Annotated in this window: 53 protein-coding genes (2 of these 53 cut by a window edge); 24 read left to right on the top strand and 29 right to left on the bottom strand. The window is 40.9% G+C overall.

What is annotated here, in order from left to right; translation table 11 throughout:
- The 3 genes from dnaJ to C237_RS0110930 form a co-directional block, all read left to right on the top strand.
- A protein-coding gene (gene dnaJ, locus C237_RS0110940; protein ID WP_018676509.1) for a molecular chaperone DnaJ crosses the window boundary here: on the top strand, positions 1 to 267 show its 3' portion. It extends 852 nt beyond the left edge of the window; 267 of the gene's 1,119 nt are visible here — the last part of the coding sequence; its start codon lies off the left edge, out of view; it ends in the stop codon at positions 265 to 267.
- A gap of 72 nt (positions 268 to 339) precedes the next feature.
- Positions 340 to 1,245: an ABC transporter ATP-binding protein gene (locus C237_RS0110935; protein ID WP_018676508.1), complete on the top strand. Its 906-nt coding sequence runs from the start codon at positions 340 to 342 to the stop codon at positions 1,243 to 1,245.
- A gap of 9 nt (positions 1,246 to 1,254) precedes the next feature.
- The gene (locus C237_RS0110930; protein WP_018676507.1) at positions 1,255 to 2,559 is read left to right on the top strand and encodes an ABC transporter permease; all 1,305 of its coding nucleotides are present in this window, start codon (positions 1,255 to 1,257) and stop codon (positions 2,557 to 2,559) included.
- Positions 2,560 to 2,630: 71 nt separating this feature from the next.
- On the opposite strand, the gene C237_RS0110925 is transcribed toward C237_RS0110930, so the two are convergent.
- Both C237_RS0110925 and C237_RS0110920 read right to left on the bottom strand, forming a co-directional pair.
- Complete coding sequence (locus C237_RS0110925; RefSeq protein WP_033399013.1) at positions 2,631 to 3,017, bottom strand: HU family DNA-binding protein; 387 nt, start codon at positions 3,015 to 3,017, stop codon at positions 2,631 to 2,633.
- Positions 3,018 to 3,286: 269 nt separating this feature from the next.
- Positions 3,287 to 6,490, bottom strand: a complete 3,204-nt coding sequence (locus C237_RS0110920) for a hypothetical protein (protein ID WP_033399018.1) — start codon at positions 6,488 to 6,490, stop codon at positions 3,287 to 3,289.
- 161 nt (positions 6,491 to 6,651) lie between these two features.
- Here C237_RS0110920 and C237_RS0110915 point away from each other — a divergent pair, with 161 nt between their 5' ends.
- The 3 genes from C237_RS0110915 (at position 6,652) to C237_RS0110905 (ending at position 8,752) form a co-directional block, all read left to right on the top strand.
- The gene (locus tag C237_RS0110915; protein WP_018676504.1) at positions 6,652 to 7,419 is read left to right on the top strand and encodes a T9SS type A sorting domain-containing protein; all 768 of its coding nucleotides are present in this window, start codon (positions 6,652 to 6,654) and stop codon (positions 7,417 to 7,419) included.
- 122 nt (positions 7,420 to 7,541) lie between these two features.
- Complete coding sequence (locus tag C237_RS0110910) at positions 7,542 to 8,435, top strand: 3-hydroxybutyryl-CoA dehydrogenase (protein WP_018676503.1); 894 nt, start codon at positions 7,542 to 7,544, stop codon at positions 8,433 to 8,435.
- A gap of 77 nt (positions 8,436 to 8,512) precedes the next feature.
- Positions 8,513 to 8,752 (top strand): hypothetical protein, encoded by a 240-nt coding sequence (locus C237_RS0110905; RefSeq protein ID WP_018676502.1) that lies wholly within the window; start codon positions 8,513 to 8,515, stop codon positions 8,750 to 8,752.
- 50 nt (positions 8,753 to 8,802) lie between these two features.
- Here the strand turns inward: C237_RS0110905 and C237_RS0110900 are convergent, their stop codons facing one another.
- The 10 genes from C237_RS0110900 to C237_RS0110855 form a co-directional block, all read right to left on the bottom strand.
- The gene (locus tag C237_RS0110900) at positions 8,803 to 9,207 is read right to left on the bottom strand and encodes an META domain-containing protein (RefSeq protein ID WP_018676501.1); all 405 of its coding nucleotides are present in this window, start codon (positions 9,205 to 9,207) and stop codon (positions 8,803 to 8,805) included.
- 24 nt (positions 9,208 to 9,231) lie between these two features.
- Positions 9,232 to 11,634: a phenylalanine--tRNA ligase subunit beta gene (gene pheT, locus C237_RS0110895; protein WP_018676500.1), complete on the bottom strand. Its 2,403-nt coding sequence runs from the start codon at positions 11,632 to 11,634 to the stop codon at positions 9,232 to 9,234.
- Positions 11,635 to 11,766: 132 nt separating this feature from the next.
- Complete coding sequence (gene dnaN / locus C237_RS0110890; protein ID WP_018676499.1) at positions 11,767 to 12,897, bottom strand: DNA polymerase III subunit beta; 1,131 nt, start codon at positions 12,895 to 12,897, stop codon at positions 11,767 to 11,769.
- Between the two features lie 115 nt (positions 12,898 to 13,012).
- Positions 13,013 to 14,836 carry a TonB-dependent receptor gene (locus C237_RS0110885; protein ID WP_018676498.1) on the bottom strand — a complete coding sequence of 608 codons (1,824 nt, stop codon included), beginning with the start codon at positions 14,834 to 14,836 and terminating at the stop codon, positions 13,013 to 13,015.
- 131 nt (positions 14,837 to 14,967) lie between these two features.
- Positions 14,968 to 15,588 (bottom strand): DUF4230 domain-containing protein, encoded by a 621-nt coding sequence (locus C237_RS0110880; protein ID WP_026315648.1) that lies wholly within the window; start codon positions 15,586 to 15,588, stop codon positions 14,968 to 14,970.
- Positions 15,589 to 15,597: 9 nt separating this feature from the next.
- Positions 15,598 to 16,203 (bottom strand): thioredoxin domain-containing protein, encoded by a 606-nt coding sequence (locus tag C237_RS13410; RefSeq protein WP_018676496.1) that lies wholly within the window; start codon positions 16,201 to 16,203, stop codon positions 15,598 to 15,600.
- Between the two features lie 10 nt (positions 16,204 to 16,213).
- The gene (locus C237_RS0110870) at positions 16,214 to 16,684 is read right to left on the bottom strand and encodes a pyrophosphohydrolase domain-containing protein (protein ID WP_018676495.1); all 471 of its coding nucleotides are present in this window, start codon (positions 16,682 to 16,684) and stop codon (positions 16,214 to 16,216) included.
- Between the two features lie 85 nt (positions 16,685 to 16,769).
- Positions 16,770 to 17,900 (bottom strand): acyl-CoA dehydrogenase family protein, encoded by a 1,131-nt coding sequence (locus C237_RS0110865; protein WP_018676494.1) that lies wholly within the window; start codon positions 17,898 to 17,900, stop codon positions 16,770 to 16,772.
- 274 nt (positions 17,901 to 18,174) lie between these two features.
- A complete protein-coding gene (locus tag C237_RS0110860) occupies positions 18,175 to 18,747 on the bottom strand; it encodes a hypothetical protein (RefSeq protein WP_018676493.1) in 573 nt (190 codons plus the stop codon).
- 84 nt (positions 18,748 to 18,831) lie between these two features.
- Entirely contained in the window at positions 18,832 to 19,527 is a 696-nt protein-coding gene (locus tag C237_RS0110855; RefSeq protein ID WP_018676492.1) for an SIMPL domain-containing protein, read from the bottom strand.
- Positions 19,528 to 19,640: 113 nt separating this feature from the next.
- Here C237_RS0110855 and C237_RS0110850 point away from each other — a divergent pair, with 113 nt between their 5' ends.
- Positions 19,641 to 20,018, top strand: coding sequence for a hypothetical protein (locus C237_RS0110850; RefSeq protein WP_018676491.1), 378 nt, complete (start codon positions 19,641 to 19,643; stop codon positions 20,016 to 20,018).
- A gap of 75 nt (positions 20,019 to 20,093) precedes the next feature.
- Here the strand turns inward: C237_RS0110850 and porV are convergent, their stop codons facing one another.
- The 8 genes from porV to C237_RS0110810 all read right to left on the bottom strand — a co-directional run bounded on the left by porV (position 20,094) and on the right by C237_RS0110810 (position 29,586).
- Positions 20,094 to 21,230 carry a type IX secretion system outer membrane channel protein PorV gene (gene porV, locus C237_RS0110845; RefSeq protein WP_018676490.1) on the bottom strand — a complete coding sequence of 379 codons (1,137 nt, stop codon included), beginning with the start codon at positions 21,228 to 21,230 and terminating at the stop codon, positions 20,094 to 20,096.
- A gap of 68 nt (positions 21,231 to 21,298) precedes the next feature.
- A complete protein-coding gene (porU, locus tag C237_RS0110840; RefSeq protein ID WP_018676489.1) occupies positions 21,299 to 25,162 on the bottom strand; it encodes a type IX secretion system sortase PorU in 3,864 nt (1,287 codons plus the stop codon).
- A 124-nt stretch (positions 25,163 to 25,286) separates the two neighbouring features.
- Positions 25,287 to 25,646 carry a preprotein translocase subunit SecG gene (secG, locus tag C237_RS0110835; protein WP_018676488.1) on the bottom strand — a complete coding sequence of 120 codons (360 nt, stop codon included), beginning with the start codon at positions 25,644 to 25,646 and terminating at the stop codon, positions 25,287 to 25,289.
- Positions 25,647 to 25,855: 209 nt separating this feature from the next.
- Positions 25,856 to 26,383 (bottom strand): DUF3575 domain-containing protein, encoded by a 528-nt coding sequence (locus C237_RS0110830; RefSeq protein WP_018676487.1) that lies wholly within the window; start codon positions 26,381 to 26,383, stop codon positions 25,856 to 25,858.
- Positions 26,384 to 26,465: 82 nt separating this feature from the next.
- Positions 26,466 to 27,212, bottom strand: a complete 747-nt coding sequence (locus tag C237_RS0110825; RefSeq protein WP_018676486.1) for a hypothetical protein — start codon at positions 27,210 to 27,212, stop codon at positions 26,466 to 26,468.
- 105 nt (positions 27,213 to 27,317) lie between these two features.
- Positions 27,318 to 28,280, bottom strand: coding sequence for a PhoH family protein (locus C237_RS0110820; protein WP_026315647.1), 963 nt, complete (start codon positions 28,278 to 28,280; stop codon positions 27,318 to 27,320).
- A gap of 16 nt (positions 28,281 to 28,296) precedes the next feature.
- Positions 28,297 to 29,148, bottom strand: a complete 852-nt coding sequence (locus C237_RS0110815) for a glycosyltransferase family 2 protein (protein ID WP_018676484.1) — start codon at positions 29,146 to 29,148, stop codon at positions 28,297 to 28,299.
- Between the two features lie 123 nt (positions 29,149 to 29,271).
- Positions 29,272 to 29,586 carry a single-stranded DNA-binding protein gene (locus C237_RS0110810; protein ID WP_018676483.1) on the bottom strand — a complete coding sequence of 105 codons (315 nt, stop codon included), beginning with the start codon at positions 29,584 to 29,586 and terminating at the stop codon, positions 29,272 to 29,274.
- A gap of 163 nt (positions 29,587 to 29,749) precedes the next feature.
- On the opposite strand from C237_RS0110810, the gene C237_RS0110805 reads away from it, so the two are divergent.
- Together C237_RS0110805 and C237_RS0110800 are read left to right on the top strand one after the other, a co-directional pair.
- Positions 29,750 to 30,106, top strand: coding sequence for a hypothetical protein (locus C237_RS0110805; protein ID WP_018676482.1), 357 nt, complete (start codon positions 29,750 to 29,752; stop codon positions 30,104 to 30,106).
- An 80-nt stretch (positions 30,107 to 30,186) separates the two neighbouring features.
- The gene (locus C237_RS0110800) at positions 30,187 to 30,384 is read left to right on the top strand and encodes a hypothetical protein (RefSeq protein WP_018676481.1); all 198 of its coding nucleotides are present in this window, start codon (positions 30,187 to 30,189) and stop codon (positions 30,382 to 30,384) included.
- A gap of 1 nt (position 30,385) precedes the next feature.
- On the opposite strand, the gene C237_RS0110795 is transcribed toward C237_RS0110800, so the two are convergent.
- Genes C237_RS0110795 through C237_RS0110775 form a run of 5 tightly spaced genes read right to left on the bottom strand, consistent with a single transcriptional unit; the run spans position 30,386 to position 33,872 of the window.
- Positions 30,386 to 30,997 carry a YigZ family protein gene (locus C237_RS0110795; protein WP_018676480.1) on the bottom strand — a complete coding sequence of 204 codons (612 nt, stop codon included), beginning with the start codon at positions 30,995 to 30,997 and terminating at the stop codon, positions 30,386 to 30,388.
- Positions 30,998 to 31,002: 5 nt separating this feature from the next.
- Positions 31,003 to 32,028 (bottom strand): bifunctional diaminohydroxyphosphoribosylaminopyrimidine deaminase/5-amino-6-(5-phosphoribosylamino)uracil reductase RibD, encoded by a 1,026-nt coding sequence (gene ribD, locus C237_RS0110790; protein WP_018676479.1) that lies wholly within the window; start codon positions 32,026 to 32,028, stop codon positions 31,003 to 31,005.
- Between the two features lie 28 nt (positions 32,029 to 32,056).
- Positions 32,057 to 32,851: a TPM domain-containing protein gene (locus C237_RS0110785; RefSeq protein ID WP_018676478.1), complete on the bottom strand. Its 795-nt coding sequence runs from the start codon at positions 32,849 to 32,851 to the stop codon at positions 32,057 to 32,059.
- Positions 32,832 to 33,263, bottom strand: coding sequence for a TPM domain-containing protein (locus C237_RS0110780; protein ID WP_018676477.1), 432 nt, complete (start codon positions 33,261 to 33,263; stop codon positions 32,832 to 32,834). Before C237_RS0110780 ends, C237_RS0110785 begins: the two co-directional genes overlap by 20 nt.
- Positions 33,264 to 33,872 carry a LemA family protein gene (locus C237_RS0110775; RefSeq protein ID WP_018676476.1) on the bottom strand — a complete coding sequence of 203 codons (609 nt, stop codon included), beginning with the start codon at positions 33,870 to 33,872 and terminating at the stop codon, positions 33,264 to 33,266.
- Between the two features lie 72 nt (positions 33,873 to 33,944).
- Between C237_RS0110775 and C237_RS0110770 the strand changes: the two genes are divergently transcribed.
- A complete protein-coding gene (locus C237_RS0110770; RefSeq protein ID WP_026315644.1) occupies positions 33,945 to 34,439 on the top strand; it encodes a dihydrofolate reductase in 495 nt (164 codons plus the stop codon).
- Between the two features lie 30 nt (positions 34,440 to 34,469).
- Here the strand turns inward: C237_RS0110770 and C237_RS0110765 are convergent, their stop codons facing one another.
- Positions 34,470 to 35,399: a geranylgeranylglycerol-phosphate geranylgeranyltransferase gene (locus C237_RS0110765; RefSeq protein WP_018676474.1), complete on the bottom strand. Its 930-nt coding sequence runs from the start codon at positions 35,397 to 35,399 to the stop codon at positions 34,470 to 34,472.
- 10 nt (positions 35,400 to 35,409) lie between these two features.
- Complete coding sequence (locus tag C237_RS0110760) at positions 35,410 to 36,336, bottom strand: mevalonate kinase family protein (RefSeq protein WP_018676473.1); 927 nt, start codon at positions 36,334 to 36,336, stop codon at positions 35,410 to 35,412.
- A gap of 350 nt (positions 36,337 to 36,686) precedes the next feature.
- Between C237_RS0110760 and C237_RS14395 the strand changes: the two genes are divergently transcribed.
- Positions 36,687 to 37,922 (top strand): site-specific integrase, encoded by a 1,236-nt coding sequence (locus C237_RS14395; protein WP_004291422.1) that lies wholly within the window; start codon positions 36,687 to 36,689, stop codon positions 37,920 to 37,922.
- An 11-nt stretch (positions 37,923 to 37,933) separates the two neighbouring features.
- On the top strand, positions 37,934 to 38,296 hold the full coding sequence (locus C237_RS0110745; RefSeq protein ID WP_004291423.1) for a hypothetical protein: 363 nt from the start codon (positions 37,934 to 37,936) through the stop codon (positions 38,294 to 38,296).
- A 77-nt stretch (positions 38,297 to 38,373) separates the two neighbouring features.
- Here the strand turns inward: C237_RS0110745 and C237_RS13405 are convergent, their stop codons facing one another.
- Together C237_RS13405 and C237_RS0110735 are read right to left on the bottom strand one after the other, a co-directional pair.
- Complete coding sequence (locus C237_RS13405; RefSeq protein ID WP_004291424.1) at positions 38,374 to 38,679, bottom strand: helix-turn-helix domain-containing protein; 306 nt, start codon at positions 38,677 to 38,679, stop codon at positions 38,374 to 38,376.
- A 31-nt stretch (positions 38,680 to 38,710) separates the two neighbouring features.
- Positions 38,711 to 39,004: a helix-turn-helix domain-containing protein gene (locus C237_RS0110735; protein ID WP_004304263.1), complete on the bottom strand. Its 294-nt coding sequence runs from the start codon at positions 39,002 to 39,004 to the stop codon at positions 38,711 to 38,713.
- A gap of 207 nt (positions 39,005 to 39,211) precedes the next feature.
- Between C237_RS0110735 and C237_RS14385 the strand changes: the two genes are divergently transcribed.
- The 12 genes from C237_RS14385 to C237_RS14370 all read left to right on the top strand — a co-directional run.
- Positions 39,212 to 39,574, top strand: coding sequence for a helix-turn-helix domain-containing protein (locus C237_RS14385; RefSeq protein ID WP_004304264.1), 363 nt, complete (start codon positions 39,212 to 39,214; stop codon positions 39,572 to 39,574).
- Between the two features lie 3 nt (positions 39,575 to 39,577).
- Positions 39,578 to 39,928 (top strand): helix-turn-helix domain-containing protein, encoded by a 351-nt coding sequence (locus C237_RS14380; protein WP_004291454.1) that lies wholly within the window; start codon positions 39,578 to 39,580, stop codon positions 39,926 to 39,928.
- Positions 39,929 to 39,948: 20 nt separating this feature from the next.
- A complete protein-coding gene (locus C237_RS0110720; protein ID WP_004291455.1) occupies positions 39,949 to 41,520 on the top strand; it encodes a DUF3945 domain-containing protein in 1,572 nt (523 codons plus the stop codon).
- Between the two features lie 60 nt (positions 41,521 to 41,580).
- Complete coding sequence (locus tag C237_RS0110715) at positions 41,581 to 43,668, top strand: type IA DNA topoisomerase (RefSeq protein WP_018676469.1); 2,088 nt, start codon at positions 41,581 to 41,583, stop codon at positions 43,666 to 43,668.
- Positions 43,669 to 43,830: 162 nt separating this feature from the next.
- Positions 43,831 to 44,283: a DUF1896 domain-containing protein gene (locus C237_RS0110710; RefSeq protein ID WP_004304266.1), complete on the top strand. Its 453-nt coding sequence runs from the start codon at positions 43,831 to 43,833 to the stop codon at positions 44,281 to 44,283.
- Positions 44,273 to 50,089: an N-6 DNA methylase gene (locus C237_RS0110705; protein WP_004291462.1), complete on the top strand. Its 5,817-nt coding sequence runs from the start codon at positions 44,273 to 44,275 to the stop codon at positions 50,087 to 50,089. Before C237_RS0110710 ends, C237_RS0110705 begins: the two co-directional genes overlap by 11 nt.
- Positions 50,090 to 50,755: 666 nt before the next feature.
- Positions 50,756 to 52,681 (top strand): tetracycline resistance ribosomal protection protein Tet(Q), encoded by a 1,926-nt coding sequence (gene tet(Q) / locus C237_RS0110700; RefSeq protein WP_018676468.1) that lies wholly within the window; start codon positions 50,756 to 50,758, stop codon positions 52,679 to 52,681.
- The gene (locus tag C237_RS15235) at positions 52,681 to 53,148 is read left to right on the top strand and encodes a hypothetical protein (protein WP_018676467.1); all 468 of its coding nucleotides are present in this window, start codon (positions 52,681 to 52,683) and stop codon (positions 53,146 to 53,148) included. The genes tet(Q) and C237_RS15235 overlap by 1 nt, the downstream gene beginning before the upstream one ends.
- A gap of 84 nt (positions 53,149 to 53,232) precedes the next feature.
- The gene (locus C237_RS13715; RefSeq protein WP_018676466.1) at positions 53,233 to 54,999 is read left to right on the top strand and encodes a hybrid sensor histidine kinase/response regulator; all 1,767 of its coding nucleotides are present in this window, start codon (positions 53,233 to 53,235) and stop codon (positions 54,997 to 54,999) included.
- Positions 54,992 to 56,314 (top strand): sigma-54-dependent transcriptional regulator, encoded by a 1,323-nt coding sequence (locus C237_RS0110690; protein ID WP_026315643.1) that lies wholly within the window; start codon positions 54,992 to 54,994, stop codon positions 56,312 to 56,314. The genes C237_RS13715 and C237_RS0110690 overlap by 8 nt, the downstream gene beginning before the upstream one ends.
- Positions 56,315 to 56,593: 279 nt before the next feature.
- Positions 56,594 to 57,016 (top strand): dihydrofolate reductase family protein, encoded by a 423-nt coding sequence (locus C237_RS0110685; RefSeq protein WP_004291474.1) that lies wholly within the window; start codon positions 56,594 to 56,596, stop codon positions 57,014 to 57,016.
- Between the two features lie 238 nt (positions 57,017 to 57,254).
- Positions 57,255 to 57,671: the 5' portion of an RteC domain-containing protein gene (locus C237_RS14370; RefSeq protein ID WP_004304269.1), read on the top strand. Its footprint extends 189 nt past the window's final position; 417 of the gene's 606 nt are visible here — the first part of the coding sequence; its start codon is at positions 57,255 to 57,257; the stop codon falls past the right edge of the window.

Raw genomic sequence — 57,671 nt, 5'->3', positions numbered from 1 at the left:
CCAGTAGTTGGCGGAAAGGTGAAAGTTAAGGTAGATGCTGGAACGCAATCGGGTAAAATTCTTCGATTGGCCAATAAAGGATTACCAAGTATAGATTCCTATGGAAAAGGGGATATGTTCGTACATGTGAATGTATGGACACCGCAAAACCTAACCAAGGAGCAAAAAGAATTTTTTGAAGCTCAGCTACAATCAGGGGAAATGAAAGCCGAACCTTCGGGGAAGGAAAAAACATTTTTCGATAAAGTAAGAGATTTATTTAACTAAATTAAAACTTTTAGGTTGAGGATTAAATTCTATCTTCAACCTATTTTTTTATTGTCATAAAACATTGATATAATGCTAAAAGCCAAAGGTGTAACCAAAACTTATGATGCAGGCAAAAAGGTAGCCTTATCCAATTTTAGTATAGAGGTGCCCAAAGCCTCTATTTATGGTTTATTAGGACCTAATGGAGCAGGGAAGACTTCATTTATTAGAATCATCAATCAAATTACCAAACCAGACAGCGGCGAAATTTTTATAGGCGACGAACCGCTAAGCCCTCATCACATCAAAGCGATAGGTTATATGCCAGAGGAGCGAGGATTATATAAAAATATGACGGTAGGCGACCAAATCCTCTACTTCGGCGAACTAAAGGGTATGTCTAAGGAAGACGCTCTAAGACAAGCCAAATATTGGTTTGATAAACTCCATATAGAACATTGGTGGAAAAAGAAATTGTCTGAACTATCCAAAGGTATGGCACAGAAAATCCAGTTTGTGGTAACGGTATTGCATCAACCCAAATTATTAATTTTAGATGAACCTTTTTCTGGTTTCGACCCTGTAAATGCCAACTTGATTAAAGACCAAATCTTAGAACTTAAGGAACAAGATACTACCATTATCCTTTCTACGCACCGAATGGAAAGCGTGGAGGAAATGTGCGATTATGTGGCATTGGTTAACAATTCCCATAAAGTAATTGATGGTAAAGTCTTTGAAGTCCGTGAGCAATACAAACAAAACATCTATGAAATTGTACTTTCTGATGTGAACGATACCCGAATTTCAGACTTTAAAACCCGCTTTAATCCTCAAAATTGGAAAGAAAAAGATGGATTGACTGGCTTTGAAGTGCAATATACTTCGGCTCAAAACGAATTGCTTAGCGAACTGATGCAGCTAGGCAACATCCGATGCTTTAATGAGAAAATACCAAGTATGAACGAAGTCTTTATCAACGCTGTTAAAAATTAATCTGCTGCTATGAAAAATATTATCATCATTACCAAAAGAGAATTTTTAACCCAAGTTAAAAAGAAATCTTTTATCATACTTACGCTGCTTGCCCCTATTTTAATGGTCGTTTTTGGGGTGGTTATAGCCTTAATGTTTAAAGCAAATGAAACCGAATACCAATTTTCTGTAGTGGATAAAAGCGGTGTGTTTCAAAAGGAAATGAAATCCAATGCCGATATTACTTTTGTGTATGTTCCAGAGAGCCAAGAGGCATCTCTAAGGCAAGGGCTAAAGGATATGGAAGGGGTAGATGGGCTACTGATTATCCCAAAACTCATCAATGAAAACTATCAGCAGTTAGAGCAAGGGAGTGAACTATTAGTCAATAAAAAAATCAGTTTTGATGTGCGTAAGCAAATCGCTTCGGAAATGCAAGAAGTCATCAAAAAAGAAAAGATAAAATCTCTGGGCTTAACGGAAAATCAAATTGCAGATCTTGACCATTCGTTTGAACTGAAAACCAAAAATGTGGTGGACGAAAAACAACAGGACGATAGCCTAGCGTTCGGGATAAAATCTGCCCTTAGTATGCTATTGCTTTATGCTACTTTTATGTTTATCCTCATCTATGGTGTCCGTGTGATGCGTAGTGTTCTAGAGGAAAAAAATAATAGGGTAGTGGAAATTATCATTTCTTCGGTAAAGCCTTTTGAACTGATGATGGGGAAGATTATCGGTGTTACTTTTGTAGCGCTAACTCAATTCATTATATGGATTGCAATGGCGGTAGCAGTGGCTCTGTTCTTTAATAAAAACTTTGGTTCTATGGGGAGTAAAATGACGACCGATGAGGTACAGCTGGACAATATAGAAGTTATGGTGACCAGTGTTTCTCATACTTTATTAGAGCTAAATTATGGTTTAATCATCATTGTGTTTTTATTATTCTTTTTATTGGGCTATGTATTTTATAGTTCTATCTATGCGGCTATTGGCTCGGCAGTGGATAGCGATACGGAAACCCAGCAATTTACTACGGTGATTATTTTACCATTGATGCTCGGGCTATACGGTAGTATTTCAATTATGAACAATCCAGAAGGACCTATGGCGTTTTGGCTGTCTATGATTCCGCTTACTTCCCCTGTGGCAATGGTGGCGAGGATTCCTTTTGGTGTTCCTTTATGGCAGATTGCATTGTCCTTGGTATTGCTATTAGGCTCTACTTTGGCAATGGTTTATCTTGCCGCAAAAATTTATAGAATAGGCATCTTAATGTACGGAAATAAACTAACGCTAAAAGAGCTATGGAAATGGATAAGAACTAGTTAGTTAAAATCGTTGAGCCATCTATCCTCGTCTTATCATAAGGCGAGGTTTTTTTATATTTTTCTAGAGGCGGTTTATTTTCTTTTTTGGTAAGATACTTTTAGGCGTTTCATCTTTTTTTTAGGTTTAAAGGTAATTTTAGGCGTTCGCATATCTCTGCGCACATTAAAATCTGTTTCGTTTGCCACACCGTTTGAAGAGAATGAGGGGCGGAAAATACCCAGTTCACCACAGTCTACGCTACGCCCCTGTTCCATTTGTGCTTTTACCACATCGGCTAGGCGGTAGAGTACGGCAATGGCTTCTCCTTTGCTTAGGGTATTGCCATCGGCAATGGTTTCGCAGAGTTCATCAAAACTCATTTGTCCATTAAGTTTAAACTGGGCATAGTAGAGGTCTTTACCTTGGTTTGCCCCTATACTCATTTTTTGTTTCTTTAAGCTGTATCGTACGGGTATCATATTCTATTTTAGAAATTATCTTGTTATATTTTAATTGTTTCCTCAGTATAGTTTAGACAAAACTACGGCTTTTTTTAATAAAAACCAATAAGGGTTCTTAATAAAACCAATAAGGGTTCTTAATAAAACCCATAAGGGTTTCTTCTAAAACCAACAAGGGTTATTTTATAAACCCATAAGGGTTTTTATCTATATAACCTTAGGTTTTATCTAATACAAAGGCTCTTAATAGTCAAAAGATACCTGAGATATTGGCTAAAAGAATTGTACTAGAAACTTGCCCGTACTTGGACGCTACCGATGTGGATGGTTCGGGCATCGGAGTTTCTGCCTTCGTAGTTGAGTTGTAAATGAATCAATCGGCTGATGGCTTGCTGAAGATACGCATTCCAAACTTGGTTTTTGCCAGCTTTCAATCCATTCAACATTTGATTGCCCACTACGCTAAAGCTATTGCCTTTAAAGTCATTATTGATGAATGAAAAACTACCTCTTAGCATAGTTTTATGGTGTTCCCATTGTAGGCTTCCCGTTAGGTTTAGAGTGTTGAGGCGTTCGGTACCGTCTAGGCGGGTTTTGCGTTCCCAGGCAGAGGAAATCTCGGCTTGTAGGGCATTACTTAACTGATAAGTCAATTTGGGGTGGGTTTTCCATTCGCTAAGGTCATAGTCTCGGGACTTGAATAATTCCGAACGATGATTGAGGCGCTGCCATTGATTGTCCCAATCGGCTCTGAAGTCTTTAGTAATTCTATAACCAATGGTTAAATAATGCGTATTTTGATGCTTTTCCTCTTCGCTAAAATTAGCATTGAGGATATTGTGGTGTTTCATCCATCGGTAGGAGGCTGTCCAGCCCGAGCGTTCGTTAGGTAGGAACTGAGCGGCAGTAATCCAATTTTGATTTTTAAGAATTTGTTGAGCATTGCGTTCAAAAGGGTTCCAAACCAAAACCTTATCTTGCTTATAAAATGAATTTTGGGATAGCAAAGAGAAGTTGAAATTCCATCGTTTTAGAAACGCATTTTCAGATTTAATGATAACGGCAGGGTTCAGGTAAAGTGCCAGTTGCCATTTGTTTTTATTAGACGGCGTATACTTTACCGTATTGGTATAAATTCTAATGTACTGTGCCAGGTCGCTGTATTCGGCAATTTCAAACTCGTCTAATTGTTGGATGCCATCGCCGTTGTAGTCTGTCCATTTATAAATACCTTGCCCGTCGGTAACTTTTAAATATTGAAATTCTCGCTGTGCCTCTTGTCCATTGCCCAGTTCGTAGAAGGTTTGTAGCCTTAGTCCATTATTAAATAATTGCTGATGGTATAGTAAATTTCCTAAAACAAAATCTTGATTGTGCTGATTGTTGGATGATTGATTATAGAAGAAATTTCGATAATGAATTAAAGAGGTGAGGGTGGTGTTTTCATTTTTAATCCATTCGCTTTCTGCCATCCAACCTATCAAATGGTTCACTTGGGTTAGTTGATTGTTTTGCACAGAATCATTGACTCTGGCGTAGACTTTGGTTTTTAGGAAGCTGCGTTTTTCTGTACCAATGGTCTTTTGGACAAATATTTCTTTCCATGCAAAGCTATTCGCTTCTAAAGTGTTTAGCGTTTTCAAATCTCTAGTGTTGCGTTCCATACCGCTACCAAAAGTCCAAAATCCTTTATTGCCTTTGTATTGTGTTTCCAGATTTACTTTTAAGAATTGGGTGTCTTCTATATCGGATTGGCTTTTCAGCATGGAGAGTTGTCCTTGCGTTAGCCACTTTTTGGTGTCCCAATTTAAATCTAAATCATTTTTAAAACCTTGATAGCCGCTGCCTTCTTTCAACCAATTGAGTTGATAGTTCAGATGAGACCCAGAATTCCAATCATTTTTAAAGCCGAAAATCAATCGGTGCTGGGTTTGATGATTAAACTCTTGGCTCAAATTAAAATCCCGTGCAAATTCTACCGAATTGATACGGTCTAAAATATGAAACTTAGTATTGATATGCTGGTATTCTAGGGAGGGGGTACCACGCCAATTTCCTTTTTTAAAAGTTTTTTCTGCCATCAGTCGTGTGGCGTAGCCTATATTATCTTGGTTGTCTTTGGAGGAAAAAAGGTTGCGGTCGTACTGGCTTAGCGAGGCATCCAATTCTATTTTACCATTATCTAAAGCATAAGCCGTATGGGCAGAAATCACTTGAGATTTCTGTGGGGTAGGTAGTTTCCTCACCGCCGAATAATCCCCTAGATTAGTACCAACATATTCGTAGATGCTACCGTTGTTACTGGTTTGCTTTAGTCGGTAGTCGCCTTTGCCCATACCAAAATAAGTGAAGGCGACTTGGTAAAGCGTTTCTTGTTGGTCGGTGGAAAATTCGTAATAAAATGCACCAGAAGGTAGATGGACTTTTCGGTAAAGAATTTTATTCACATCATAGGCAGCCATAGTTCCAGAAGGTGCAAGCATTAATTCTGATTGATTGCCCGCCTTTGCGAGAATTTTTTTGTCTTCTTCGCTAAGGTCTAATGCCAAAGGTGCATTTTTCTGGTCACTTTCTAAAAACCAGTTAAGCCCCAATTGCAATCGGTTGCGCTGATGTTCTACACCACCCGTTACGAGGAAACGCGTATAGTTTCTATTGGCATAGTTATAAGAAATGGTAATGAAATTCTGATTGTAAATGGGACGAAATGAGGTAAAGGTAATTTCCCCCGTATTGTAATTGATGGTATAGTCTTGGTTTTCGCCTCTTTTCATTAAAATCCCATCGATAAATACCTGCTCCGAGCCCGAGATAATGGTGATAAAAGGCTCTCCATTTTTGCCTAATAATCTATAAGGTCCTTGGTTTCCTTCTTTACCTTGAAATCTTAAGCGATGAAACTCACTGCGTGCCACTCCAACGGTAAATTGTAGTCGGGTAGGGTGTTCTTTTCCAAATTTGGTATCTATACCTAAGCCTAAACTACGCCTTTGGTAGCGCCCAAAAAAAGTTGTGTTATCGTCTAAATCGAGATGTCCTGCGGTAATGATGGTCTTTTTTTTAAGGTTCAGTTGAAGGTAGATTTTATCAAATTCATCTAAAGTTTGGGTGTAGCCATCGGCTTGGATGGGTAAATTATGATCGGAAATACTGGCTAAAATAGACACATCTTTACTCAATTGCCCTGCAATTTGTAAGTCCATAGAGCTCTGAACGGAAGATCCTTGGGCATTTCCAAAAGTAATCCCTCTTATAATGGAGCCTTGTGTATTGAGTTGTTCCAAAGCATTAAAAGGATTGGGCTTTACAATAACGGCTTCATCAATGATACTCTTAGTTTTGGAGGTAATGAAATTTAGAGTATCTTTTTGAAAGACTTCTTTTTCTATTTTGGCTTGGATAAGACTATCTTTTTTTAGACTGTCTTCTTTTAGGTTGGGATTTTGCCATGTAAAGACTTGTCCCCAAATGAATGAGGATATACACAACATAATAATTAATATTCTATAAGCCAACATATGAGGTTACAAATATACATAACGGAATATTAATAAAACTTAATATAAATCAGTTATAAAGTTTTTGGTAGTTCTATAATTCTTTTTAAATTTGGAACATAGAAAAATATTATTAACAAAAAAATAAAAGTATTATGAAAAAATTCTATTCTTTAGTAGCCGTTTTGACTATTACAGCAACGGCAACAGCACAAAATTTAGTACAAAACTTTTCTTTTGAAAATGATTTTTCAGATTGGAAGGCTGGATTTAAATCTACTTATACTGCTCCTGAGGTAATTACAGGAGGAGCCCAAGATGGTAATAAATATGTTAAATATACTCCAACCAGCACTACTGGCTTTTATCAAAATATTTCTATAGAAGCAGGGAAAGAGTACATATTAACATTTTATTACAAAGCAGCAAGAGGAAAAGATGCTAGAATTTGGTGTAATTTTAAAAATGCTAATAATGATGTTATATACCTTAATACAGATACAGCCAATGATCCTCTGAGAAATAATAATAAATATCTTGAAGCAACTAATGATTGGACTAAGCATGAAATACAATTTACAGCTCCTAATGATATTGTTTCATTTGACCTAGCCGTAAGAGCATATTCTGGAAGTAATGTAAGTTTCGATAATTTTTCATTAGTGAAAAAAGAGAATATGAGTGTTTATGATTTAGCGGGTAATAAAAAAGAAACTTTAGTAAAAAATACAGTAGTTGAAAATCGATTATTATTTGGTGCTAAAGGAAAAGTAACCATCTACAATACCAACGGACAAGTGGTAAAATCTCTTGAAGTAAAAGAGGGTGACGCGGTCAATATATCATCACTTCCAAAAGGTGTCTATGTAGTAGCTGGAGAAGTAAACGGTCAAAAAGTATCTCAAAAAGTAATTAAAAAATAATCTTTAATTATTATTAAAAATAAAAAAGGACTTTCTATTAGGAAGTCCTTTTTTATTTTACTGATTTGTGGTAGTCAAAAAAATGTATTATTTTTAAATTCTAAATATTTAATATATTAAACATGAAACATATTGTAGTAATAGGTGCAGGAACTATGGGAAATGGTATCGCCCATACTTTTGCTCAAAGTGGATTTAAAGTCAATTTAGTAGATATTTCGGATGAAGCATTGGATAGAGGTTTAAAAACCATAGAAAAAAACTTAGACCGAATGTTGGCTAAAGAGAAAATTTCTGAAAAGGATAAGCAAAATACCCTTGGTAATATTACCAAAAATACTTCCATAGCCTCTGCGGTTAAAGATGCAGATTTAGTGGTAGAAGCAGCCACTGAAAATCAGGAATTAAAATTGAAAATCTTTAGAGAATTAGACCAAGAAGCACCCAAACATTGTATTTTGGCATCTAACACTTCTTCTATTTCAATTACACAAATCGCCGCGGTTACTCAGAGACCAGAAAAAGTTATTGGGATGCACTTCATGAATCCTGTACCGATTATGAAATTGGTAGAAATCATCAAAGGATATTCTACTTCTAAAGATACATTTGATACGATATATAAACTGTCTAAAACCTTAGGAAAAGTACCTGTGGAAGTTAATGACTATCCAGGGTTTGTAGCGAATAGAATTTTAATGCCGATGATTAATGAAGCTATTGAAACGCTTTATAATCAAGTGGCAGGTGTAGAAGAAATAGATACCGTAATGAAACTAGGGATGGCGCACCCAATGGGACCATTACAATTAGCCGATTTTATTGGTTTGGATGTTTGTTTGGCGATTTTAAATGTGATGTATGATGGCTTTAAGAATCCTAAATATGCGCCTTGCCCATTATTGGTTAATATGGTGATGGCAGGTAAGTTGGGAGTAAAATCGGGAGAAGGCTTCTATGATTATTCCGAATCTAAAAAGGCAGAACGAGTTTCAAAAATGTTTGCTAAAAATTAATAAAATAGAGTAAATAATAGAAATATTTATTTACCTTTGTACAAACACGAATTATATTAACCTAAAAATAGAACACAATGAAATTACCAAAATTTTTATTAGCAGATAATACAGACTTTCCTGAAGATTTATTTGTAGTACACACAGAATATCCAAGATTTATCTTGAATGTGGAAGAAGAGGAAGTAGAATGGCTAGATGACCTAGAAGGCGATGATGAAGAATCTCTTGCTGACGAGGCAACCAAGGCTGTGGAAGCCGCTTTTAAGTGGTGCGATGCTGAATTAGAAAAATACGACGACGAAGATTTAGATTAGTCTATCATTTTTACTGCATAAAAAAATCGCCCCAATTTGAGGCGATTTTTTTATTTTCTAACAAACTTCATTAATAGTAAATTATCCTTATATAATTCTAAAGTGTTTCCATCACTTACATATTTATTGGCTTCGTTTAGCATTTTAAAGAAATTTTGTTCTATATCCATATTCGGACAAGCCATTTTGGTAGCACCGATACTTTTGGTTGAAAAGGAACCCGTAGATTCGTCTAGTTGAACCTCAGAAAAGTAGTTGTTACAACCAGCATTTCCAGAAAGTCTGTCGTTTTCTATTCTTAAAGTTGGGGTACGGCTATCACCTACTTTTTCGCCAGATAATATCCAATCTGTATTTTTAATCGGGGCTTGTGTTTTGCCTAGTTTAGAATTGGCAACACTACCACAAGAAACTAATACTAAGCCGAGGACTAAAATTGAAAGTACTTTTTTCATCTTGTTATAAATTTTATGATTATTCTAAGAGCGTAATTCAGCTCCAAATTCTTTTTCTAATGTTTTAATAATATTCTGCATGATTTCAGAAATTTCTTTTTCTTCTAAAGTCTTTTCCGTGTTGAGCAAATCAAAACTTAAGGCATAAGACTTTTTACCATCTGGCAAGTTTTTACCTTTATACACATCAAATAAATTAATATTTGTAAGATAAGGTAATTGTAGACTATTCACAGCGGCGTAAAGCTTAGCGTAAGTAATATCTTTGTTCACTAATAATGCTAAATCTCTTCTCGTTTTGTTAAATTTAGGAATGTCCTTAAATTTAAAATCGCTTTTGCTTCTAAATTCTTGGCAGAGTTCTATTTCTATTTCGGCATAGAATACTTCTTGTGCTACATCTGCCTCTTTTATTAATGCCTCCGCTACTTTTCCGAGTCTTGCAATCGTCTTTCCCTTTACCACAATTTCTATACCATCAGAAAAGCGATTATCATTAAGTGGTTTTTCCTTAAAATTAAGATTTAGTTTGGAAAGTAACACATGTACCATGGCTTTTAAATGGTAAAAGTCTGATGCTGATTTTGGTACCAGCCAGTTTTCCGCTTGGGCTCTACCAGAGATTAATAATGCTAATTGTTTCCTTTCCTCATATTGTTCATAGTGATGGTAGATTTTACCTAATTCGAAGAATTTAATATCGGCATTTTTTCTATTGATATTATACGCCGCATTTTGTAAAAGCCCTTCCAGTAAAGAGGTTCTCATTGAGCTTAGTTCTCCACTTAAAGGATTAAGTAAAGTGACGGCATGGTCATTATCTTTAACTTGAGTCAATGAGTTGTTCATTACCTCGTAAAATCCATTAGATTGTAGCGTTCTAGCCCAAGCATTCTCTAAAGTATCTTGGTTTTCTAAATCTAATTTTACTGGGGTAAAGGCAATTTTTTGTGGACTTTCAATCTTATTATAACCGTAGATACGAAGGATTTCTTCAATCACATCTATTTCTCGTGTTACATCGGCTCTGTAATTAGGAACAGAAAGTTCTAGTCCATCAGCAATTTCATTAAGAATTTCGATATCTAAAGATTTTAAAATCTTCTTAACTGTTTCTCTATGGATTTTAGTTCCTAAAATTTGGTCGAGTTTAGAATATCTAAATACGACATAATGAGGCTCTATTTTTTCAGGATAAACCTCTATTAAATCTCCTATTAAATCTGCATTGGCCAATTCCTTCATCAGATGGATGGCTTTGGTAATGGCAGTACGCACTAGGTTGATATCCACGCCTCTTTCAAATCGGAAAGACGCATCGGTATTAAGCCCATGAAGTTTTGCTGCTTTCCTTACCGCCACAGGATTGAAATAAGCACTTTCTAAAAATACTTTAGTAGTATTTTCGGAAACACCAGAGTCATTGCCACCAAATACACCAGCGATACACATAGGGTTTTGGGCGCCATCTTTTATCATGGTTTCGGTACCATTGAGTTCACGCTCTACACCATCCAAAGTCGTAAATTTTGTAGCAGGCGTAGCAATACCAATCACCACTTTTTGTCCAGAAATTTTATCTGCATCAAAGGCATGTAGCGGCTGTCCCAAACTATGCAAAATATAATTGGTAATATCCACCACATTATTAATAGGACTGAGCCCAATGGCTTTTAGTTTATGTTGTAACCATTTGGGTGAAGGCTTTACTTCTACATTTTCTAAAACGGCACCAATATATCTTGGGCAAAGTTCTTGATCTTCTACCTCAACGGTAAAATGGTGTTCTCCTTCTGGTTGAAAAATTTCCGAAGATACTTTATTAAATTCAGTAGGGGTAATATTCGCTACCGTTAAAAATGCGTTGAGGTCTCTAGCTACGCCGTAGTGCGACATAGCATCGGTTCTATTAGGGGTAAGCCCAATTTCATAAACTTCGTCTTTGGTCAGATTAAAGTAATTAGAAAAAGGCGTTCCTACTTTATAAGATTCATCCAGTACCATGATGCCCTCATGCCCTTCGCCAAGACCGAGTTCGTCTTCGGCACAAATCATCCCTTCAGAAACTTCGCCTCTGATTTTTGCTTTTTTTATTTCAAAAGAACCGCCGTCTTTCGTGTAAATAGTGGTGCCGACTACTGCCACAGGGACGAGTTGACCTTCAGCCACATTGGGTGCACCGCACACAATCTCTAGAGGTTTTTCTCCACCAACATCTACGGTTGTTTTTTTTAGTTTATCGGCATTAGGGTGCTTTTCACAAGTCAAAACTTTGCCTACGATAATGCCTTCTAAACTACCTTTAATACTTTCGTAAGTTTCTATTCCTTCTACCTCTAGCCCAATATCTGTAAGATAAGCTCCGATTTTTTCGGTGCTAAGGTCGGTAGTAATATAGTCTTTTAACCAATTATTGGAAATTTTCATGTATTTTTATTTTTCTATAATGCTAAGGTCTTAATTGGTAAGTCTTAACAAAATTATCATTATTTGTAAAACAAAATTTGAGATTTGCGGTTGATTTCAAATCTCAAATTGTATTAAAAATTAGTACTTGAATTACATTCCTATGACTGGCATAGAAAGCATAAGTAAATGTTCATTTTCATCTAAACCATCTAAAGGCTCTAAAACGCCAGGTCTGTTGGCTTGGGACATTCTCATCACCACATCGTCTGAACTTAGAACAGAAAGCATTTCTGTTAAAAATTTAGAACTGAACCCGATATTGATATCTTCTCCCTGATAGTCACAAGGGATTTGCATATCGGCTTTGTTAGCAAACTCGGTGTCTTCGGCGTGTAAGTAAAGAATATTCCCAGATAATTTAAAACGAACCTGATTGGTAGATTTGTTCGATAGGATAGAGGCTCTACGGATAGAATTTAAAAGTAAATTTCTATTAACCGTTAATAAATTAGGGCTTTCTTGAGGAATTACGCCATTGTAGTTAGGGTATTTTCCATCAATTAAGCGACAAATCCAGATGTGGTTACCAAAGGTAAACTTCGCCATATTGTCGTTGAACTCAATTTTTACCTCTTCTTCATTATTGGCTAAGATATTTTTAAAAATACTTAATGGTTTTTTAGGCATAATGAAGTCCATCGGCTCCTCATTCTTAATATCTTTCCTTTTGTAGACTACCAATCGGTGAGAGTCGGTGGAAACAAAGTTTGTCTCTTGCTCTCCAAATTGGAATAAAACGCCCGTCATTACTGGTCTTAATGTATCATTACTCGTGGCAAAAAGTGTATTTGCCAAAGCTTCTGCTAATACACCCGATGGCATAGTTACACTTTGAGATGCATCAAAATCTGGTAATTCTGGATAGTCTTCAGCATTGTCTAGTGCCACTTCATAAGTATCTTTATCATCTAAAATCTCTAGAATACCTGCCATTTCGTTTTCAGATTCTTTTACAATAAATGTAAGAGGCTGGTCGCCGAAAGTTTTAATTAAATCCTGAAAAGTTTTAGCAGGAACGGCAATTTTGCCTTGGTCTTCAGACATTACTTCTAAAGCAGTTACGAGTGTAGTTTCCCCATCAGACGCTGTAATTTTCAGGTTCTGTTGGTCTAACTCGAACAAATAGTTTTCCAATATAGGACGCGATTGAGAGTTGGTAATAACACCGCTTACCATTTGTAAAGCTTTCTGCAATTCGCTACTTGCTACGATAAATTTCATAAAACAAAATTATTTGAAATACAAATATAAGAAATTACCACTAATCTACACTGATTTCTACCAATTTTTATCTAAAAAGTTTTTAGCCTTAGACTGATTAAAAGTTTTCAATCGTCTATTTGATGGTATAGCTCATCCCTATATGAAACCATCTTTTTGGCATCGGCACGAGGTTGGTTTCCGTATACTCTGTATTGGTTAGGTTATTAATGAGTAGGTACAACTTATAATCATTTCTATGGTAGGTCAGTTTAGTATCCAATAAATTATAACTACCTAAGTTAACTCTTTCGGAATAGCGGTATGCCCATTCGTTGGTTAGGTTTTTAGTAAAATCTATATTTAATTTTCCAACGAACTGATGCTTTAAATTTTCTAGAGCATATTTAGACAACAATTGTTCTGGATTTTGGTATTCATTTTCTAGATAAGTATAGTCTAAATCATATTTTAACCATGGCGTTACTTTTTGATTTAGAGAAACTTCGATACCTTTGGTGTTGATTTCTCCAATGTTTCTCACTTGCCATTTATCATTCATATCTTTTTTTACCCAGTCGATGGCATCGTTGGATTGCTTCATAAATCCACTCAATTTAAATCCAATGGCTTTGCCCATAAATCGATAACCTACTTCGGATGAAATAGCACTTTCTGGTTTTAAGTTAGGATTGCCTTCATCGGTACCACTGATGTAATACAAGTCTGTAAAAGTTGGGATTCTATGCACTTTAGCTACACCAGCATAGACTTTGTGTTGGTTGTTGATATCATAACCTAGATTAATACCTGGGTAGAAAAAATTCCCTTCTTTGCCATAATTCGCCCAAGAAATTCCTGGTGATATCTGAAGCTGATTGTTAAGCAAAGAAAAATGATGCTCAAAAAACAGCTGGGTTACAAAACGCTCACGGTCGCCCATACTTATTTTTGGATTGTTATTGTAACTTACGAAAAATTCTTTTCTCAATTCTACTCCCAAGCCCGTAGTCCCAAGGCTAGACGCATAGCTGGCATTAAACTCCCCACCGATATTATTACCGATATGGTGATTGCGGTAGATTTGTGGTTTTTGTTTTATTAGAATATATTCATCTTGCCCTCTTCTCCAGTACGCGTTTGCATTGAGATTAAGCGCGCCATGCTTTTGCTGATAGCCTAAACTTACAATAGAGGCTTGGGTTTCTTCGTATTGGTCTTTAAATTTTGGTGAAGCGTAAAAGCCATTCGCTCCAAATTTTTTCTCAGAAAAACCCGCTTGGAATTGAATTTTTCCATCTTTAATATTGAATTGATTTTGATAAAATACCTTATTGATTTTAGCATCGGTGTTGTAGCGGTAGCCTTCTGTGGAAAAGGAATTGGCTTGGAAGAGATGGCTTTGTTTTTCGTTGCTTGCTTGTGCTACAAGTCCTAACTCATAGGTTGAGAAATCGCCACCTTCTGCTTTTATCGTTACGGATTTTCCAAGTTGGGCTTTGGTCACAATGTTGATAACCCCTGCATAGGCATTCTGTCCAAATCGACTGGCAGCAGGACCTTTAATCACTTCAATTCTATCAATCGCGGATAAATCTACGGGGAAGTTCATGTTATTATGCCCCGTTTGGGAATCGTTCATTCTCACACCATTAACTAAAACTAAAACTTGGTCAAAAGAACCACCACGGATGGAAACATCACTTTGCACACCATTAACGCCTCTTCTACGGATATCCATACCAGAGATTTGTTGTAGTAAGTCGTCTAAACTTTGGGCTGGTGATTGTTGGATTTCTTTTTGGGTAATGACTTCTATATTCTCATTAACCTTTTTGTATGGAAGGTTTAAAAATTTCCCTTGCAATACTACTTGGTCGATGCTGTTTTCAGTCTCTTGAGCTGAAACGAATGAAAGGCTTAAACTTAATAATAATACGCTAAATATTTGCTTTTTCATCTGATTTTAATTTAAAAAAGACCGCAAATATAAGCGATTTTGGGATATGGTAAAATATTTTCTGGGTGACAAATTTCAGCGTAGATTTTAACCGATTTATACTCTGAAAGTTATCTTTACTCTAAAGTTGATTAATAATGTTCCTTTGGAATAAAGGTGTGGGTATCGTCTTCAATAGTATAATTGAGGGCTTTGGCTAAAACAAAAATTTCTTCTAAATTTTGAATCAGTTGTTTTTCGCCTTGTGCTTTCAATTGTTGTTGATTAACTTTTTTATAAGCTTCGTCCTTTGCATTTTTTGTGATTTTCTTCAAATCTTTTTCATCAAAACGGTCAAAAAAAGAATCATCAATAGACTGAATTTCCACACTTGGAATAATACGGATTTTGGGCTCTGGCAATTCTTTGATGATGAGTTTTTTATTGATGCTATCTACCTGTATTTTCATTTGGTGCAAATCATAACTTACCTGAGCGTTGGTTTTAGTGAAAGTAATGATTTTCTTTTCTGCAACGGGCAGGTAACTGCTACCTAGCAACTCAGATTTAATGCTGGTGCGTTGTAGACTAGAAAAATCTTGCTCTACCACCACCATTTTATTCATTTTAGAAATTTGGTTTTGGATGAGGTAATAGTCGCTGGTCACTTCATCTTGTGCTTTTTGAGTAGTCCCTCGCCAAGCAAAAAATAAAATCAGCATTACCACTACGCCAACTAAAAACCCGATAATGTATTTTGTAAATCTTAGCATCGATTGATATTAATTGTTTTTTTTAGCCTTTTTCACTTTTTTAGTCTTTTTGGCTTTTTTAGTTTTCACTTTTTTGATGTTGCCATCTCGCTTTACAATATTATACAAATCCTGCTCCAAAAATCCAGTTTCTGGATATTCTACAATTCTACCGATTTCCCTTCCGTATCTTTCTAATACAATGGTGGGTACTCGGTTAATATGGTATTTTATTTCCTCACTTTCTGGAGATTCCATGCGTTTGCTTAGTGCAATGATGGTCAATTTATTCAGTGGATATCCCGATTCATTTAGAATTTTTATTAATCTTGGAAATTCTCTATGGCTATCGCTACACCAAGTACCTACGAATACTTTTAGATTATATTTGTTAAGTGATTTTCCTAATAATGCCAAGGTTGTTTTATCGGTTTCGTAGTTGGCGTATTCCTCGTCATACCAAGTTTTAAATGGTTCTTTTTGAAACTGACTGAGCGTTTGCTTGCCGAGTAATAAAGTACCATATTTTTCAGATTTCACTTCTCTATTTACGATGGTTTTTTCGGTAACGCCACAAGAATTAAGCGAGAAAAATAGGGTAGAGGCTAATATAAAAGTTGAGAGTATTCTTTTCATGTTTAAAAGTTTATTTGTCTAATATTGATTTTAAATCGGCTGGTGAATAGTATTTGTTTTTCAGAACTTTATTATCCGAAGTTCTATGGACATTGTATTTATCCCCAGATTTTTCGTAATAAGCCTCTTCGCCTTTAGTCGTTTTGTAGTGTTCTACGGTTTCTTGGGCTTGAGTTTCATTTTTACATGCTTTGGACATATTAGAACGCTGTACTTCATTAAATAGTTCTACAAATTTTTCGCCTAAACCAAATTCTAAAACAGCACCGCTCAATACATATTGTAAATCGCAAAGGGCATCAGCAATTTCTACTAAATTTTTATCTTCTATGGCTTGTTTTAGCTCGTTTAATTCCTCTTGAAGTAAACTTACCCTAAGGTCACACCTTTCTTTAGAAGGAATTTGAGGAGTAGAAAGAATCGGGGCATTAAATGTTTTATGAAATTCTGCCACTTGGTTGAGGCTATCTAGTTTATCCATAGTTTAATTTTAAATTTTCAACAAAGATAAAAAAAAGCACTGAATAATTGAATTTCAGTGCTGTGTTTTCGGTATTTAAAGTCTGTTATTTGGTAATATCTCTACCAATGACCAATCTTTGAATTTCGGAAGTGCCTTCACCAATCGTACATAGTTTGGAATCTCTATAATATTTTTCTGCTGGGAAGTCTTTAGTATAACCGTAGCCACCAAAGATTTGTAAAGCATTGTTAGAAATTCTTACACAAGCTTCAGAAGCATATAATTTTGCCATAGCCCCTTCGCGTGTCATTTTTTGTTTAGCGTTTTTCATAGTTGCCGCTCTGTTGATTAATAATTCGGCCGCATCAATTTCTGTTGCCATATCGGCTAACATAAAGTTGATGGCTTGGAAACTGGCAATAGACTTTCCAAATTGGTGTCTTTCTTTAGCGTATTTTAGTGCCGCTTTGTATGCTCCTTTAGCAATACCTAAACTGAGTGCTGCAATAGAAATTCTACCACCATCTAAGATTTTAAGGGCTTGTTTAAAACCGCTACCCACTTCACCTAGTCTATGAGAGTCGGGTACGCGTACATTGTCAAAAATGAGTTCTGCCGTTTCAGAGGCTCTCATCCCGAGTTTATTTTCTTTTTTTCCAGAATTAAATCCTGGCATTCCCTTTTCCAAAACAAAGGCAGTGGCATTATTAGAAGTGTTTTTTTCTCCCGTTCTGGTCATCACTACGGCAATATCCCCAGAAATAGCATGGGTAATGAAATTTTTAGCCCCATTAATCACCCACTCATCGCCGTCTTTTACGGCAGTCGTATTCATACCGCCAGCGTCAGAACCCGTATTATGTTCGGTTAATCCCCAAGCTCCAATTACTTGACCAGAGGCTAGTTTTGGTAACCATTTTTTTCTTTGTTCTTCGTTTCCAAATTCGTAAATATGATTGGTACACAGAGAGTTGTGCGCCGCCACAGAAAGCCCAATAGAAGGGTCTACTTGAGAAATTTCATCGATAATTGCCACATATTCGTGGTAGGAAAGTCCAGAGCCACCATATTCTTCAGGAACTACAACTCCCATAAATCCCATTTCTCCTAACTGATGAAATAGTTCTACTGGGAAAGTTTGGCTTTCGTCCCATTCCATAATGTGTGGACGGATATTTTTTTCAGCGAAATCGCGTGCCGTTTCGGCAATCATTTTTAAGTCTTCTGTGCTCATATATTATAATTAAGATAAGTTTTTATATTTAGGATATAATAGTCCCTATAATATTTTTCGTTTTTGTAAAAATACAAAAAAAAATGTAATTTGAAAATTTATGTGTTATTGTTCTATAAATAAAGAATATATCCAATGTTCACCATCAAAAAAGCCACTCGATATACGAATAGCTTTGAATAAGACCTAATATTCTTTTATTTATATTTATTGTTGATAATTTGTTTAGTTTTGTATTGCGATGAGTTGAGCCATTCTAATCTTATTTAATGAATTAATACTCATAAGTTAATACCCAAAATATATAAGCAACCACAAAAAAAATTGAAATCAATAGGGTTATTGAGTACTGAATAATAGAGTATATAGAGTATTCTACGACTTGGTTATCATGATAGTATATCTTGATGTGATCTCCAATTGCCGTTTCCTGATGGTCGCTTTCATTATTCATAATGCGGATTGTTTGATCTGAATTGTCTTTAAACTCTATTATAGCGTGGTTAGCAGAGTAATAACCGCGCCTACCACGATGTTCTTGAATTACAAAATCCACAACTTTAGCATCGTATTTTGGATAAAATATATATCCATAAAATATAGAAATACATGAGAAAATAACCGCAATAAATAAACGGCATATAAGAAAACTTACAATAATTTGAAAGGCAATGACTGTACGGTTTTTTTTGGTGAGACGCTGATATCTTACTCTTTTTAGAATCAGTACAGAGATGATTATTGCAGAACCATACAAAAGGTAATCAATATCGTCTGACAACTTGTAAGTAAATGTATGACGACGAGTTAGCTTATCCCATATAGTTAATAAAAACAGTATATTCATTTAGCAAAGATAATTATTTTTCAATATCATATAAAAAAAACACTAAATTTTACAATTAGTGGCTAGAAAATAGTTGAGATTATATTAATCTAATAATTGATAGATTACTTGTACTCTGGCTTGGAATTTAATTTTTTTAAAGTCGGTATCAATGGGTTCAGGAATGCTATCAGCACTTTCATACTCTGCTTTTGCATACATCATATTCATGCTTCTTACAGGTGCATAACTGAAGTTTTGATCGCTAACTTGAATTGCCTTTCCAATGTGTTGTCCTATGGATTGTGCTAATTTGGTAGCCGTAGTTTTGGAATCTTTCATGGCTTTCATCTTTAGAGAAAGTAAAAGTTCTTCAGATTTAGAATATTCTGTTTTGGTGATATTCATTTTAGAAATTCCCTCTTGTTCTAAGCCTGCGAATACTCTTCCCGCGGTAACAGCATCTCTTACGATTAAAATATAGCGTTTTTGTTTGATTACATTTTTACCTCTTAAAAAGTAACTTTCAGAATAGCTGTTAAGGTGGTCTAATTGTAAATCTTTTTTAGTATCGATACCTAATTTTTTTAATACCGCTTGCATTTTTTGTTCTTGCTCTTCAACAGAAGTTCTGTTTTTACTTTCCGCTTCAGACAGAAGGATACTCATATAAATACGATCTGGAGTTACAAGCGTATCTGCGGATGCAGAGGTTTCTAAATACGGTTGATCAATAAAGTTTTTTTGTGCCCATAGGGTTTGTCCTACTAATAAAATGAGGAATAATGATAGTTTTTTCATAAGATTGATTTTTATATTTGATAGCATCACCAAATAATATGCCGAATAAATATTAACATTTTTTAACAAAAGTTTAGCACGGTATTTGTAAACTTAAGGTTAAAAATATAATTATGTCAGACAAAAAATTAGCAGGTCTATGGTTAGACCACGAAAAAGCAGTTGTAGTAAAAAACCATGATGGTCAAGAGGTATCTTCATTTTCTGTAACCGATCATATTTCTGCACCGAAACAAGTAGGTAATTCTAATGAAAATGCAGCAAACAATGCTGAACAAACTAATCGTGCTAAATTTTTCAAAGAAATTGAAAAGGCAATAACTAATAGTGTTGAATTGTATGTAACTGGTCCTGGTATCTCTCAAGAAGAACTTAAAAATCACTTAGCAGATACTGCACAATACAAAAATTTAAAAGTGTCTTTAGGAACTTCTACAGATTCTAGTGATTCTTCTGTATTGGATGAAGTAAAAGCACACTTTGGTGCGTAATAATTTTTGAATAATGTTATTAACAAGAGAAGCCGCCTCAATTTGAGGCGGCTTCTTTATTTAAATTTGAGGCTTTTAGTTATCTGCATTGGATGAACTTTCACCAATATTCCAAGTTAAGCCAAATCTTAATGTATTGTCTAATGCTGAATTGGTTTTAGAAGTGTTGATAAGGTAAGACACATCTAATCCGAATGATTGATAATTAAAGCCTACCCCTACGGTGGCATATTGTCTACCACCTTGTAACTGACTTTCAGTAAAATAACCACCTCTTACGGCAAAAGCATTATCATAAGAATATTCTGTGGCAAAACTCAACATGGTGCTTTGAGGGTTGCTAAAAGATTTTCCAATCCCTTCCATTACCCCTACATTTGGAATCTCAAGGGTTTTTCCATCTGAGCTCAATTCAGCCCCAGGTACTAATAATTTTGACATCTCTGCTGTTACCCCTACTTTATTTAAGTCGTCTAAGAATAAGTCGTATCCTGCACCCAATCTCATGGTAGTAGGTAAGTAAGAACGAGAAGTATCGTCCCCAGTGTAGTCTAACTTAGGTCCTAAGTTTTGAACCGCAAAACCACCTCGGATTCTTCCTTCGTAATCTCCAAAACTTTGGTGTTTTTCAGATTGATAGAATCCCGATACATCTACTGCAAAACTATTGGCAGGTTTTAAATTGCTATCAGAATTGAAATTTCCAAAATCAGAGCGGATATATCTTCCGGTAACTGCCATAGAGTAAGTATCCGAAAGTTTTAATCCATAAGATACATCTAGTGAAAACTCATTTGGCGTTACTGAACCTTCGTTGGTAACTTGGCTACCCACTAATTTAGTTAAATCTACTTGCCCCATATTGAAATAGTAGATACTAGCACCTAATGTAGAGCGTTCTTCACTATCAAGAAATGTGTGGTATCCTGCGTAGAGTAAAAATATATCGTTGGTAATTTTACTCATATAAGGAGTGTAGTTCACTGCTACTGCGGAAGTAGTTTTGCTAAAAGGATACTTTGCTGCATTCCAAAATTGAGAAAACGCATCTGTAGAAGTGGCTACCCCTTGGTCTCCCATACCGCCTGCTCTTGCATCTGGCGAAACTCTAAGAAATGGAGCTCCTGTAAGTACCTGACCTTCTTGTTGTGCAAAAACTAATGAAGATACCGCTACACCTAAACCTAAAAGTAATTTTCTAGTAATTTTCATGTATTTAATTTTAATTTTTGGTTACATATTATATTAAACATTTAATAAATGCTAATTTTTTAATTAATCTATTTTAATAAAATCATTTTTTCAATTTGTGTTGTAGAGCCTTTGCAAGTGCTTTGATTGCTACTCTTTACAAAAACTTTGTAAATATACGAACCTTTTCCGACAGTAGCACCATAATTATCTGTGCCATCCCATTCTATTTGATATTTACCTGTTCTAAACCCTTCTCTAAAAGGCTCTGAACTTACTGTTTGATGAATGGTTTTCACCAACTTACCCGTGATGGTATAAATTTGAGCCGTTACATCCAAAACATCTGGGCAGTTATGCTCAAATTGTATATAGGTTTTATTGGTAAATGGATTTGGCCAGTTGAGCAATCGCTTTACAACTAAATTTTCCTCACTTTGAGGTCTTACTATAAAGTTTAACGATGCAGTTGCCGAATTATTGTTAATGTCCCAAACTTTTAACACTAACTGATGTTCACCTGGTTTTAAATTTTTAAAAGGATAGTTTACCGTCCCTTTTTGATAATCTTTTAGATTAGCGGAAATACAGCCATTATCTTCCCCTGGAGTAAAATAATCGTTGAGCACTTTAGTATTGATGACTTCACCATCTAGCACAACGGTAATATCATGTCCGATACCAGCTCCTGTAGCATTGATGCCTGTATCATCCGTAAGGCAAGCTAAGAGTATTGGGTTCTCATTAGTAATTCCGCCATCTGCAAAATTGGTATTATTCATATAGAGTTTAATCTTGGGTGGCTCATTATCGTCAATGCCATTAGGGTTGATGCCACCTACTTTTACATTTTGACTATGGTAAACATCATGGGTTTTGTTATCTGCGTAGAGAAGCATTCTTCCATCACCAATACTGAAATCGATATCTTTAGGAACATAAAACTCAAGTTCAAATACACCGTTTTCTGCTGTGCCAGAAGATTTTACAATAGGGTTGCCTTCTTCTTTGTAGCTAAGTATAGGGGTCAGGTTACCATCGTTATTTTTAGTTTTTTTATTCTGAAATTTATCAAATAAATTGACGGTAACTTTACCATTGAAATTAGTATCGTTACTGCCACTATCGTCGATGATATGACCTTTGACTTTAATAAAATCTAGTGCTCGGATACTGGTATGATCTGGAATGGTTATTTGGTCTACTACAATTTTGGGTTGAGGTCTTGTTAACGGCATGGCAGGGTCGCCTAAAAAATTAACCTTTAAATGCCCAGAGTGGATTCCATAGTTGAGTTTAGCATCTAGAAAAGCGTCGCCTAATCTATTAAATGTATTAGAAGCATTAATTTTTAAAATATGCTCTAAAAAAGTTTCGCTAAATCTTTTACCATAATCTACGGAAAGTTCTCTACTTGAAGTAATCATATTAGCGGGGCCACCACCTTTTAACTTCATTAATGCTTCTCCAGCAGAGTTGATGTTGGGGTTATCCCAAAGGGTAAATTCACAAGTAATGGTGGAAACTAATGGGAATTGGGAGTAAGTAGAATTAAAGTTATCGAATTTTATAATATCGGATAAAGTTAAGACACGCTCTTGAGCCCATCCATTGATGCCCCCATGCCCAAAATACATTAGAAATAAACTATTGTTCATTGCATTTGTGATGCCCTGAGTAATGGCAGGATAGCGTTGTCCACCTGCTGAACTTTCTGGCGAAAAGGCATCGAGGTAAAGTTTTCGGATATGGTATTCTTTTTTATCTGTTCCTGTTTCGAATGTATGTTCTAAAATATGATCTATCACGGTATGGAATGGTGTACCCCCATCTTTGTCATCATCTACTACAAAATCCATATTCATTTTCCAAACTCCAAAGGGTGTCGATTGGTTTGGTAAGGCATTATAATACGCTAAAGTTTTATCGATAAGTATTTTGGCTTCTGCAAGATTTTGAGCAGGCAAACGCCCCACAGGAAGGTCTGGAAGAATGCTGATGATTTTAGTAGAATATTGTGGTTTTACCATAGTGAAATAGTCGTCTGTAACATAAGAATTGGAAAAATCGAAACTAAATTCACTTTGGTAGGAAGGGACAATATTGGTATTATTAGGGATTCTATTTTTATAATCGTAAGAAGTGTCTCCTAGAATAAATACATACTTTAATGAACCATTGTTTTTCAGATGAGATACAAAATTTCTAATGGCTGTTATATCTTGACTGCCAGAGCTATATTCGTTATATATGGTTTCAGGAGCAACGATTTTTACTTTGAAGCCATTATGGGTTTCGTGGTAGTTAGCCAGTCGCTGGGCTTCATTAAAAAATTCAGGAATTGTAATGATGAGGTAATCGGTATCGGTATCTCCATGTAAATTTTGATTGGGGATTCTACCTATCGCTTGAGGAGTGTAGGCGGCATCAATTTTAAAAGCAATAAATTCATTATTAAAATGAGTAGAGTTTGCCGTATACGCCAACCTAAAAGTTTGATTGCTACTGCTTAAATTGTTTTTTCTAGTCACTTGTGTTACATCAGCCACATTCCAAACCCGATCAATTCCCGTGGCATTACTGATTTCAAAACCATAGGCATTCCCAGAGCTTTCATAGATATTATAATCTCTAAAAGCCAATTGCGCATCATTGAATTTCAATGGTTGAGGGTAGTCAATTTCTGCATAATCCAAATAAAATAAAGCATTAGGATTAGGGCTAATATCTGGATTAAGGGTTAATTTTATTATGTTTCCTGATAGTTGGTCTACATTTGTTTCAAATATTATACTTTTAAGGTCTTTGCCTGCGATTCTCGTCAATTGTTGTGTGCCAATATTGAGGTTAATTTTGGCATTTTCTGCATCGTTGGAAATCACTCTAACACGGAGCTGAACAATATCGCTGGTATTGATAGGCTCTTTTAAATTAAAGGTAATTTCTCTATTTTGGTTAAATGCCTCGCCCACCCATAATCTGCCTAAGCCTTTAAAATTTGTTTTATCCTCATTAATGAATTGATAAGCATTATAAGTGGTTGAAAATGTAGAAGGTGTGGCATCGGTTTCGGTAGTAATTCTTTTACCAAGTCCTTTATCAAAAGTAATGAAATAATAGGCAGCATCTTCATAGATATTTGTTACATTAGAGGAACGGTCGTCTCTAGTTTCTATTCTAGCATTACCTCTATTGTAGAGTTTGTAGCCATTTGGACCTTGCGCATAGAATAGGGCGTAGTCTTGGTCATCCCATTGGTTGTCATTTTCACCTACCACTTCTATGGCATTTTCCTGAAGGGTTCTATAATAAAAATCCTGATTAAATTCTGGCAACATCAGTCCACCATTCCCATAAATCCGCAAATTTTTAGGATTTATAGATTTAGGATCAATACCTAGATTCCTCAAAAATTCGGAAGTAATTTTATAAACTCCTGTTTTATCTACTTTTATTTTATAGAAGTTCCCTGATTTCAATGGGCTTTCAGTGCTGGCAGCCATAGGGGTAAGCCCAGTAGTTTTAAAAGGTTGTTTTTTTTGTGGAACCAATGTATACTCCACTAATTTGTAAAGTTCACCTCTTTCTTTTTTAATAACTTTAATATTATAATTCAGTAAAATACCAAATTTTGAAACTTGGGTATTAAGGTTATAGTCTTCATTGGGCGTGATTTGTTGTGCATCTAAATCGTACCATTGTTCCCTAGGTAATTTTTCCCATTGTGTATTCGTAATACTAAAGTTTTGATTTTGATCTAATTTCTTACTATTCTGAAGATAAACTTGACCATTTTCATAAGCAAAATGTTCATTGGTAAAGCCAGGGAGTATTATATTCTCATTTTCTGAATAGGATATCGTATGTATACCTTCCCAATGGATTTTATAATTTTGGGTATAATATTGCGAGATAAAGACAATACTAAACAGAAATGCGAGGTATTTTTTCATTGGTGTTAATTTAAATTGAAAATAACAATAATGCAAAGTAAAAAGAAAATTGTTATAAAAAAAAATAAAGTTACCGATTATCGGTAACTTTATGATTTATAGATTGATATAAGAATATCATAAATTATTTTTCTGCTTTGGTATCTGGGGTAGTGTTTTTATTTAAATCTACCTTTTGAGTTGGTGCTTGTGAAGCATTTGGAAGTTCTTTTTTAGGTGCCGCTACGGGAGCTACATTTACCGTAGGTTTTGCTGTAAGGGCTACACTTAGGATGATTAAAACGACAACTGCTATCCCTAAAGTCCAAGTGGCTTTTTCCATAAAATCATTAGTTCTCTGTACGCCATAAGATGCTGATGAAGCACCACCGCCAAAAGTTCCAGACAAGCCACCACCTTTTGGATTTTGTGCCATAATAATGATAATCAATAATACACAAACGGCAATGATTAGAACCATAAATAAAGTAAAAACTGTACTCATAATGTAATATAGTTATTTAAGTCTGCAAATATAAGCAATATAATTTTAATTTTGGAGGGTTTGTTAGAAAATTTAGGCTACTAATAAGATATTGAATTTTTAGCCAATTATTTTGTCTTAGCATTGATTAAAAAATAAAAAAACCGCTTCAAATTGTGATATTTGAAGCGATTAATAGAAGAAATTATCTTAATTTATAAGATAAATAATTAGAATGAGTAACCTAGTGCTACACCAAACATTGGTAATACTCCACTAGCTTTTAGAGCTATGTTGTTACTACTTTCATTAGAGTCATAATTAAATGAAGAGTATCCTAATCCAGCGTTAAGATCTAAAGTAAAACCACTATTCCATAACCATTGATAACCAGCTTTTACTCCACCACCGAACGAACTGAAGTTTTGCTTCTCTTCTTTATTATTAAATCCATCAGTATATTTTACAGTACCACCGCTATAAGCTACAGATCCCATTCCATACCAACCTTTTAATGCTTCATTAAAATAATATCTATAGAATATAGTACCTCCAGCATTACTATATTTAACATCTCCAATTTTGAATCCACCGATTCCTCCACCTAAACCTACAGAAGAGTTTCCACTTATAGCTCTTTCATAAGTTACCATATCAGTACCACCTAATAGAGCGAATGGATTAACTTTAACTGAGTTTTGCTGAGCATTCACAGCTCCAAAAAGTGCTAAAGCACCTACTAAAAATAATTTTTTCATCGTTTTAATTTTTAACAAAAAAAGCAAGATATTGATTAGATACCTTGCTTAAATATCTATAACTAATTTTTTTTAATTTTAATTAGAATGTATAACCAATTCTAATGCCCGTAACTACTGAAGGCGAAATACTAAATGAGCTTCCACCAGGTACTACTGTAGTATCTGTATTAGATGTAGTGGTACCACCTGTAGACATGGATACAGAACTAGTAGTTGTAGTTTTACCTTTTGAAGCATACACTAGACCTAAGCCTGCCTCAACACCTAAGAATACTTTTTTAGTAAAATAGTAATCGGCTCCGAAAACACCTCTTACCCCAAAGCTAAACTCATTTGGACCTTTAACTTCTGATTTAATTTCATTTTTATAATAAGTTGTATTTTTTCCTGAGTTAACAGTTGTTGTGTTTTTTGATGTTTTTTGGCTATTGAAACCTAATAATAATTCACCTCCAATATAAGGAGAAAGTCTTTCAGTACCAGTAAAGTGTTTCTCTAAACCAAAACCTAATAAAAATCCAGTATTAGAAGACTTATCTTTCCCCGTAGTGTGTAATTCAGAAAGACTTGCCTCGTTAATTTTGTTATCTATATCATCAGTATTAGAACTTGTACCTAAAAATAAAGACATTCTGTAAGCCATATTATTTGCTTTGAAATATCTAGCTTTAAAGAAAGCGCCTTTTCCAGGTAGTTCTATACTTGTATTACCAAGACCTCCTGTTAAACCAAACTCTGTTGTTACATCCCCAGTTGTTGGTTTGTACTCTTGAGCATTCATTGCTCCAAAAAGTGCTAAAGCACCTACTAAAAATAATTTTTTCATCGTTTTTAATTTTTAAATTAATAATACAAAGGTAAACTGAATATTTATTTAGTACAATGACTAAAATCAGAAAACAATTATTTAGATTTATTCAAAATAATGCTTTTAATTGTTTTCTTCTCTTTGGCGTTTTTCCTCATCATTGTAGGCGGAGATAATTTTCTTAACTACGGGATGTCTTACTACATCGCCTTCGGTTAGATGAACAAAACCAATTTCTTTTACATTGTTTAAAATACGCATCGCTTCTCTAAGACCAGATTTTTGCTTTCTTGGCAGGTCGACTTGGCTTGGGTCACCTGTGATGATGAACTTGGCATTCATACCCATACGGGTAAGGAACATTTTCATTTGGGCGTGGGTGGTGTTCTGAGCTTCATCTAGAATCACAAAGGCTTCGTCCAAAGTTCTTCCTCTCATAAATGCTAAAGGTGCTACTTCAATCACTCTTTTTTCTATAAAATTTTCTAGTTTTTCATGGGGAATCATATCACGAAGGGCATCGTAAAGTGGCTGTAAATAAGGATCTAATTTTTCTTTTAAATCCCCAGGTAAAAAACCTAGACTTTCTCCTGCTTCTACTGCGGGACGCGTTAAAATAATTCTACGCACTTGCTTTTCTTTTAACGCTCGCACGGCAAGAGCTACACTGGTATAAGTTTTACCAGTTCCCGCAGGTCCAATGGCAAATACCATATCGTTTTTGTCGGATTCTTTTACCAGTTTTTTAAGATTGGTAGTTTTGGCTTTTATCACTTTTCCATTAACACCCTTTACAATGATATCTTGATCAAACACCAATTCTTTTTCCTGTGGCGACTTTATAGATAATAAACTTTCTAAGTCCTTTAATGATAAACTGTTATTTTGATGTATAAATTGTACAATATCGTCTAGTTTTTTTTTCAAAACCTCTAAAGTTTCAGGATTTCCCATAGCGAAGATATAATGGTCGCGCCCAGTAATTTTTAGCGTAGGGAATGTGGATTTTATTAGGTTAAAATATTGATTTTGAACTCCATAGAAGGTTTTGATATCTATACCACTTAGTTCATAATTTAATTCCATATGCATTGTGAATTTTTCAGTTTTTAGTTGATGATTTAAATAAGTTTTTCAAAGGGTTTCTGTGGTGTCTTATATATTTTATTTCTTCTTTATTTAACAACCTAGGATGTTTTTGGTGAGTAAAACTCTTCATTGTAATAAAAAACTCTTTTGCAGAACGATTTTTACACGAAGATTTAAGCGAAGAGACCATTGCTAAAGGTAAGTTGAGCCCTATATTATAAAAATAAATACCCAATTTCTTCGCCTTTTCGGATTTGTATTTTTCCGCGGTTGGTCTTAGATGTTTTACCCATAATTGTTTATCGGTACAGATTTCGTAACCATACATTTGGGCGAGCATCACATCTATATTATCCCAGCCTAAAGTTTCTCTTAACCCATTCATTGCTTTAAAACAAGAGATTCTATAAGATTTTATAGGACCACGAACATGATGTTTTGAGGATAAATTTTCAAACTGCCACTGATTTCCTTTTTTAACATATACCAAACCTGATGCCATCCCCACTTTGGGGTGTGTGGAATAAATCTCGTTTAGGCGTTGCAAGTAGTGATTTGGAAAAATAATATCGGCATCAAATTTACAAATAATATCGTATTCGCTAAGCGTCACAGTGTTTAAACCAGCATAAAAAGTTCGCACTACTTTAGCCCCAGGTTGATGTTTAGAGGACTCTAAATTAATAACTTTGAAATTCGGATGATTTTTAATAAAAGTGGTTACTAATTGTGGCGTATGATCGCTAGAGCCATCATTGACTACAATACAATCAAAGTTTTGATAAATCTGCGAGGCTAACGATTCTAAACATTTTAAAATCGTATGTGCTTCATTATGTGCAGGAATGATGATGATAAATTTCAAATACTTCAAATATTTTCTACAAAGATAAACAATCTTATGAAAAATTTTCATTAAGCCTGTTTTAATTCTTCAATCAAACAGGCTTTAACTCCAAACTGAACCTTTTTTAATGCTAAAGTTGGCTTATAATAGCAATAAATTCTGAGCTAATATTTCTGTCACATAGCGCTTATTACCATTGGCATCATCGTAATGGCGATAGGTAATTTTACCTTCTATGGCGATTTGTTTTCCTTTGGTCACATATTTTTCAATAATTTCTGCTAACTTTCCCCACGCTACAATTTTATGCCATTCGGTGTCTTCCACTTTTTCGCCTTGGGCGTTGGTGTAAGTATCTTTAGTGGCTAAAGAAAACTGTGCAAAGTTAGTATTATTAATCTTTTTAACTTCTGGTGCATTACCTACATGACCGATAAGACTTACTCTATTTCTCATGATTTCTAAATTTTAAATAGTTGAACAATTATTTGATACTGCAAATATGCTATGATATTGATTAATAAATCGGTAGAAAAACATTTATAGTCGAATGAAATCGTTTGTAAGCGTTTACAAATGGAATGATTTTTGTATTCAAAATCAGTATAAATCACTAATAATGAGTAAAAAACGATGTTTAGAATGTGGTGGAGAATTTGTAGGTCGAGTAGATAAAAAATTCTGCTCGGATAGTTGTCGTAATAGTTATAACAATCAAAGGAATAAAGACCAAAATAATTTGATGCGTAATATCAATAACCAATTGCGTAAAAATTATAGAATTCTATCGGGGTTTAATACGACGGGAAAAACAAAAATTCCAAAAACTAAATTATTGGAAAAAGGATTTGTATTTTCATTATTCACTTCCATTATAGAAACCCAATCGGGAGGGACATATTATTTTGTTTACGACCAAGGTTATCTTTATATAGATGATGAATGGATGTTATTAGTAAAGAAAAAAGGGGAGTAGAGAATATTTTTAATTTTTCAATTAAAAAAGGGTTATAAATTTTTTACAAAAGCGTAGCATTTGATTGTTGAGTATGCCCTATGGATTTTTTTCATAAAGATCAATCTAATGTTTTGGATGCTGCTAAAATTAAATTGAGTTTTTCAAATCTTGCCAATACCGTTCAATATAGCACTTACGAGTTAGAAGGGAATGTAGATGAAACTCGAAAAGATATCAAACACGCGATTGTTTTAATATTAAATAGCGTAGGTGAGCACCTCCAAGGTTTTAATTAAACTAATCTTCCCGAATATTTGTCTCTATCTGATGGTGTTCCAAAAATTGTTCTAAGATTTGCTCTTTTTGAGAGGTTTTAATCTGGGCGATGATTTGGCAGTTTTCGTTTGCATCAAAATTAATAATTTGTGTATCAAAACGGTTAAGGATAGTAAAGGCGACATTCTGCAAGTTAAAAGGAAAGGTCAACTCTAAAGTGCTTTCTAATTCTTTGGTAACCACCTTTGCTTTTTCCAAAGTCAGTTTCGCTGATTCTTTATAAGTTTTTACCAAGCCCCCAACGCCTAGTTTAGTACCGCCGTAATAACGCACCACCACCACTAAAATATTGGTTAAATCGCTAGACAATATTTGATTGTATATAGGCAATCCAGCACTGCCAGAAGGCTCACCATCGTCATTGGCTCTGTAATCTTCGCCTTCTAAGCCCAGTCGGTAGGCATAGCAATGGTGGGTTGCTTTTGGGTGATCTGTTTTGATGCTTTCTAGCGCTTGTTTTATCTCTTCTTCGTTTTTTACGGGATAGGCATAGCCCAAAAACTTACTGCCTTTTTCTTTTAAAATAGTTTCTACTACAGGTTGCTTTATGGTGTTATAACTATAGTTTTCCATAGAAATTAGAACTTATGGCGTTGGAAATATCTTAAATGGTTGTCTCGTATTTTAGTTTCATAGTTGGCTATCTCATTAAACTCTGGTGCTGGGGTTCCGTGTTTTAAGTATAAATCAGAATGTTCAATAATTAACGCTTCGTCCCAAAGGTTCTGATGAATCAATTGTTGCAGTGTATACCTGCCACCTTCTACCAATACGGATTGAATTTGCATATCATAAAGCCGTTGTAGCATATTATTTAACACATCATCTGGATTGATTTTCACCCATTTTAAATGGGCTTGTTCTTCTTCTTTGTATCGGTTGAAAATGATGGTTGGAGCTTCAGAATTAAATAATTGATAATGCTGTGGTACTTTTAAATCTAAATCTATTAATAGTCGGATAGGGTTGTTCCCTGCATAGTGTCTGGCTGTGAGGCTAGGGTTATCGTGGATTGCCGTAGTGGTACCCACCAAAATAGATTGCTCTTCACCACGCATTTTATGCACCAATTGAGAGACTAAAGGGTTTGAAATTTGAGTCGGTTTGAAATCTAAGTCGATAAAGCCATCTTTGGATTGTGCCCATTTCAAAGTGATAAAAGGTCTTTTCTGTTCGTGATAAGTTAGGAATCTTTTGTTTAAAGCTCTACATTCTTGCTCTAAAACTCCAGAAACTACCTCAATGTCTGCGGCTTCTATCATGGCTTTTCCCTTACCACTTACTTTTTCGTTAGAATCCATCGCACCAATGACTACTTTTTTAAAGCCAATATCAGCAATGGCTTTAGCACAAGGCGGCGTTTTACCATAATGAGCACAAGGCTCTAAAGACACATATATGGTAGAGTCTTTTAATAAAGATTTATCTTGAACGGAATTAATGGCATTGATTTCCGCATGTGGTTGTCCCGCTTTATGATGATAGCCTTCACCAATAATTTGATTTTGATACACAATCACTGCCCCCACCATAGGATTGGGGTAGGTGTTACCTTTAGCCTTTTGAGCCAATTCTATACAGCGTTGGATATAAATGTTGTGCATCAAAAAATGTTATGGATAAAATTAAGGTCTACCAGCCACCGCTAGCACCACCGCCACCAAATGAGCCACCACCACCGAAGCCACCAAAGCCTCCGCCAGAACTGCCACCACCGAATGAACCGCCACCGCCGAAACCACCTGGGAATGGGAAAAAACCACCAGAATACCTACGGCGTCCTCTTCTCGAAATAATGACATCATCGTCATCATAGCGTCCACCGCCGTTGTTACCATTGCTCAACATCATTAAAATAAAAATAACAATGATAAAAATAATAATATATTTGGTGATGCCATCTTCTGATTGAGGTTCCTTTTTTATAGGTTTGAATTTCCCTTGTACGGCCTCCATTATGGCAGTCGTACCATAATTGATACCCTCATACCATTCACCGTTTTTAAATCTTGGGGTAACCAGATAATCCAGAATTTGCCCTGCCGTAGAGGCGGTTAAATATTGTTCCACCGCACGCCCTTGTTGGATAGACATTTTTCGGTCTTCGGTAGCGATAAGAAAAACCACTCCATTATCCACCTTTTTCTGACCAATTTTCCATTGTTGCCCGAATTGAGTCGCCAGGAAATTGATGTCTTCACCCTTGGTGGAAGGAATGATGATGACTTCTATTTCCGTAGAAGTAGAATCCGCAAAGGCAATGAGTTTTTGGTTCAGTTGCTCTTTTTCACTCGAGGTGAGCAATCCTACCTCATCATAAACGGGGTAGAGAATTGCAGGCTTTTCGGGAATGGTATATTGCCCAAAAAGTTGCTGCCCAAAAGCTAAGAGCAGTATGAAAAAAAGTCTAAGAGAAGGTAATCTCATCAGGTAATTCGTTTGGATTATCCCCACTAATAGGGAAGTGTTTTTTTAGTTCTTTGCCCGTTTCTAAAATGGCATTTCGCAGGCCTCCAAAATATTGTTCTTGCTTAAATGCCGCTGTGGTTTTATCGTGTAGTGTATCCCAGAACGATTGCTTCACTTTTTTGTGAATACCTTCGTCGCCGACTATGGTGAGGTAGCGTTGTTCAAAATTAACATGAAAGAGCACGCCATTTCGTTCTGACGTTTGGTTCATTTCTAAAACCTTAAAGACTTCAAATGCTTTTTTTGCATTTTGAGTTTCAGTATTGGCATCTATATGCACTCTAATCTCGCCAGTAGACTGATGTTCTGCCACACGAATAACTTCCACTAGGGAAGCTATGTCTTGTTCTGTAAGAAATTGGCTTTTCATTTATTTAAAAACTTCAGGCGCTTTTTGTGCACCAGCATCTGCTTTAAAGTATGGTTTCTCTTTAAAATTAGTAAAGTTCGCTAAGATATTGTTCGGGAATCTTTTAATTGTGCTATTATACTCTTTAGCCGCATCGTTATAGTAAACAGTTTCTGTTCTGATGCTATTTTCAATAGCCGTATATTCTCTTTGGAAATTGATGTATTGCTGGTCTGCTTTTAAATTTGGATATTGCTCCACTACCGCCATCAATCGACTTAAAGCACCGCTTAATTCCCCTTGAGTCGCTTGAAATTTTGCCATATCTGCTTCGGTCATATTGGTTGGGTCAATGTTTACTGAAGTGGCTTTAGAGCGAGCTTCAATAACATTAGTTAATGTTTCTTGCTCAAATTGTGAATATGATTTCACTGCGCGTTCTAGATTAGGAATCAAATTCGCTCTTTTTTGGTATACGGTTTCTACATTAGACCATTTAGAATTAACTTCCTGTTCTTGGTTTACAAAATTATTGTATCCATTTTTTCCCCAGAAGAATAGTCCTACGGCTACAACACCTAAAACGATTAAAATAGTACCGATGCTTAAGCACCCTTTGTTATTATCCATAATTAATTATTTTTATATTTCAGGCGTAAATATACAAATTATGTGCTACATTTGCATTAAACCAAAAAATATATGATGACGATTATCGTAGCTATGGGGGAAAATAATGCAATTGGCGCTGATAACCAATTGCTTTGGCATCTTCCTAATGATTTAAAGCATTTTAAAAATTTAACTTCTGGACATCCTATCGTGATGGGAAGAAAAACCTACGAAAGCATTGGAAAACCTTTGCCTAACCGTACTAATATTGTGGTGAGCCAAAAAAAAGACTGGTTTGAAGAAGGCATTTTAATTGTGGGGAGTCTAAAAGAAGCCCTTAAGTTTGCTAAAAAAATAGACGAGGACTTTTTCGTTATCGGTGGGGGAAGTATCTACAAACAAACGATAGACTTAGCAGATAAACTGGAAGTAACTTTAGTTAATGCCACACTAAACGGCGATACCTTTTTTCCAGAAATTAACCCTAAAGAATGGAAAAAAGTAGACGAAGAACATCATACAAAAGATGATAAACACGCCTACGATTTTAAATTCCAAACCTACGAAAGAATATATAGGTCATAAGTGAAGGATTAAAAGTTGATAATCATTAGTTTAAAACTTCTCGTAGACACCATTAAATAGCATAACAATAACGCCTATAAAAATCCAAATTCTAAGAATATTTATGATATGGGTAATGCTGATTTTTCGGTAAGAGGAAAGAAAACTTAAACAAAAGCCTAATATTACAATAGAGCCACCAAAATAATAACCGAGAAATCCAATGGTTTTATAATTCTGTATAATGACTAGTGCTGAGAGCATATTAGCGATTAAAAGCCCATATAAAATACGGCGGGTGTTTCGGTAGCCTAATACAATAGGAATAGTATGGTAATCAAACAATCTATCAGCATTTCGGGTAATGTAATCTTTTAAAATATCAATGATAAGCAGCATTAAAAATAGAAATATTGCCATCCAAAACAGCTGCCAAGAAAAATGCTGGTAATAGACGAGCAGTCCAAAAAATGGATAGAGCGATAGACTCACAAATACCAAATTATTGACTAAAAGCATTCGACTGAGTTTATGGCTATAAAACCAAATAAAAAATTGATAAATTAAGAAAAATACAAATATCCTTGGCGATAGCATAAAAGCCATACCTAGAGATAAGGTATTGAGAATAATATAAGAATATAAGATGTATTTTTGCTTGGTAAACGATTGTAAGTAAGAGCGGAAAGGGCGTATCAATTGGTCGCGTTCCCTATCGTAAAATTGGTTAATTAGTCCACCTGCGGCAATGGATAATATAGAGCAAAGAATAATCCCATGTACCTTATAATCAAATACAAATTTGCGTAAACTCTCTTCTTGGTTAAATAAGAAAAAAGTGGATACATAAAGTGTTAATGTATAGAATACTAAAGGAAATATTTTGGCGCCTAGCATTAGGCTCATGAGTTGAGATAGCCTATACAGCCTTGGACTTTCAGTAATTTTTTTTGAAAAATAAAATCGTTTAGATTTATTCATAAGCCCGCTATTAGAAACGGTAAATCACTTCTTTTTTAAACCCTTTCAGCATTTCTTCTGCTTTGTCGTAATCTTGTGTGAAGCCTAAAATATAGCCACCGCCACCGCTGCCGCAAAGTTTTAGGTAATAAGAATTGGTGTCTAATCCTTTTTTCCAAATATTAAAAATACTTTCTGGAATCATCGGACGGAAATGTTCGTATGCCCAGAGTGAAAGTTTTTTCAAATTTTTAAAGAACGGATTCATATCTTTTTTTAAGAACGCCTCAATGCACGCATTATTGTATCGGATAAATTCTTCTTTTAGCGTTTTTCTAAAGCCTTCATTTTTCAATTTCTCAAAAAAGATTTGAACCATAGGTCCTGTTTCGCCCACCATGCCAGAGTCGATTAAGAAAATGGCACCCTTCCCTTGTGCTTCTTCGGGGAGTGCTACTTTGTCTACATTTTCTTTATTTTCAATGAGGATAGGCAGGTTCATATAGCAAATTAAAGGGTCTATCCCAGAACTTTTGCCATGGAAATAACTCTCTAAAGTACCAAATACTTGTTTAAGACTTTTTAGTTCGTCTTTACTAATGTGATCAGGATGATATTTAGTCTGGGAATAGCGCTCAAAAATCGCAGCAACCAATGCCCCCGAACTGCCTACACCATAGCCTTGTGGAATATTAGAATCGAAAAATAAGCCTTGTTTAATGTCCGCTCTAAGTGCAGCAGTATCTATTTTAAAGGCTTGTGGTAAGTTCAAGCTTTCTAAATAATCAGCGTACTTCAATAGTGAAGCATTAGATTGTTGTTCAAACTCTGTGAATAAATCAGAAAATTTTAAAGTACCTTTATAAAAACTATAAGGCACCGTAAGCCCTTGAGAATTTTCTATGATACCATACTCCCCAAAGAGTAAAATTTTTGCATAAAATAAAGGATTGGACATTAATTTTTTGTTTTTGGTAGTGCAAAGTTACTACAAAAAAGTGAAATGCGGAAAGATATAGTGATAGAATTGAGTTACAAGGGTTTTGGTTGAAGTGGCGATAATCCGTGAAGCCATTACAATCCCTGCCGAAGCCAAATCCTGACGCCGCTACGTTACTTGTTCGTAACCATGCCCGAAAATGCGACAAACGGGTACGAATAGCGAAACAAGGCTCTAAGGAATAGTGAGTTATCCATAACTCATGCGAAAAATCAGGTTACGGAAAAAGATTGCGCCGTTCCTCCCCGTTTTGCGTACCAACACCGGACTCTTCACCAACTAATTTTGAAACCCAAAAATTAAGGACAATGAAGAGTACATTTTCAGTAATCTACTACCTCAAGCGTCAGGTAGTGAAAAAGGACGGGACAGTTCCCGTCATGGGACGCATCACGGTGGACGGCAGCCAGACACAGTTCAGCTGCAAACTGACTGTCGATCCGAAACTGTGGGACACCAAAGGTGGACGTGTCACGGGCAGAAGCACGGCGGCACTCGAAACGAACCGTATGCTTGACAAGATGCGGGTACGCATCAACAGGCATTATCAGGAAATCATGGAGCGTGACAACTTCGTCACGGCGGAGAAGGTGAAGAACGCCTTTCTCGGACTGGAACACCGCTACCACACGCTGATGCAGGTGTTCCGCCAGCACAACGAGGACTACGAGAAGCAGGTGGAGGCAGGCATGAAAGCCAAAGGCACGCTGCTGAAGTACCGCACCGTTTACAAGCACATGCAAGAGTTCCTCGACATCCGCTACCATGTGAAGGACATCGCCCTAAAAGAGCTTACCCCGGCTTTCATCTCCGACTTCGAGATGTTCCTGCGCACGGACAAGCACTGCTGCACCAATACCGTGTGGCTGTACGTCTGCCCGTTACGGACGATGGTATTCATCGCCATCAACAACGAGTGGCTGACGCGCGACCCGTTCCGCGAGTATGAAATCAAGAAGGAGGAAACAACACGCAGTTTCCTGACCAAAGATGAGATCCGCCTGCTGATGGAGGGGAAACTGAAAAACGCCAAACAGGAATTGTACCGCGACCTCTACCTGTTCTGCGCCTTCACGGGGCTGTCGTTCGCGGATATGCGCAACCTTACGGAAGAGAATATCCGCACCTACTTCGACGAACACGAGTGGATAAACATCAACCGCCAGAAAACGGGCGTGGTGTCCAACATCCGCCTGCTCGACATCGCCAACCGCATAATCGGCAAATACCGGGGACTGTGCGGGGACGGCAGGATATTTCCCGTTCCGCATTATAACACGTGCCTTGCCGGTATCCGTGCCGTCGCCAAGCGTTGCGGCATCACCAAGCATATCACGTGGCATCAGAGCCGCCACACGGCAGCCACGACGATATTCCTCTCCAACGGTGTTCCCATCGAAACGGTCAGCTCCATGCTCGGACACAAGAGCATAAAGACGACGCAGATTTACGCAAAGATAACCAAAGAGAAGCTCAATCAGGACATGGAGAACCTTGCCGCAAGATTGAACGGCGTCGAGGAATTTGCAGGTTGCACCATCTAAAAAGAAAAGCCATGAAACGTGACACAATCATCATCGAGGACAAGGCAGTCAGCGTAACCGGTAACGACGTGTGGATGACCGCCACCGAAATAGCCGGATTGTTCCATACGACCGTCCCGGCAGTGAACGCCGCCATCAGAGCCGTCCGCAAGTCGGACGTGCTGAACGACTACGAGGTGTGCCGCTACATGCAGCTTGAAAACGGGCTGCACGCGGACGTGTACGCCCTTGAAATCATCATCCCGGTCGCTTTCAGGGTGAATACCTACAACACCCACCTGTTCCGCACATGGCTGGTGGGAAAGGCACTCTCACAAGAGAAACGGCAGACATACGTGATGTTCATACAGAACGGAAAAGCCGGGTATTGCTGATTGCACATACCCCATAAGACAAGTAAACGGGTAGCACCACAAAAGGTGTCACCCGTTTACTTTTTCATGAAACCGCCTCACTCCAGCGGCTTGCGGTAGTTCGCTTCCAGTACCCCGCGCAGCCCCGTTTCCGGGTAAAGCACCTTCCCTCCCAAAAGTATGAAGGGCAACACGCGGTTGTTGCGGTATTCCTGCAAGGTGCGCCGGCTCACACGGAGCAGTTCCGACACCTCGCCGTCCGTCAGGTAACGTTCCCCGTCCAGCGGAGGACGGTAGCTTTCCAGAAATGCGGACAGCCATTTCGAGCCTTTGCGCATATCCTGCACCACAGAGGCTATCGGCTCGTCTTCCATCGTAAAAACATCGTTGTTCTCGTTCATCATAACTTCGGATTCAGTGGGTGAATAAATCAAATCATCTGCCGTGCGGATAGAGCGTGCCGACAAGCGGTATCAGCCGCTTCACCTCCTCTGGCTTGTAATAGAACCTGCGGTTTATCTGCGAGTAGCCGATAAGCCGCCTGTCACGCAGCGTCTGCAACGTGCGCGGGCTTATTCTCAACTGCCCGCAGACCTCCTCGCCCGTGAGCCATCTTTCCATGCGCCCCGTGTCGCTTTTGCGCCTCAGGGCGGCGACCTTCTCCGAGAGTGCGCCGAATGCCGCCACCATCATCTCGAAAGTCTTTTTCTCGATAGATACTATTTCCATATTCATGTCATTTAGAGTTTGCCGCAAAGGTAACGAAACGGCATACAAGACGTATCGTTTTCCGCTGAAAGGCTGCCTGTTGCGCCGTTTGACCGGGTTACGGAGCCATCTTCCGCAAAAATCTTACGTGAGTCACGTAGTGAGTTGTTAAAGCCCCTTTTGTTTATTGCCGAATTTTGTCGCAGAAACAAAAAGAAAGGACTGAACATGAAAGTGATAACAATGGAAAGTTCCGCCTACAAGGAGATGATGGCGCAGATTGCGAACATCGCAGGGTACATCCGCGAGGCAAGGGACGAGAAGAAACGGAAGCGGGAAACCGAAGACAAGCTGCTTGACACGGCACAGGCGGCGAAGATGCTCAACGTGAGCAAGCGCACCATGCAGCGTATGCGCACCGACCACCGTATCGAGTATGTGGTGGTACGCGGAAGCTGCCGCTACCGCCTTTCCGAGATACTGCGGCTATTGGAGGACAACACAGTAAGGAACGAGGAAGGGACAATAGACACCCTGTTCCACAACCACACGCTGCGCACGGGCGGCAAACCAAAAGGAAGGAGGACATAGGTCATGGAACTGCTCACACGAAACAACTTCGAGGGCTGGATGCAGAAGCTGATGGAACGGCTCGACCGTCAGGACGAACTGCTGCTGGCGATGAAGGCTGAGGGGAAACAGCCCACTATCACGGAAAGCATCCGCCTTTTCGACAATCAGGATTTGTGCATGTTGCTCCAGATAAGCAAACGCACCCTCCAACGCTACCGCAGCGTAGGCGCATTGCCCTACAAGACGCTGGGCAAGAAGACCTATTACAGCGAGGAGGACGTGCTGACATTCCTTTCCAACCATATCAAGGACTTCAAAAAGGAAGATATAGCCTTCTACAAGGCTCGTATCCATAATTTCTTTCATAAATAACCCATTAAAACATTTTTCAGATGGCAAAGAAAAAAGACGAAAAGGACGTGCTGGTAGTCCGTGACGAGAAGACAGGCGAGATCAGCGTGGTAGCCGGGCTGAACGCGGACGGCACACCCAAGCGCACCCCCGCAAAAGCGGAGAACGCGCAGAGTTTCCTGCAATTCGACCGACATGGCGACGTGCTGGACAACTTCTTCAAGAACTTCTTCCGGCAGTGCAAGGAACCCAGCCGCTTCGGTTTCTACCGCATTGCGGCAGACCAAGCTGAAAATCTCTTAGAGGTGATGAAGCAACTGCTGAAAGACCCCGAAGCGAACAAGGAGCTGCTCGCCCCTCACAAGGTGGACACCTCCGACTATGAGAAGAAGGTGCAGGAAGAGATGGCAGCACAACAGACAGAGAAACAAGAACCTCAAAAACAGGAGAACATGGAACAACGGAAAGAACAGCAACAGGACAAATCCGAACAGATGCAGGGCAAACGTGGCTACCAGCCCATCGACGAGAGTAAAATCAACTGGCAGGAGCTGGAGGACAGATGGGGCGTAAAGCGGGACAACCTTGAAAAGTCCGGCGACCTTACGAAGATGCTCAACTATGGCAAGTCCGACTTGGTAAAGGTCAAACCGACCTTCGGCGGCGAATCATTCGAGCTGGACGCCCGCCTCTCCTTCAAGAAGGACGGTGAGGGAAACATCAGCCTCGTGCCGCACTTCATCCGCAAGGAGCAGAAGCTGGATGAGTACAAGGAACACAAATTCTCCGACAATGACCGGAAGAACCTCCGCGAAACGGGCAATCTCGGTAGGGTCGTGGACATTGTGGACAGGGAAACGGGCGAGATCATCCCCTCCTACATCAGCATCGACCGCAAGACGAATGAAATCACGGACATTCCGGCAAGCAGGGTGCGCATCCCGGAGCGCATCGGCAAGACGGAAATCACCACGCAGGAGCGGGACATGCTCCGCGCCGGACTGCCCGTACGCGACAAGCTCATCGAGCGCAACGACGGCAGAAAGTTCGTCACCACCCTGCAAGTGAACGTGGAGCAGCGCGGCGTGGAGTTCGTGCCGGGAACCGGCAAGTCGCCCCGTACCGCACAGACACAGGAAACCAAAGGCGACACATCGAAAAGTCAGGCGCAGGGCGGGGAAAATGCCGCACAGACCAAGAAGGAGCAACGCCGCAACACGTGGACGAACGAGGACGGCAGCATCCGCCCCATCAGCAAATGGAGCGGCGTGAGCTTCACCGACCAGCAGAAAGCCGACTATGTGGCGGGTAAAGCCGTGAAGCTGGAGAACGTGACCGACAAGCAGGGCTTCCATGCCACGATGTATATCAAGTTCAACCCGGAGAAGGGACGCCCGTACCGCTACGACACGAACCCTGACAATGCACAGCAGGTTGCTCCGTCCAACGAGAGCCGCACGCAGGTGGCGGTGAACAACGATGGCAAGACCAACGAGGCTACAAAGAATCTGAGAGAGCCGTTGCAGAAAGGTCAGACCAACCCGAAGGACGCCCGCCAGCAACAGCAGCAGGAGAAGCCGCAGAAGAAAACGGGCAAGGGCATGAAAATGTAATCCCGTGTCCGCCACTGAATCCAAAATAAAATCCAAAGTATCAACAAAAAAGAAGAAGACATGAAGACAATCATTGCAGAAAAGCCCTCCGTGGCACGTGAAATCGCCCGCATCGTGGGCGCGACAAAGAGAGAGGAAGGATATTTCGAGGGAGGCGGTTATGCCGTGACATGGGCATTCGGACACCTCGTTCAGCTTGCCATGCCCGACGGCTACGGCGTGCGCGGATTTGTCCGTGACAACCTCCCGATTATTCCCGACACATTCACGCTCGTCCCCCGTCAGGTCAGGACGGAGAAAGGTTACAAGCCCGACAGCGGCGTGGTGTCGCAGATAAAAGTCATCAAAAGACTGTTCGACACAAGCGAACATATCATCGTGGCGACCGATGCCGGACGCGAGGGAGAGCTTATCTTCCGCTACCTCTACCACTATACGGGTTGCACCACTCCTTTCGTGCGCCTGTGGATCAGCTCTCTCACCGACAAAGCTATCCGCGAGGGACTGCGGAAACTCGAAGACGGCAGCAAATACGACAACCTCTACCTCGCCGCCAAAGCGCGGAGCGAATCCGACTGGCTCGTGGGCATCAACGGCACACAGGCGTTATCCATCGCCGCCGGACACGGCACGTATTCCGTGGGGCGGGTGCAGACACCAACGTTGGCTATGGTATGTGAACGCTACTGGGAGAACCGCCGCTTTACGTCCGAAGCATTCTGGCAGCTCCATATCGCAACGGACGGTTGCGACGGCGAAGTCGTGAAATTCTCATCCTCCGAGAAATGGAAAGAGAAAGAACCGGCGATGGAACTATATAATAAGGTAAAGGCGGCAGGTTGCGCCACTGTCACGAAAGCCGAGCGCAAGGAGAAGACGGAGGAAACTCCCTTGCTCTACGACCTGACCACGCTCCAGAAAGAAGCCAACGCCAAGCACGGCTTCACGGCGGAACAGACGCTTGAAATCGCGCAGAAACTCTACGAAAAGAAGTTGATAACCTATCCGAGAACGGGAAGCCGCTACATCCCCGAAGACGTGTTTGCCGAAATTCCCAAACTGCTCGCTTTCATCGGCACACAGCCCGAATGGAAAGACAAGGTGCGGGCAAAAGCCGCCCCGACACGCCGCAGCGTGGACGACGGCAAGGTGACAGACCACCATGCCCTGCTCGTCACGGGTGAGAAACCGCTCTTCCTCTCCAAAGAGGACAATACCATCTATCAGATGATTGCCGGGCGCATGGTCGAGGCATTCTCTGAGAAATGCGTCAAGGATGTGATCACTGTCACGGCGGAATGTGCCGGAGTGGAGTTTACCGTAAAAGGCAGCGTCGTGAAGCAAACCGGATGGCGTGCCGTCTATGGCGAGGAAAAAGAGGAAATTACCATCCCCGGCTGGCAGGAAGGCGACACGCTGACACCGAAAGGCTCGTCCATTACCGAAGGAAAGACCAAACCCAAGCCGCTGCATACCGAAGCCACCCTGCTCTCGGCAATGGAAACGGCGGGCAAGGAAATTGAGGACGACGCACTGCGGCAGGCGATGAAGGACTGTGGCATCGGTACTCCCGCCACACGCGCCTCCATCATCGAAACGCTTTTCAAGCGCGGTTACATGGAACGCTGCAAGAAGTCGCTTGTTCCCACCGAAAAAGGACTTGCCCTCAATTCCGTCGTCAAGACGATGCGCATCGCCGATGTTGCCATGACGGGCGAATGGGAAAAGGAGCTGGCGCGTATCGAGCGCGGGGAACTGTCCGACGACACCTTCCGCAAGGAGATAGAGGCGTACACACGTGAGATAACCTCCGAACTGATCTCGTGCGACAAGCTCTTCGGCAGCCGTGACTCCGGCTGCGCGTGTCCCAAGTGTGGCACGGGCAGGATGCGGTTCTACGGCAAGGTGGTACGCTGCGACAACACGGAGTGCGGACTGCCCGTGTTCCGGCTGAAAGCGGGACGCACCCTGTCCGACGATGAAATCAAAGACCTGCTCACCGAAGGGCATACCAAGCTGCTCAAAGGGTTCAAGAGCAAACAGGGCAAGAGTTTCGATGCTGTTGTCGCCTTTGACGGGGAATATAACACGACTTTTGTGTTCCCGGAGGCTAAAAAGGACAAGAAATTTTCAGGACGGAAGAAATAGTATTAACTTTGCCACTTGTTCAGAGTAATGAATTGTTCTTCGATACCGGATTACACTCATACTTTGGATTTAGTGGTGGCACTCGGAGGGATACCGAGTGCCTTTTTCTTCCTTTTTCCAACCGATTATCCCGTTAATTATCAATCCGCTAAATCCAAAGTAATGAACAACAAGAAGAAAAACGAGGGTCAGACCGACTTTTCCTATTACGGTCTGTACCTGCTGGACTATCTCCGCACGAACAAGTTTGAACAGGCTGACGACACCGCTTTCATACGGGAACGGGCCGACCGTGCCGCCGAAACGTATGAGAGGGCACGGCTTGAAGGCTATCCCGCCGATGGTGCGCAGGAACTGGCGATGGACACGCTGCTGCGCGGGCTGCATTATTCCCGTTACGCCATCCTCCGCGAAGTCGTGGAAAACGAGTTTGCCGATGAAGTGCCGGAAGAGAAGCGTGAAGCCTTTGTCCTGAAACTGCTGCCGCTTGTCGGCAACGTGTTCTCCGTCTATGACCTCTCGGATGACAATTTCGCCCTGTCTTCCGATTACGACCTGCTCTACACGGAGCTGACGGGAGCAACCGTCCTTTACTTAGACGAATATGGCGTTTAACCGCAAACAGAAACTGCGGGACAACATCGAGGCGATACGGACGGCATTCATCCTTGACAGGGAAAATAGGACAGCGACAACCGAAGAGCGTGCCATACTTCAAAGGTACTGCGGTTTCGGCGGTCTGAAATGTATCCTCAACCCTGCAAAGGAACTGACGGATGCCGTCCGGTGGGCGAAATCCGACCTCGAACTGTTCGCCCCGACGGTGGAGCTGCACAGGCTTATCCGTGAGAACAGCAAGGACGAAACAGAGTACAAGCGGTTTGTGGATTCGCTGAAAGCGTCCGTGCTGACCGCTTTCTACACCCCCAAAGAGATAACCGACACCATCGCGGACGTGCTGGCAGATTACAGCGTCCGCCCCGCCCGTATGCTCGAACCGTCGGCAGGTGTCGGCGTGTTCGTGGATTCCATGCTGCGGCACAGCCCCAATGCGGATGTGATGGCTTTCGAGAAGGATCTGCTCACGGGTACAATCTTGAGGCATCTCTATCCCGACCAGAAAATGCGCACCTGCGGTTTTGAGAAAATCGAAAGACCGTTCAACAATTATTTCGACTTGGCGGTGTCCAACATTCCGTTCGGTGACATTGCCGTGTTCGACGCGGAGTTTCAGCGGAGCGACTCTTTCGGCAGACGCTCCGCCCAGAAAACCATCCACAACTATTTCTTTCTCAAAGGACTGGATGCCGTGCGTGACGGCGGTATCGTGGCGTTCATCACCTCGCAAGGGGTATTGAATAGCACCAAGACCTCCGTGCGTAACGAGCTGTTCAGTCAGGCCAATCTGGTATCCGCGATACGCCTGCCCAACAACCTGTTCACGGACAACGCGGGCACGGAGGTGGGCAGTGACCTGATTGTCCTGCAAAAGAACCTCAGCAAGAAGGAAATGTCGCAGGACGAGCGGCTGATGACCGTGATACAGACGGACACGAAAACCGCCCTGACCGACAACGCCTATTTCATCCACCACCCGGAACGCATCGTGCATACGATGGCGAAACTTGACACAGACCCCTACGGGAAGCCCGCTATGGTTTATCTGCACGAGGGCAAGGCAGCAGGCATCGCCGGGGATTTGCGCCGTATGCTCGACGAGGATTTCCATTACAGGCTTGCCATGCGCTTGTATTCGGGTTCAATCCGGCAGGCAGGAACGGAAGAAAAAGTTGCCGTTCAAAATAAAGTAGAGCGTCCTGCCATAAAATTGGAAACAGTATCCTCGGCGCAGACGGTGGAAACTCCGACAGAAAAGCCGCAACCCGCAGATGAAAAGCCGGAGATAGAACCGCGCCCGCAATATTCCGCAGGCGTGCAGCTCACCCTGCTTGACCTCTGGGGGATGACGGAAGAGGTCAGCCAACCGAAAACCTCCAAAAAGAAAAAGACGGTGAAAAAGGCAGTTACGGCAAAGTCCACTCCGCCCAAACCGAAAGTCACGGTTACACCGACAGCTCCAACTGCAAAACCCGCAATGGAGAATAAGGAGGTGAAAGCGGAGAACACCGCCAAGCCTGCCGACCCGGACGACATCTATGCCACACTGGACTGGGATACCAATCCTCCCATCAACGGTTTCTATGAAATGATGATGGGTTTGACGCCGGAGCGTAGGAAAGAACTTCGGGAACTGGCAAGGCAGCATAACGAGAAACAAGTGGCGGAAAAGACGGAAGTGAAAGCCGTGCCGGAAACTTCCCGTGAGCAGCCACGACAGGAGGAAACACAGCCGGAGGCAGTCGCCGCACCTGCCGTTACAGATACCCCATCGGAAGCGGTGGGGACTTTCCTTTTCCCCGACATCGAAGCGGAAAAGCCGAAGGAGGAAGTCGTGGACCTTTCTCCGCGTGCCTACCACCGCACGCCGGAGATGCACCTGCGCGAAGGGTCGCTGGTGGCTGACCGGGGGCGTCATAACATCGGCTACCTGAAAGACATCACGCCATACGGGGCGACATTCCAGCCGCTCGACCTGAAAGGATACCAGAAGGAAAAGGCGTTGTTGTATGTGTCGCTGCGTGACGCCTACGAGCGTCTGTACCGTTATGAATCGCTCCGGCGCGAGGCAAATGTTCCGTGGCGAGAGCATCTGAATACCTGTTACGATGAGTTTGTCATGCGCTACGGCAACCTCAACGCCAAGCAGAACGTGAAGTTAGTGATGATGGATGCGGGCGGGCGCGACATCCTTTCGCTGGAACGGATGGAAAACGGAAAGTTCGTCAAGGCGGACATCTTCGAGCATCCTGTTTCCTTCGCGGTGGAGAGCCATGCCAACGTAGGCTCTCCCGAAGAAGCCCTGTCTGCGTCGCTCAACAAATATGGTACGGTCAATCTCGACTATATGCGGGAGATAACCGACAGCACGGCGGAGGATTTGCTCACTGCCCTGCAAGGGCGCATCTACTACAATCCGCTCGTGACCGGTTACGAAATCAAAGACCGTTTCATCGCCGGAAATGTCATAGAGAAAGCGGAACGCATAGAGGCATGGATGGGTGACAATCCCGAAAATGAGCGTATGCCGGAGGTGAAGCAGGCGTTGGAGGCTCTGAAAGATGCCGAGCCGCAGCGCATCGCCTTCGAGGATCTGGACTTCAATTTCGGGGAACGCTGGATTCCGACGGGTGTCTATGCCGCCTACATGAGCCGGCTGTTCGACACGGAGGTGAAAATCGCCTATTCCGCAAGCATGGACGAGTTTTCGGTGGTGTGCGGCTACCGCACCATGAAAATCACGGACGAGTTTCTGGTGAAGGGGTATTACCGGAACTATGACGGTATGCACCTCCTAAAACACGCCCTGCACAACACCTGCCCTGACATGATGAAGTCCATCGGCAAGGACGAGCATGGCAACGACATCAAGATGCGCGACAGCGAGGGAATACAACTCGCCAACGCCAAGATTGACGAGATACGAAACGGCTTCTCCGAATGGCTCGAAGAGCAGTCGCCGCAGTTCAAGGAGCGGCTTGTGACGATGTATAACCGCAAGTTCAACTGTTTCGTGCGCCCGCGCTACGACGGCTCCCATCAGACCTTTCCCGACCTCAACCTGAAAGGGCTGGCAAGCCGGGGTATCAAGAGCGTCTATCCCTCACAGATGGATTGCGTCTGGATGTTGAAACAGAACGGCGGCGGAATTTGCGACCACGAGGTGGGAACCGGTAAGACGCTGATAATGTGCATCGCCGCGCATGAGATGAAGCGTCTGAATTTGGCACACAAGCCGATGATTATCGGGCTGAAAGCCAACGTTGCGGAGATTGCAGCCACCTATCAGGCGGCATATCCCAACGCACGTATTCTGTACGCTTCGGAGAAGGACTTTTCGACCGCCAACCGTGTGCGCTTCTTCAATAATATAAAGAACAACGACTACGATTGCGTCATCATGTCGCACGACCAGTTCGGCAAGATACCGCAGTCGCCGGAATTGCAGCAGCGCATCCTGCAAGCAGAGCTTGACACGGTGGAGGAAAACCTCGAAGTGCTACGGCAGCAGGGAAAGAACGTGTCGCGGGCGATGCTGAAAGGATTGGAGAAGCGCAAGCACAACCTTGAAGCGAAGCTGGAGAAGGTGGAACACGCCATAAAGTCACGCACGGACGACGTGGTGGATTTCAAGCAGATGGGCATCGACCACATCTTCATAGATGAGAGCCACCAGTTCAAGAATCTGACTTTCAACACGCGCCACGACCGTGTGGCGGGATTGGGAAACAGCGAGGGAAGCCAGAAGGCACTTAACATGCTCTTTGCCATACGCACCATACAGGAGCGCACAGGAAAAGACTTGGGTGCGACCTTCCTCTCCGGCACGACTATCAGCAACTCACTGACTGAATTGTACCTGCTGTTCAAGTACCTGCGCCCGAAGGAGCTGGAACGGCAGGACATAAGGTGTTTCGACGCTTGGGCGGCGATATTTGCCAAGAAGACGACGGATTTTGAATTTAACGTGACGAACAATGTGGTCCAGAAGGAGCGTTTCCGCTACTTCATCAAAGTGCCGGAGCTTGCCGCCTTCTATAATGAAATCACGGACTACCGCACGGCGGAGGATGTGGGCGTTGACCGTCCTGCCAAGAACGAGATACTGCACCATATACCGCCCACGCCGGAACAGGAGGACTTCATACAGAAACTGATGCAGTTCGCCAAGACGGGCGATGCCACCTTGTTGGGCAGGCTGCCGCTTTCGGAAACGGAAGAAAAGGCGAAGATGCTCATCGCCACGGACTATGCCCGGAAAATGGCACTCGACATGCGCATGATAGACCCGAATTACGAAGATCATCCCGACAACAAAGCGAGTCACTGTGCCAAGATGATCGCGGAGTATTATCAAAAATACGACGCCCAGAAAGGCACGCAGTTCGTTTTCTCTGATTTGGGGACATACCAGCCGGGCGACGGGTGGAACGTCTATTCGGAAATCAAGCGCAAACTGACGGAGGACTACGGTATACCGCCAAGCGAGGTGCGCTTCATTCAGGAGTGCAAGACCGACAAGGCGCGGAAGGCGGTGATAGACGCCATGAACGCCGGAACGGTGCGTGTGCTGTTCGGCTCTACCTCTATGCTCGGAACGGGTGTGAACGCCCAGAAACGGTGTGTGGCTATCCATCATCTCGATACGCCGTGGCGACCGTCCGACTTGCAACAGCGTGACGGACGCGGAGTTAGGGCAGGTAATGAGATTGCCAAACATTTCGCCGGGAACAACGTGGATGTAATCATCTACGCGGTGGAGAAGTCACTGGACAGCTACAAGTTCAACCTCCTGCACTGCAAGCAGACTTTCATAAGCCAGCTCAAAAGCGGTGCGATGGGTGCGCGTACCATCGACGAGGGGGCAATGGACGAAAAATCGGGCATGAATTTCTCGGAATACATGGCGTTGCTCTCCGGCAATACCGACCTGTTGGACAAGGCGAAACTGGAAAAGCGGATCGCATCGCTCGAAGGGGAACGCAAGTCGTTCAACAAGGGCAAGCGTGATTCGGAGTTCAAGCTGGAGTCAAAGACCGGCGAGTTGCGCAACAACACGGCTTTCATAGATGCCATGACGGAGGACTGGAACCGCTTCCTGTCGGTGGTGCAGACCGACAAGGAGGGCAACCGCCTTAATATAATAAAGGTGGACGGAGTGGATTCCGCCGATGAGAAGGTCATCGGAAAGCGTTTGCAGGAGATAGCCAAGAATGCCACGACCGGAGGGTTGTACACGCAGGTCGGTGAACTTTACGGTTTTCCGATAAAGGTGGTGAGCGAAAGGATACTCAAAGAGGGATTGGAGTTCACCGACAACCGCTTCGTGGTCGAGGGGAACTACAAGTACACCTACAACAACGGGCATCTGGCGATGGCTGACCCGTTGGCCGCCGCCCGCAACTTCCTCAACGCGATGGAGAGGATACCCTCCATCATCGACCAGTACAAGGCGAAGAACGAGGTGCTGGAGATGGAGATACCGCAGTTACAGGAGATAGCGGGTAAGGTGTGGAAGAAGGAGGACGAGCTGAAGCAGTTGAAGTCCGAACTTGCCGCCCTTGACCGAAAAATTCAGCTGGAGCTTGCGCCACCCACGCCCGAAGTCGCAGAAAAGGAGAATGAAGGGCAACAGCTCAAGCCGGAAGCGGAAGATGTGAGGAACAGGCAGGCGCAATATCCCGAAAATGCACCGCCGCAGATACGCAGTCCGGCGGATAGTATCGTTGCCAACCATGTCATAATCGGGCGTCCGGGACTGTATGCCAAGGAGGAAACCCGGTCCAAAGGATTGAAAATATAACCTAAGGAATTTTATCTGAAGTATTAATAAGGGCTATCCCAAAAGGTCTAAAAGTAAATTTTATCCTTTCTGCAAGTATCTATAGGATGGCAACTGCATTTTTTTCTTTTTGGGCAGCCCTTATTAAAATTTATTCTTATTTTAGGTTATATACATTCATGTCCATTTATGTAAAAAATTCCTGCTGACCTTGTTTATGTCTTGTCAGTCACCATTTGCAAAACCATATTTGACCCTCAAAGAGGCTGAATTTGATAAGTAACTTGCTACATACTCATAATAAGGAGCTAAATAGAACACGAATGGGAAATACACAAATGCTAAACTAAAGAAGATATTGGCCAAAATAAACGCTATACCGAGAGAGAAACTTGATTTTTCAACTTCCTAAAACGGTGTTGTTCAAACATTTCTACTTATTTGTACTTGCCAGTTGAACCTACGCTTCCCTAATAAAATGTCTATGGTAAAAAGTTAAAAAATCCTCCCACTTTTGTTAGATATATTTTTTTGTGTAATTTTGTAATCGTTATGCGGCAGTAATAATATACATATTAATACGAGTTAGTAATCCTGTAGTTCTCATATGCTACGAGGAGGTATTAAAAGGTGCGTTTCGACAATGCATCTACTGTAGTATATTATTGCTTAATCCAAATGAATATTATGAATATTATAAATTTAGGAATTCTTGCTCACATTGATGCAGGAAAAACTTCCGTAACCGAGAATCTGCTGTTTGCCAGTGGAGCAACGGAAAAGTGCGGCCGTGTGGATAATGGTGACACCATAACGGACTCTATGGATATAGAGAAACGTAGAGGAATTACTGTCCGGGCTTCTACGACATCTATTATCTGGAATGGAGTGAAATGCAATATCATTGACACTCCGGGACACATGGATTTTATTGCGGAAGTGGAGCGGACATTCAAAATGCTTGATGGAGCAGTCCTCATCTTATCCGCAAAGGAAGGCATACAAGCGCAGACAAAGTTGCTGTTCAGTACTTTACAAAAGCTGCAAATCCCGACAATTATATTTATCAATAAGATTGACCGTGCCGGTGTGAATTTGGAGCGTTTGTATATGGATATAAAAACAAATCTGTCGCAAGATGTCCTGTTTATGCAAACTGTTGTCGATGGATCGGTTTATCCGGTTTGCTCCCAAACATATATAAAGGAAGAATACAAAGAATTTGTATGCAACCATGACGACGATATATTAGAACGATATTTGGCGGATAGCGAAATTTCACCGGCTGATTATTGGAATACGATAATCGCTCTTGTGGCAAAAGCCAAAGTCTATCCGGTGCTACATGGATCAGCAATGTTCAATATCGGTATCAATGAGTTGTTGGACGCCATTTCTTCTTTTATACTTCCTCCGGCATCAGTCTCAAACAGACTTTCAGCTTATCTCTATAAGATAGAGCATGACCCCAAAGGGCATAAAAGAAGTTTTCTTAAAATAATTGACGGAAGTCTGAGACTTCGAGACGTTGTAAGAATCAACGATTCGGAAAAATTCATCAAGATTAAAAATCTAAAGACTATTTATCAGGGCAGAGAGATAAATGTTGATGAAGTGGGTGCCAATGATATCGCGATTGTAGAAGATATAGAAGATTTTCGAATCGGAGATTATTTAGGTGCTGAACCTTGTTTGATTCAAGGATTATCGCATCAGCATCCCGCTCTCAAATCCTCCGTCCGGCCAGACAGGCCCGAAGAGAGAAGCAAGGTGATATCCGCTCTGAATACATTGTGGATTGAAGACCCGTCTTTGTCCTTTTCCATAAACTCATATAGTGATGAATTGGAAATCTCGTTATATGGTTTAACCCAAAAGGAAATCATACAGACATTGCTGGAAGAACGATTTTCCGTAAAGGTCCATTTTGATGAGATCAAGACTATATACAAAGAACGACCTGTAAAAAAGGTCAATAAGATTATTCAGATCGAAGTGCCGCCCAACCCTTATTGGGCCACAATAGGGCTGACTCTTGAACCCTTACCGTTAGGGACAGGGTTGCAAATCGAAAGTGACATCTCCTATGGTTATCTGAACCATTCTTTTCAAAATGCCGTTTTTGAAGGGATTCGTATGTCTTGCCAATCCGGGTTACATGGATGGGAAGTGACTGATCTGAAAGTAACTTTTACTCAAGCCGAGTATTATAGCCCGGTAAGTACACCTGCTGATTTCAGACAGCTGACCCCTTATGTCTTCAGGCTGGCCTTGCAACAGTCAGGTGTGGACATTCTCGAACCGATGCTCTATTTTGAGTTGCAGATACCCCAAGCGGCAAGTTCCAAAGCTATTACAGATTTGCAAAAAATGATGTCTGAGATTGAAGACATCAGTTGCAATAATGAGTGGTGTCATATTAAAGGGAAAGTTCCATTAAATACAAGTAAAGACTATGCATCAGAAGTAAGTTCATACACTAAGGGCTTAGGCATTTTTATGGTTAAGCCATGCGGGTATCAAATAACAAAAGGCGGTTATTCTGATAATATCCGCATGAACGAAAAAGATAAACTTTTATTCATGTTCCAAAAATCAATGTCATCAAAATAATGGAGCGGTCAGGAAATTTCTATAAGGCAATACAGTTGGGATATATACTTATCTCCATTCTTATCGGATGTATGGCATATAATAGCCTCTATGAATGGCAGGAGATAGAAGCATTAGAACTTGGCAATAAAAAAATAGACGAGCTCCGAAAAGAAATAAACAATATCAATATTCAAATGATAAAATTTTCTCTATTGGGTGAAACAATACTGGAATGGAACGATAAAGATATCGAGCATTACCATGCACGGCGTATGGCAATGGACAGTATGCTTTGCCGTTTCAAGGCCACCTATCCAGCAGAGCGCATCGATAGTGTGCGCAGTCTTTTAGAGGATAAGGAACGACAGATGTTCCAGATAGTCCGGTTAATGGATGAACAACAATCTATTAACAAGAAGATAGCCAATCAAATTCCGGTTATTGTGCAGAAAAGTGTGCAGGAACAGTCCAAAAAGCCAAAATGAAAAGGTTTCTTGAGCATCTTCGGCAAAAAAGAGGGAACGAAGCCAACGACAACAACGACTACGCTCCGTTCATCCAATAGAAACATGGTCAACGAACAGAATGCGCAGAGCCGTCGATTGTCAGAACAAGCCGATAGTCTTGCTGCTCGTAATGCAGAACTTAACAGACAACTGCAAGGATTGATTTGCCAAATCGAAAAGAAGGTGCAATCTGATTTACAAAATAGAGAAAGCGAGATAACAGCCATGCGTAAAAAATCATTTATGCAGATAGGCGGCTTGATGGGATTTGTTCTTTTGCTGTTGGTCATTTCCTATATCATCATACACCGTGATGCAAAGAACATTAAACGATACAAACGCAAGACAACGGATTTGATCGAGCAATTGGAACAGTCCGTGCAACAAAATGAGATACTCATAACCTCCCGAAAGAAAGCGGTATATACTATTACCCATGAGTTGCGTACACCACTGACGGCAATAACCGGCTATACCGAACTTTTGCGGAAAGAATGCAATAGCGGTAATAATGGGCAATATATCCAAAATATACTGCAATCCTCCGACCGTATGCGGGATATGCTCAACACTTTGCTTGACTTCTTCCGCCTGGACAACGGCAAGGAACAGCCCCGTCTGTCACCCTGCCGGATTTCTGCAATCACGCACACACTTGAAACGGAGTTCATGCCTGTTGCCGTGAACAAAGGGTTGTCCTTGTCCGTGAAGACTGGACACGATGCCATTGTATTGACCGACAAAGAGCGAATAATACAAATCGGGAATAACCTGCTGTCAAACGCTGTCAAGTTCACAGAAGAAGGCGGTGTTTCTTTGATTACTGAATATGATAATGGAGTTCTGACACTGGTCATTGAAGATACAGGTACAGGCATGACAGAAGAGGAACAGAAACAAGCGTTCGGTGCGTTTGAACGTCTATCAAATGCCGCTGCAAAGGAGGGTTTCGGGCTTGGGCTTGCCATAATGCGTAATATTGTGTCGATGCTTGGCGGAACAATCCGTTTGGACAGCAAGAAAGGGAAAGGCAGTCGTTTCACAGTTGAAATTTCTATGCAGGAAGCTGAAGAACAGCTTGGATATACAAGCAATACACCTGTTTATCATAACAATAAATTCCATGATGTTGTCGCCATTGACAATGATGAGGTATTACTTCTAATGCTGAAAGAGATGTATTCCCAAGAAGGAATACACTGCGACACTTGCACCGATGCTGCGGCACTGATGGAAATGATACGCCAGAAAGAATACAGCCTGTTGCTGACAGACTTGAATATGCCTGGTATAAACGGTTTCGAATTGCTGGAACTGTTGCGTTCGTCCAACGTGGGCAATTCACCAACAATCCCGGTGGTTGTGGCAACCGCTTCGGGCAGTTGTAACAAAGGGGAACTATTGGCAAAAGGCTTTGCCGGATGCCTGTTCAAGCCGTTCTCCATATCGGAACTGATGGAGGTTTCCGACAGGTGTGCCATAAAAGCGACACCGGACGGGAAACCGGACTTTTCCGCCTTATTGTCCTATGGCAATGAAGCCGTCATGCTGGAAAAGTTGATAACTGAAACAGAAAAGGAAATGCAGGCGGTACGGGATGCAGCAAAAGAAAAAGACCTGCAAAAGCTGGATTCCCTGATCCACCACCTGCGCAGTTCGTGGGAGGTGCTCCGTGCCGACCAACCGCTGAATGTACTTTACGGATTGCTTCGTGGCGATGCTCTCCCGGATGGTGAAGCGTTAAGCCATGCCGTGACTGCTGTGCTGGATAAGGGAGTGGAAATAATACGGTTGGCAGAAGAGGAAAGGAGAAAATACGAAGATGGATAAGACAAAAATAATTGTGGTGGAAGACAACATCGTGTATTGCGAATATGTCTGCAATATGCTGTCACGGGAGGGCTACCGCAATATGAAGGCTTACCACCTCTCAACCGCGAAGAAACATCTGCAACAGGCAACAGATAATGATATCGTGGTTGCCGACCTGCGTCTGCCTGACGGCAGTGGCATAGACCTTTTGTGCTGGATGCGAAAGGAGGGAAAGATGCAGCCCTTCATCATTATGACCGACTACGCCGAAGTTAATACCGCCGTGGAAAGCATGAAACTCGGCTCGATAGACTATATTCCCAAACAGCTTGTGGAGGATAAACTTGTCCCCCTGATCCGTTCCATACTGAAAGAACGTCAGGCAGGACAACGCCGTATGCCTATATTCGCCCGTGAAGGTTCCGCCTTTCAGAAAATCATGCACCGCATAAGGCTGGTAGCCGCCACCGATATGAGCGTGATGATATTTGGTGAGAACGGCACGGGCAAGGAGCATATTGCCCACCTGTTGCATGACAAGAGCAAACGTGCAGGCAAGCCATTTGTGGCGGTGGACTGCGGTTCACTCTCCAAAGAGCTTGCACCGTCGGCTTTCTTCGGACACGTCAAAGGTGCATTTACAGGTGCGGACAATGCCAAGAAAGGATATTTCCATGAGGCGGAAGGCGGCACGTTGTTTCTGGACGAGGTAGGAAACCTCGCGTTGGAAACCCAACAGATGTTGCTCCGTGCCATACAGGAGAGGCGGTATCGCCCGGTCGGAGACAAGGCAGACCGGAATTTCAATGTCCGCATCATCGCTGCTACCAATGAAGATTTGGAGGTATCGGTGAATGAAAAGCGTTTTCGGCAGGATCTTCTGTACCGCCTGCACGACTTCGGGATAACCGTTCCTCCGTTGCGTGACTGTCAAGAAGACATTATGCCGCTGGCAGAGTTCTTCCGTGATATGGCAAACAGAGAGCTGGAGTGTAGCGTGAGCGGGTTCAGTTCCGAAGCACGTAAAGCGTTGCTGACACACGCATGGCCGGGCAACGTGCGGGAACTTCGGCAGAAAGTTATGGGTGCTGTATTGCAGGCGCAGGAAGGTGTTGTCATGAAAGAGCATCTGGAACTTGCCGTGACGAAACCGACCTCTACTGTCAGCTTCGCCTTGCGCAATGACGCGGAGGATAAGGAGCGGATATTGCGTGCGTTGAAACAGGCAAACGGCAACCGGAGTGTCGCCGCAGAACTGCTCGGCATAGGCAGGACAACACTATACAGCAAACTTGAAGAGTATGGACTTAAATATAAATTCAAGCAATCATAGCCCGTAATTCACTGAATTTGGCTATCTTTGCATAACATTTGAGAAAAACGGCGATTGGCAGGAGCTTTTCGCCGCCAACATATAGGATAAGACCGCAAGGCGTTTCAAGCGAAAATCTGGTAAATTGGAACTACGGAGACGATTGCGTGATGCTTATGCTATGCTTACGCATAGCGTGCATTCACGTACTCTCCGTAAAGGCTTTACCAGAGCCATCGCTTGAAGGTAGTGTGAATTGCACGCTACTTTTTTACCCTTGCCTAACGAAAGGAAACGATTATGGGTAAAGTTCAGATTCTCGCCGTACTGACGATGGACGGATGTCTTTCTTCAGAGTTATATGATAAAGCACATCAGGATTTGTGCCTTGACCGTTGCGGTCTTGATGAAATCAGGAAGAAAGCCTTTTACCGTGTGACACCGGACTATTCCATTTCAATGCTGCACGAATGGAGAAAAGACTGCACAAACATCCGTTACCTCGCGGAAGCCACACCGGACACGGCAGACTATATAAACGGACTGCTGCGGATGCACGCTGTGGATGAAATCATACTATACACCGTTCCTTTCATATCCGGAAGCGGACGACATTTTTTTAAGTCGGCTCTGCCAGAGCAACACTGGACGCTTTCCTCTTTGAAAAGCTATCCCAACGGTGTATGTCGCATTATCTATATCCTTGATAAAAAAGCAAGATAGCCAAAATGTGCGGCAAGCATACATTTCTATTTTCAGGAATAGAATAAATGTTCCGATTACAAACAATTTAAGTCGGAGATAATTTGTCCTTGTGAAAAAATACTGAATTTTATACCTCTGAAATCCAGCACTTTGTAAAATTGAGTGTTGGATTTTTTATTTTCTGCCGCGTTTTTTGCCAATTATATTCATGTGCGCACGCAGAAAACAAAGTGTAATTTTCAAAATTGACAGAACCATGAATTATTTCTTGCTGGCGGAAACCGACTTTTTCCGCCTGATAAACGAAGCCGGCGACTGCAATATGGAAACGGCATACACGGCTTTCGCCACCCAAGTGATCGAACTGTGCAACGGCGGCATGGACATGAACCTTACCGTCATCGCGCTTGCCTACATCGAAATCGAGTTGCAGCACCATCCCGTACGTAATCTGTCAGAAGAAAAAAGAGAGATTGCCGCCTACGTCAGCAAGGCTCTGTCTTTCGTAAGAAAGATGCAGAAATTCCTTGCCACGCCCCAAGTGCCACCACTAATATCCGCCAACAACGCAACAGAAACCACCGCCAGCCTTCTTCAATGGACGGGCAATGCCATCGACCTCGTGGAACTTATCTACGGCATAGACGTGATGGGCTGCATCAACAACGGCAAT

It is taken from the genome of Riemerella columbina DSM 16469, from assembly GCF_000374405.1.
In the GTDB taxonomy this organism is placed as follows: domain Bacteria; phylum Bacteroidota; class Bacteroidia; order Flavobacteriales; family Weeksellaceae; genus Riemerella; species Riemerella columbina.
This window is presented reverse-complemented; position numbering and strand designations above follow the sequence as displayed.

Excerpts from the sequence above, each read along its gene's own strand:
- C237_RS0110935 (WP_018676508.1), top strand. The coding sequence starts at position 340 with ATGCTAAAAGCCAAAGGTGTAACCAAAACTTATGATGCAGGCAAAAAG.
- C237_RS0110930 (WP_018676507.1), top strand. The coding sequence starts at position 1,255 with ATGAAAAATATTATCATCATTACCAAAAGAGAATTTTTAACCCAAGTT.
- C237_RS0110925 (WP_033399013.1), bottom strand. The coding sequence starts at position 3,017 with ATGATACCCGTACGATACAGCTTAAAGAAACAAAAAATGAGTATAGGG.
- C237_RS0110920 (WP_033399018.1), bottom strand. The coding sequence starts at position 6,490 with ATGTTGTGTATATCCTCATTCATTTGGGGACAAGTCTTTACATGGCAA.
- C237_RS0110915 (WP_018676504.1), top strand. The coding sequence starts at position 6,652 with ATGAAAAAATTCTATTCTTTAGTAGCCGTTTTGACTATTACAGCAACG.
- C237_RS0110910 (WP_018676503.1), top strand. The coding sequence starts at position 7,542 with ATGAAACATATTGTAGTAATAGGTGCAGGAACTATGGGAAATGGTATC.
- C237_RS0110905 (WP_018676502.1), top strand. The coding sequence starts at position 8,513 with ATGAAATTACCAAAATTTTTATTAGCAGATAATACAGACTTTCCTGAA.
- C237_RS0110900 (WP_018676501.1), bottom strand. The coding sequence starts at position 9,207 with ATGAAAAAAGTACTTTCAATTTTAGTCCTCGGCTTAGTATTAGTTTCT.
- pheT (WP_018676500.1), bottom strand. The coding sequence starts at position 11,634 with ATGAAAATTTCCAATAATTGGTTAAAAGACTATATTACTACCGACCTT.
- dnaN (WP_018676499.1), bottom strand. The coding sequence starts at position 12,897 with ATGAAATTTATCGTAGCAAGTAGCGAATTGCAGAAAGCTTTACAAATG.
- C237_RS0110885 (WP_018676498.1), bottom strand. The coding sequence starts at position 14,836 with ATGAAAAAGCAAATATTTAGCGTATTATTATTAAGTTTAAGCCTTTCA.
- C237_RS0110880 (WP_026315648.1), bottom strand. The coding sequence starts at position 15,588 with ATGCTAAGATTTACAAAATACATTATCGGGTTTTTAGTTGGCGTAGTG.
- C237_RS13410 (WP_018676496.1), bottom strand. The coding sequence starts at position 16,203 with ATGAAAAGAATACTCTCAACTTTTATATTAGCCTCTACCCTATTTTTC.
- C237_RS0110870 (WP_018676495.1), bottom strand. The coding sequence starts at position 16,684 with ATGGATAAACTAGATAGCCTCAACCAAGTGGCAGAATTTCATAAAACA.
- C237_RS0110865 (WP_018676494.1), bottom strand. The coding sequence starts at position 17,900 with ATGAGCACAGAAGACTTAAAAATGATTGCCGAAACGGCACGCGATTTC.
- C237_RS0110860 (WP_018676493.1), bottom strand. The coding sequence starts at position 18,747 with ATGAATATACTGTTTTTATTAACTATATGGGATAAGCTAACTCGTCGT.
- C237_RS0110855 (WP_018676492.1), bottom strand. The coding sequence starts at position 19,527 with ATGAAAAAACTATCATTATTCCTCATTTTATTAGTAGGACAAACCCTA.
- C237_RS0110850 (WP_018676491.1), top strand. The coding sequence starts at position 19,641 with ATGTCAGACAAAAAATTAGCAGGTCTATGGTTAGACCACGAAAAAGCA.
- porV (WP_018676490.1), bottom strand. The coding sequence starts at position 21,230 with ATGAAAATTACTAGAAAATTACTTTTAGGTTTAGGTGTAGCGGTATCT.
- porU (WP_018676489.1), bottom strand. The coding sequence starts at position 25,162 with ATGAAAAAATACCTCGCATTTCTGTTTAGTATTGTCTTTATCTCGCAA.
- secG (WP_018676488.1), bottom strand. The coding sequence starts at position 25,646 with ATGAGTACAGTTTTTACTTTATTTATGGTTCTAATCATTGCCGTTTGT.
- C237_RS0110830 (WP_018676487.1), bottom strand. The coding sequence starts at position 26,383 with ATGAAAAAATTATTTTTAGTAGGTGCTTTAGCACTTTTTGGAGCTGTG.
- C237_RS0110825 (WP_018676486.1), bottom strand. The coding sequence starts at position 27,212 with ATGAAAAAATTATTTTTAGTAGGTGCTTTAGCACTTTTTGGAGCAATG.
- C237_RS0110820 (WP_026315647.1), bottom strand. The coding sequence starts at position 28,280 with ATGGAATTAAATTATGAACTAAGTGGTATAGATATCAAAACCTTCTAT.
- C237_RS0110810 (WP_018676483.1), bottom strand. The coding sequence starts at position 29,586 with ATGAGAAATAGAGTAAGTCTTATCGGTCATGTAGGTAATGCACCAGAA.
- C237_RS0110805 (WP_018676482.1), top strand. The coding sequence starts at position 29,750 with ATGAGTAAAAAACGATGTTTAGAATGTGGTGGAGAATTTGTAGGTCGA.
- C237_RS0110800 (WP_018676481.1), top strand. The coding sequence starts at position 30,187 with ATGGATTTTTTTCATAAAGATCAATCTAATGTTTTGGATGCTGCTAAA.
- C237_RS0110795 (WP_018676480.1), bottom strand. The coding sequence starts at position 30,997 with ATGGAAAACTATAGTTATAACACCATAAAGCAACCTGTAGTAGAAACT.
- ribD (WP_018676479.1), bottom strand. The coding sequence starts at position 32,028 with ATGCACAACATTTATATCCAACGCTGTATAGAATTGGCTCAAAAGGCT.
- C237_RS0110785 (WP_018676478.1), bottom strand. The coding sequence starts at position 32,851 with ATGAGATTACCTTCTCTTAGACTTTTTTTCATACTGCTCTTAGCTTTT.
- C237_RS0110780 (WP_018676477.1), bottom strand. The coding sequence starts at position 33,263 with ATGAAAAGCCAATTTCTTACAGAACAAGACATAGCTTCCCTAGTGGAA.
- C237_RS0110775 (WP_018676476.1), bottom strand. The coding sequence starts at position 33,872 with ATGGATAATAACAAAGGGTGCTTAAGCATCGGTACTATTTTAATCGTT.
- C237_RS0110770 (WP_026315644.1), top strand. The coding sequence starts at position 33,945 with ATGATGACGATTATCGTAGCTATGGGGGAAAATAATGCAATTGGCGCT.
- C237_RS0110765 (WP_018676474.1), bottom strand. The coding sequence starts at position 35,399 with ATGAATAAATCTAAACGATTTTATTTTTCAAAAAAAATTACTGAAAGT.
- C237_RS0110760 (WP_018676473.1), bottom strand. The coding sequence starts at position 36,336 with ATGTCCAATCCTTTATTTTATGCAAAAATTTTACTCTTTGGGGAGTAT.
- C237_RS14395 (WP_004291422.1), top strand. The coding sequence starts at position 36,687 with ATGAAGAGTACATTTTCAGTAATCTACTACCTCAAGCGTCAGGTAGTG.
- C237_RS0110745 (WP_004291423.1), top strand. The coding sequence starts at position 37,934 with ATGAAACGTGACACAATCATCATCGAGGACAAGGCAGTCAGCGTAACC.
- C237_RS13405 (WP_004291424.1), bottom strand. The coding sequence starts at position 38,679 with ATGATGAACGAGAACAACGATGTTTTTACGATGGAAGACGAGCCGATA.
- C237_RS0110735 (WP_004304263.1), bottom strand. The coding sequence starts at position 39,004 with ATGGAAATAGTATCTATCGAGAAAAAGACTTTCGAGATGATGGTGGCG.
- C237_RS14385 (WP_004304264.1), top strand. The coding sequence starts at position 39,212 with ATGAAAGTGATAACAATGGAAAGTTCCGCCTACAAGGAGATGATGGCG.
- C237_RS14380 (WP_004291454.1), top strand. The coding sequence starts at position 39,578 with ATGGAACTGCTCACACGAAACAACTTCGAGGGCTGGATGCAGAAGCTG.
- C237_RS0110720 (WP_004291455.1), top strand. The coding sequence starts at position 39,949 with ATGGCAAAGAAAAAAGACGAAAAGGACGTGCTGGTAGTCCGTGACGAG.
- C237_RS0110715 (WP_018676469.1), top strand. The coding sequence starts at position 41,581 with ATGAAGACAATCATTGCAGAAAAGCCCTCCGTGGCACGTGAAATCGCC.
- C237_RS0110710 (WP_004304266.1), top strand. The coding sequence starts at position 43,831 with ATGAACAACAAGAAGAAAAACGAGGGTCAGACCGACTTTTCCTATTAC.
- C237_RS0110705 (WP_004291462.1), top strand. The coding sequence starts at position 44,273 with ATGGCGTTTAACCGCAAACAGAAACTGCGGGACAACATCGAGGCGATA.
- C237_RS15235 (WP_018676467.1), top strand. The coding sequence starts at position 52,681 with ATGGAGCGGTCAGGAAATTTCTATAAGGCAATACAGTTGGGATATATA.
- C237_RS13715 (WP_018676466.1), top strand. The coding sequence starts at position 53,233 with ATGGTCAACGAACAGAATGCGCAGAGCCGTCGATTGTCAGAACAAGCC.
- C237_RS0110690 (WP_026315643.1), top strand. The coding sequence starts at position 54,992 with ATGGATAAGACAAAAATAATTGTGGTGGAAGACAACATCGTGTATTGC.
- C237_RS0110685 (WP_004291474.1), top strand. The coding sequence starts at position 56,594 with ATGGGTAAAGTTCAGATTCTCGCCGTACTGACGATGGACGGATGTCTT.